67 protein-coding genes (2 of these 67 running past the window's edge) are annotated in these 53472 nt (G+C 71.2%); 57 read left to right on the top strand and 10 right to left on the bottom strand.

Annotated elements, in window-relative coordinates; translation table 11 throughout:
- The 31 genes from rpsJ to truA form a co-directional block, all read left to right on the top strand.
- On the top strand, nt 1–247 hold the 3' portion of the coding sequence (rpsJ, locus tag IE180_RS15520; protein ID WP_003948644.1) for a 30S ribosomal protein S10. The gene continues 62 nt to the left of window position 1, outside the view; the window shows 247 of its 309 coding nt (coding positions 63–309); its start codon lies off the left edge, out of view; the stop codon is at nt 245–247.
- Nucleotides 248–260: 13 nt separating this feature from the next.
- On the top strand, nt 261–905 hold the full coding sequence (gene rplC, locus IE180_RS15515) for a 50S ribosomal protein L3 (RefSeq protein ID WP_030687820.1): 645 nt from the start codon (nt 261–263) through the stop codon (nt 903–905).
- Nucleotides 906–912: 7 nt separating this feature from the next.
- Complete coding sequence (rplD, locus tag IE180_RS15510; RefSeq protein WP_123454675.1) at nt 913–1563, top strand: 50S ribosomal protein L4; 651 nt, start codon at nt 913–915, stop codon at nt 1561–1563.
- Nucleotides 1563–1886 (top strand): 50S ribosomal protein L23, encoded by a 324-nt coding sequence (gene rplW / locus IE180_RS15505; RefSeq protein ID WP_024755407.1) that lies wholly within the window; start codon nt 1563–1565, stop codon nt 1884–1886. The genes rplD and rplW overlap by 1 nt, the downstream gene beginning before the upstream one ends.
- A gap of 40 nt (nt 1887–1926) precedes the next feature.
- Nucleotides 1927–2763: a 50S ribosomal protein L2 gene (gene rplB / locus IE180_RS15500; RefSeq protein WP_030208986.1), complete on the top strand. Its 837-nt coding sequence runs from the start codon at nt 1927–1929 to the stop codon at nt 2761–2763.
- A gap of 12 nt (nt 2764–2775) precedes the next feature.
- Nucleotides 2776–3057: a 30S ribosomal protein S19 gene (gene rpsS / locus IE180_RS15495; RefSeq protein ID WP_015035577.1), complete on the top strand. Its 282-nt coding sequence runs from the start codon at nt 2776–2778 to the stop codon at nt 3055–3057.
- Between the two features lie 42 nt (nt 3058–3099).
- On the top strand, nt 3100–3447 hold the full coding sequence (rplV, locus tag IE180_RS15490) for a 50S ribosomal protein L22 (RefSeq protein ID WP_030208989.1): 348 nt from the start codon (nt 3100–3102) through the stop codon (nt 3445–3447).
- On the top strand, nt 3447–4286 hold the full coding sequence (gene rpsC, locus IE180_RS15485) for a 30S ribosomal protein S3 (RefSeq protein ID WP_015035579.1): 840 nt from the start codon (nt 3447–3449) through the stop codon (nt 4284–4286). Before rplV ends, rpsC begins: the two co-directional genes overlap by 1 nt.
- A 5-nt stretch (nt 4287–4291) precedes the next feature.
- Nucleotides 4292–4711 (top strand): 50S ribosomal protein L16, encoded by a 420-nt coding sequence (gene rplP / locus IE180_RS15480; protein WP_017239579.1) that lies wholly within the window; start codon nt 4292–4294, stop codon nt 4709–4711.
- A complete protein-coding gene (rpmC, locus tag IE180_RS15475; protein ID WP_017239580.1) occupies nt 4711–4935 on the top strand; it encodes a 50S ribosomal protein L29 in 225 nt (74 codons plus the stop codon). The genes rplP and rpmC overlap by 1 nt, the downstream gene beginning before the upstream one ends.
- The gene (gene rpsQ / locus IE180_RS15470; RefSeq protein ID WP_123454679.1) at nt 4935–5216 is read left to right on the top strand and encodes a 30S ribosomal protein S17; all 282 of its coding nucleotides are present in this window, start codon (nt 4935–4937) and stop codon (nt 5214–5216) included. The genes rpmC and rpsQ overlap by 1 nt, the downstream gene beginning before the upstream one ends.
- Nucleotides 5217–5340: 124 nt before the next feature.
- Nucleotides 5341–5709: a 50S ribosomal protein L14 gene (gene rplN, locus IE180_RS15465; RefSeq protein ID WP_003956455.1), complete on the top strand. Its 369-nt coding sequence runs from the start codon at nt 5341–5343 to the stop codon at nt 5707–5709.
- Between the two features lie 2 nt (nt 5710–5711).
- On the top strand, nt 5712–6023 hold the full coding sequence (gene rplX, locus IE180_RS15460) for a 50S ribosomal protein L24 (protein ID WP_015035583.1): 312 nt from the start codon (nt 5712–5714) through the stop codon (nt 6021–6023).
- Nucleotides 6020–6577: a 50S ribosomal protein L5 gene (gene rplE / locus IE180_RS15455; RefSeq protein ID WP_123454681.1), complete on the top strand. Its 558-nt coding sequence runs from the start codon at nt 6020–6022 to the stop codon at nt 6575–6577. Before rplX ends, rplE begins: the two co-directional genes overlap by 4 nt.
- Nucleotides 6578–6582: 5 nt before the next feature.
- On the top strand, nt 6583–6768 hold the full coding sequence (locus IE180_RS15450; RefSeq protein WP_003948630.1) for a type Z 30S ribosomal protein S14: 186 nt from the start codon (nt 6583–6585) through the stop codon (nt 6766–6768).
- A 206-nt stretch (nt 6769–6974) separates the two neighbouring features.
- The gene (gene rpsH / locus IE180_RS15445; RefSeq protein WP_041130779.1) at nt 6975–7373 is read left to right on the top strand and encodes a 30S ribosomal protein S8; all 399 of its coding nucleotides are present in this window, start codon (nt 6975–6977) and stop codon (nt 7371–7373) included.
- A gap of 21 nt (nt 7374–7394) precedes the next feature.
- A complete protein-coding gene (gene rplF, locus IE180_RS15440; protein WP_190157451.1) occupies nt 7395–7934 on the top strand; it encodes a 50S ribosomal protein L6 in 540 nt (179 codons plus the stop codon).
- Between the two features lie 3 nt (nt 7935–7937).
- On the top strand, nt 7938–8321 hold the full coding sequence (gene rplR / locus IE180_RS15435; RefSeq protein ID WP_030687809.1) for a 50S ribosomal protein L18: 384 nt from the start codon (nt 7938–7940) through the stop codon (nt 8319–8321).
- Between the two features lie 45 nt (nt 8322–8366).
- Nucleotides 8367–8969 carry a 30S ribosomal protein S5 gene (gene rpsE / locus IE180_RS15430; RefSeq protein ID WP_007265914.1) on the top strand — a complete coding sequence of 201 codons (603 nt, stop codon included), beginning with the start codon at nt 8367–8369 and terminating at the stop codon, nt 8967–8969.
- Nucleotides 8969–9151, top strand: coding sequence for a 50S ribosomal protein L30 (rpmD, locus tag IE180_RS15425; RefSeq protein ID WP_041130781.1), 183 nt, complete (start codon nt 8969–8971; stop codon nt 9149–9151). Before rpsE ends, rpmD begins: the two co-directional genes overlap by 1 nt.
- 1 nt (nt 9152) lies before the next feature.
- Nucleotides 9153–9608 (top strand): 50S ribosomal protein L15, encoded by a 456-nt coding sequence (gene rplO, locus IE180_RS15420; RefSeq protein ID WP_190157450.1) that lies wholly within the window; start codon nt 9153–9155, stop codon nt 9606–9608.
- A gap of 589 nt (nt 9609–10197) precedes the next feature.
- A complete protein-coding gene (secY, locus tag IE180_RS15415) occupies nt 10198–11517 on the top strand; it encodes a preprotein translocase subunit SecY (RefSeq protein WP_123454685.1) in 1320 nt (439 codons plus the stop codon).
- Nucleotides 11517–12164 (top strand): adenylate kinase, encoded by a 648-nt coding sequence (locus tag IE180_RS15410; RefSeq protein ID WP_190157449.1) that lies wholly within the window; start codon nt 11517–11519, stop codon nt 12162–12164. The genes secY and IE180_RS15410 overlap by 1 nt, the downstream gene beginning before the upstream one ends.
- Nucleotides 12165–12261: 97 nt before the next feature.
- Complete coding sequence (gene map, locus IE180_RS15405) at nt 12262–13113, top strand: type I methionyl aminopeptidase (RefSeq protein ID WP_190157448.1); 852 nt, start codon at nt 12262–12264, stop codon at nt 13111–13113.
- Nucleotides 13114–13296: 183 nt separating this feature from the next.
- On the top strand, nt 13297–13518 hold the full coding sequence (gene infA, locus IE180_RS15400; protein WP_003956442.1) for a translation initiation factor IF-1: 222 nt from the start codon (nt 13297–13299) through the stop codon (nt 13516–13518).
- Nucleotides 13519–13579: 61 nt separating this feature from the next.
- The gene (rpmJ, locus tag IE180_RS15395; protein ID WP_003956441.1) at nt 13580–13693 is read left to right on the top strand and encodes a 50S ribosomal protein L36; all 114 of its coding nucleotides are present in this window, start codon (nt 13580–13582) and stop codon (nt 13691–13693) included.
- Nucleotides 13694–13884: 191 nt separating this feature from the next.
- Nucleotides 13885–14265 carry a 30S ribosomal protein S13 gene (rpsM, locus tag IE180_RS15390; protein ID WP_015035595.1) on the top strand — a complete coding sequence of 127 codons (381 nt, stop codon included), beginning with the start codon at nt 13885–13887 and terminating at the stop codon, nt 14263–14265.
- A 65-nt stretch (nt 14266–14330) separates the two neighbouring features.
- A complete protein-coding gene (rpsK, locus tag IE180_RS15385; protein ID WP_003956432.1) occupies nt 14331–14735 on the top strand; it encodes a 30S ribosomal protein S11 in 405 nt (134 codons plus the stop codon).
- Between the two features lie 157 nt (nt 14736–14892).
- Nucleotides 14893–15915, top strand: coding sequence for a DNA-directed RNA polymerase subunit alpha (locus tag IE180_RS15380; protein WP_004946635.1), 1023 nt, complete (start codon nt 14893–14895; stop codon nt 15913–15915).
- 147 nt (nt 15916–16062) lie between these two features.
- On the top strand, nt 16063–16533 hold the full coding sequence (rplQ, locus tag IE180_RS15375) for a 50S ribosomal protein L17 (protein WP_123454693.1): 471 nt from the start codon (nt 16063–16065) through the stop codon (nt 16531–16533).
- Nucleotides 16534–16626: 93 nt separating this feature from the next.
- Nucleotides 16627–17484 carry a tRNA pseudouridine(38-40) synthase TruA gene (gene truA / locus IE180_RS15370; protein WP_190157447.1) on the top strand — a complete coding sequence of 286 codons (858 nt, stop codon included), beginning with the start codon at nt 16627–16629 and terminating at the stop codon, nt 17482–17484.
- Here truA and IE180_RS15365 read toward each other — a convergent pair.
- Nucleotides 17455–18423, bottom strand: coding sequence for a hypothetical protein (locus IE180_RS15365; protein ID WP_190157446.1), 969 nt, complete (start codon nt 18421–18423; stop codon nt 17455–17457). The two genes, truA and IE180_RS15365, sit on opposite strands and share 30 nt — an antisense overlap.
- A gap of 47 nt (nt 18424–18470) precedes the next feature.
- Here IE180_RS15365 and IE180_RS15360 point away from each other — a divergent pair, with 47 nt between their 5' ends.
- The 4 genes from IE180_RS15360 to glmM all read left to right on the top strand — a co-directional run bounded on the left by IE180_RS15360 (nt 18471) and on the right by glmM (nt 22934).
- Nucleotides 18471–20102 carry an ABC-F family ATP-binding cassette domain-containing protein gene (locus tag IE180_RS15360; protein ID WP_190157445.1) on the top strand — a complete coding sequence of 544 codons (1632 nt, stop codon included), beginning with the start codon at nt 18471–18473 and terminating at the stop codon, nt 20100–20102.
- Nucleotides 20103–20457: 355 nt separating this feature from the next.
- Nucleotides 20458–20901, top strand: a complete 444-nt coding sequence (gene rplM / locus IE180_RS15355; protein WP_030687790.1) for a 50S ribosomal protein L13 — start codon at nt 20458–20460, stop codon at nt 20899–20901.
- Between the two features lie 44 nt (nt 20902–20945).
- Nucleotides 20946–21458 (top strand): 30S ribosomal protein S9, encoded by a 513-nt coding sequence (rpsI, locus tag IE180_RS15350; RefSeq protein WP_015035601.1) that lies wholly within the window; start codon nt 20946–20948, stop codon nt 21456–21458.
- Between the two features lie 117 nt (nt 21459–21575).
- A complete protein-coding gene (glmM, locus tag IE180_RS15345) occupies nt 21576–22934 on the top strand; it encodes a phosphoglucosamine mutase (RefSeq protein WP_190157444.1) in 1359 nt (452 codons plus the stop codon).
- An 85-nt stretch (nt 22935–23019) separates the two neighbouring features.
- On the opposite strand, the gene IE180_RS15340 is transcribed toward glmM, so the two are convergent.
- Together IE180_RS15340 and coaA are read right to left on the bottom strand one after the other, a co-directional pair.
- Entirely contained in the window at nt 23020–23970 is a 951-nt protein-coding gene (locus tag IE180_RS15340) for a DUF389 domain-containing protein (RefSeq protein WP_190157443.1), read from the bottom strand.
- An 18-nt stretch (nt 23971–23988) separates the two neighbouring features.
- The gene (gene coaA / locus IE180_RS15335) at nt 23989–25056 is read right to left on the bottom strand and encodes a type I pantothenate kinase (RefSeq protein ID WP_229860500.1); all 1068 of its coding nucleotides are present in this window, start codon (nt 25054–25056) and stop codon (nt 23989–23991) included.
- A 174-nt stretch (nt 25057–25230) separates the two neighbouring features.
- Between coaA and IE180_RS15330 the strand changes: the two genes are divergently transcribed.
- The 9 genes from IE180_RS15330 to IE180_RS15290 all read left to right on the top strand — a co-directional run bounded on the left by IE180_RS15330 (nt 25231) and on the right by IE180_RS15290 (nt 34038).
- Nucleotides 25231–25995 (top strand): hypothetical protein, encoded by a 765-nt coding sequence (locus IE180_RS15330; protein ID WP_190157442.1) that lies wholly within the window; start codon nt 25231–25233, stop codon nt 25993–25995.
- A gap of 99 nt (nt 25996–26094) precedes the next feature.
- Nucleotides 26095–27942 carry a glutamine--fructose-6-phosphate transaminase (isomerizing) gene (glmS, locus tag IE180_RS15325; RefSeq protein ID WP_190157441.1) on the top strand — a complete coding sequence of 616 codons (1848 nt, stop codon included), beginning with the start codon at nt 26095–26097 and terminating at the stop codon, nt 27940–27942.
- A gap of 7 nt (nt 27943–27949) precedes the next feature.
- Entirely contained in the window at nt 27950–28318 is a 369-nt protein-coding gene (locus tag IE180_RS15320) for a holo-ACP synthase (protein ID WP_190157440.1), read from the top strand.
- A 93-nt stretch (nt 28319–28411) separates the two neighbouring features.
- On the top strand, nt 28412–29866 hold the full coding sequence (locus IE180_RS15315; protein WP_190157439.1) for an NAD(P)H-hydrate dehydratase: 1455 nt from the start codon (nt 28412–28414) through the stop codon (nt 29864–29866).
- 123 nt (nt 29867–29989) lie between these two features.
- Nucleotides 29990–30883: a L,D-transpeptidase family protein gene (locus tag IE180_RS15310; RefSeq protein WP_190157693.1), complete on the top strand. Its 894-nt coding sequence runs from the start codon at nt 29990–29992 to the stop codon at nt 30881–30883.
- 20 nt (nt 30884–30903) lie between these two features.
- A complete protein-coding gene (gene alr, locus IE180_RS15305) occupies nt 30904–32052 on the top strand; it encodes an alanine racemase (protein WP_190157438.1) in 1149 nt (382 codons plus the stop codon).
- A 6-nt stretch (nt 32053–32058) separates the two neighbouring features.
- On the top strand, nt 32059–33216 hold the full coding sequence (locus IE180_RS15300) for an alpha/beta fold hydrolase (RefSeq protein ID WP_190157437.1): 1158 nt from the start codon (nt 32059–32061) through the stop codon (nt 33214–33216).
- 10 nt (nt 33217–33226) lie between these two features.
- Nucleotides 33227–33769: a tRNA (adenosine(37)-N6)-threonylcarbamoyltransferase complex ATPase subunit type 1 TsaE gene (gene tsaE, locus IE180_RS15295; RefSeq protein ID WP_190157436.1), complete on the top strand. Its 543-nt coding sequence runs from the start codon at nt 33227–33229 to the stop codon at nt 33767–33769.
- Between the two features lie 110 nt (nt 33770–33879).
- The gene (locus IE180_RS15290) at nt 33880–34038 is read left to right on the top strand and encodes a hypothetical protein (protein WP_190157435.1); all 159 of its coding nucleotides are present in this window, start codon (nt 33880–33882) and stop codon (nt 34036–34038) included.
- A gap of 169 nt (nt 34039–34207) precedes the next feature.
- On the opposite strand, the gene IE180_RS15285 is transcribed toward IE180_RS15290, so the two are convergent.
- Nucleotides 34208–34750, bottom strand: coding sequence for a hypothetical protein (locus IE180_RS15285; protein WP_190157692.1), 543 nt, complete (start codon nt 34748–34750; stop codon nt 34208–34210).
- Between the two features lie 120 nt (nt 34751–34870).
- Here IE180_RS15285 and tsaB point away from each other — a divergent pair, with 120 nt between their 5' ends.
- From tsaB to IE180_RS15245, 8 genes are all read left to right on the top strand, one after another.
- Nucleotides 34871–35527 (top strand): tRNA (adenosine(37)-N6)-threonylcarbamoyltransferase complex dimerization subunit type 1 TsaB, encoded by a 657-nt coding sequence (gene tsaB, locus IE180_RS15280; RefSeq protein ID WP_190157434.1) that lies wholly within the window; start codon nt 34871–34873, stop codon nt 35525–35527.
- A 50-nt stretch (nt 35528–35577) separates the two neighbouring features.
- Nucleotides 35578–36042 carry a ribosomal protein S18-alanine N-acetyltransferase gene (gene rimI, locus IE180_RS15275; RefSeq protein ID WP_190157691.1) on the top strand — a complete coding sequence of 155 codons (465 nt, stop codon included), beginning with the start codon at nt 35578–35580 and terminating at the stop codon, nt 36040–36042.
- Nucleotides 36042–37142 carry a tRNA (adenosine(37)-N6)-threonylcarbamoyltransferase complex transferase subunit TsaD gene (tsaD, locus tag IE180_RS15270; protein WP_190157433.1) on the top strand — a complete coding sequence of 367 codons (1101 nt, stop codon included), beginning with the start codon at nt 36042–36044 and terminating at the stop codon, nt 37140–37142. Before rimI ends, tsaD begins: the two co-directional genes overlap by 1 nt.
- Nucleotides 37139–37408, top strand: a complete 270-nt coding sequence (locus IE180_RS15265; RefSeq protein WP_190157432.1) for a hypothetical protein — start codon at nt 37139–37141, stop codon at nt 37406–37408. Before tsaD ends, IE180_RS15265 begins: the two co-directional genes overlap by 4 nt.
- Before the next feature lie 46 nt (nt 37409–37454).
- Entirely contained in the window at nt 37455–38303 is an 849-nt protein-coding gene (locus IE180_RS15260) for a polysaccharide deacetylase family protein (protein ID WP_190157431.1), read from the top strand.
- Nucleotides 38304–38437: 134 nt separating this feature from the next.
- Complete coding sequence (locus tag IE180_RS15255) at nt 38438–38803, top strand: YciI family protein (protein ID WP_190157430.1); 366 nt, start codon at nt 38438–38440, stop codon at nt 38801–38803.
- Between the two features lie 64 nt (nt 38804–38867).
- The gene (locus IE180_RS15250; RefSeq protein WP_190157690.1) at nt 38868–40079 is read left to right on the top strand and encodes an RNA polymerase sigma factor; all 1212 of its coding nucleotides are present in this window, start codon (nt 38868–38870) and stop codon (nt 40077–40079) included.
- 123 nt (nt 40080–40202) lie between these two features.
- A complete protein-coding gene (locus IE180_RS15245; RefSeq protein WP_190157429.1) occupies nt 40203–40868 on the top strand; it encodes a hypothetical protein in 666 nt (221 codons plus the stop codon).
- Here the strand turns inward: IE180_RS15245 and IE180_RS15240 are convergent.
- Entirely contained in the window at nt 40807–41997 is a 1191-nt protein-coding gene (locus IE180_RS15240; RefSeq protein ID WP_229860498.1) for a THUMP-like domain-containing protein, read from the bottom strand. The genes IE180_RS15245 and IE180_RS15240 overlap by 62 nt on opposite strands.
- Nucleotides 41998–42097: 100 nt before the next feature.
- Here IE180_RS15240 and IE180_RS15235 point away from each other — a divergent pair, with 100 nt between their 5' ends.
- From IE180_RS15235 to groL, 4 genes are all read left to right on the top strand, one after another.
- The gene (locus tag IE180_RS15235) at nt 42098–43045 is read left to right on the top strand and encodes a polysaccharide deacetylase family protein (RefSeq protein WP_229860497.1); all 948 of its coding nucleotides are present in this window, start codon (nt 42098–42100) and stop codon (nt 43043–43045) included.
- On the top strand, nt 43042–43329 hold the full coding sequence (locus tag IE180_RS15230) for a hypothetical protein (protein ID WP_190157427.1): 288 nt from the start codon (nt 43042–43044) through the stop codon (nt 43327–43329). Before IE180_RS15235 ends, IE180_RS15230 begins: the two co-directional genes overlap by 4 nt.
- Nucleotides 43330–43475: 146 nt before the next feature.
- Entirely contained in the window at nt 43476–43784 is a 309-nt protein-coding gene (gene groES / locus IE180_RS15225) for a co-chaperone GroES (RefSeq protein WP_017239619.1), read from the top strand.
- Between the two features lie 119 nt (nt 43785–43903).
- A complete protein-coding gene (groL, locus tag IE180_RS15220) occupies nt 43904–45532 on the top strand; it encodes a chaperonin GroEL (RefSeq protein WP_190157426.1) in 1629 nt (542 codons plus the stop codon).
- A gap of 75 nt (nt 45533–45607) precedes the next feature.
- On the opposite strand, the gene IE180_RS15215 is transcribed toward groL, so the two are convergent.
- Entirely contained in the window at nt 45608–46309 is a 702-nt protein-coding gene (locus IE180_RS15215) for an ester cyclase (RefSeq protein WP_190157425.1), read from the bottom strand.
- Nucleotides 46310–46382: 73 nt separating this feature from the next.
- On the opposite strand from IE180_RS15215, the gene IE180_RS15210 reads away from it, so the two are divergent.
- A complete protein-coding gene (locus IE180_RS15210; RefSeq protein WP_190157424.1) occupies nt 46383–49766 on the top strand; it encodes a hypothetical protein in 3384 nt (1127 codons plus the stop codon).
- Here the strand turns inward: IE180_RS15210 and IE180_RS15205 are convergent.
- The 4 genes in view from IE180_RS15205 to IE180_RS15190 are tightly spaced (at most 18 nt apart) and all read right to left on the bottom strand, a layout consistent with a single transcriptional unit that may run on beyond the window.
- Nucleotides 49743–50762: a hydroxyacid dehydrogenase gene (locus IE180_RS15205; protein WP_190157688.1), complete on the bottom strand. Its 1020-nt coding sequence runs from the start codon at nt 50760–50762 to the stop codon at nt 49743–49745. The genes IE180_RS15210 and IE180_RS15205 overlap by 24 nt on opposite strands.
- Nucleotides 50763–50780: 18 nt before the next feature.
- Nucleotides 50781–51632 carry a carbohydrate ABC transporter permease gene (locus IE180_RS15200; RefSeq protein WP_190157423.1) on the bottom strand — a complete coding sequence of 284 codons (852 nt, stop codon included), beginning with the start codon at nt 51630–51632 and terminating at the stop codon, nt 50781–50783.
- A complete protein-coding gene (locus tag IE180_RS15195; RefSeq protein WP_229860496.1) occupies nt 51629–52585 on the bottom strand; it encodes a carbohydrate ABC transporter permease in 957 nt (318 codons plus the stop codon). The genes IE180_RS15200 and IE180_RS15195 overlap by 4 nt, the downstream gene beginning before the upstream one ends.
- Before the next feature lie 4 nt (nt 52586–52589).
- Nucleotides 52590–53472: the 3' portion of an ABC transporter substrate-binding protein gene (locus tag IE180_RS15190; protein WP_190157422.1), read on the bottom strand. 434 nt of this gene lie beyond the right edge of the window; only the last 883 of its 1317 coding nucleotides appear in the window; its start codon lies off the right edge, out of view; it ends in the stop codon at nt 52590–52592.

Below are 53472 nucleotides of genomic sequence, written 5' to 3'. Positions count from 1 at the left end.
GGCGAAGAAGATCGTCGAGACGGTGACCCGCACTGGTGCGTCGGTCGCGGGCCCGGTGCCGCTGCCCACTGAGAAGAACGTGTACTGCGTCATCAAGTCGCCGCACAAGTACAAGGACTCGCGCGAGCACTTCGAGATGCGCACGCACAAGCGCCTCATCGACATCCTCGACCCCACGCCGAAGACGGTTGACTCGCTCATGCGCCTCGACCTGCCGGCGGGCGTCGACATCGAGATCAAGCTCTGAGGTGACGCGCGAGATGGCTAAGAACATCAAGGGCATCCTGGGCGAGAAGCTCGGCATGACGCAGGTCTGGGACGAGAACAACCGGGTCGTCCCGGTGACCGTCGTCAAGGCCGGTCCGAATGTCGTGACCCAGGTCCGTACGAACGACGTCGACGGCTACGAGTCGGTCCAGATCGCCTTCGGCGAGATCGACCCGCGCAAGGTGAACAAGCCCCTCAAGGGTCACTTCGCCAAGGCCGACGTCACCCCGCGCCGCCACCTGGTGGAGCTCCGCACCGCTGACGCCTCCGAGTACACGCTCGGCCAGGAGATCACCGCCGAGGTCTTCGAGGCCGGCGTGAAGGTCGACGTCACCGGCAAGAGCAAGGGCAAGGGCTTCGCCGGTGCGATGAAGCGCCACAACTTCCGTGGTGGCAAGGCCTCGCACGGTGCCCACCGCGTGCACCGCAAGCCCGGTTCGATCGGTGGCTGCGCCACCCCGGGCCGTGTCTTCAAGGGCATGCGCATGGCCGGTCGCATGGGCAACGAGCGTGTGACCACCCAGAACCTGACCGTCCACGCCGTTGACGCCGAGAAGGGTCTGCTGCTCATCAAGGGCGCCGTCCCCGGCCCCAACGGTGGCCTCGTCCTGGTCCGCACCGCGGCCAAGGGGGTTTGAGGAACCGATGAGCACCATTGACATCCTTTCGCCGTCTGGCGACAAGGCCGGGACCGTCGAGCTCCCCGAGGAGATCTTCGGCGCCAAGGTCAGCGTCCCGCTGATCCACCAGGTCGTCGTCGCGCAGCTGGCCGCGGCCCGTCAGGGCACGCACAAGACCAAGACCCGTGGCGAAGTCCGCGGTGGTGGCAAGAAGCCTTACCGCCAGAAGGGCACCGGCCGCGCCCGTCAGGGCTCGACCCGCGCCCCGCAGTTCGCCGGTGGTGGCGTCGTGCACGGTCCCGTGCCGCGTGACTACTCGCAGCGGACCCCGAAGAAGATGAAGGCCGCCGCCCTCCGCGGTGCCCTGTCGGACCGGGCGAACCACTCCCGCATCCACGTCGTCACCGGCGTGGTCGAGGGTGAGATCTCCACCAAGGCCGCCAAGACGCTGTTCGGCAAGATCTCGGAGCGCAAGAACCTGCTCCTGGTCGCCGAGCGCTCCGACGAGGCCGCGTGGCTGTCCGCCCGCAACCTGCCCCAGGTGCACATCCTGGAGCCGGGCCAGCTCAACACGTACGACGTGATCGTCTCCGACGACGTGGTCTTCACCCAGGCCGCCCTCGAGTCCTTCGTGTCTGGCCCCCAGACCGCTGAGACCGAAGGGAGCGACGCCTGATGACTGAGGCCGTCGTCACCAGCAAGACCTTCTCGGACCCGCGCGACATTCTCGTCAAGCCGGTCGTCTCGGAGAAGAGCTACGCCCTGCTGGACGAGAACAAGTACACGTTCATCGTCGCGCCTGGCTCCAACAAGACCCAGATCAAGCAGGCCGTCGAGGCGGTCTTCTCGGTCAAGGTCACCGGGGTCAACACGATCAACCGCCAGGGCAAGCGCAAGCGCACCAAGGCCGGTTTCGGCAAGCGCAAGGACACCAAGCGCGCCATCGTGACCCTTGCCGAGGGCAACCGTATCGACATCTTCGGCGGTCCGACCGCCTAACGGCGGTCTGGATCGTCCGGAATCGGACGAGGACTGAGAAATGGGAATCCGCAAGTACAAGCCGACTACGCCGGGCCGCCGTGGCTCCTCCGTAGCCGACTTCGTCGAGATCACGCGGTCCACGCCGGAGAAGTCGCTGGTCCGCCCCCTGCACAGCAAGGGCGGCCGTAACAACACCGGTCGTGTGACCGTCCGTCACCAGGGCGGTGGCCACAAGCGCGCCTACCGTGTGATCGACTTCCGTCGTCACGACAAGGACGGCGTGCCGGCCAAGGTCGCTCACATCGAGTACGACCCCAACCGCACCGCGCGCATCGCGCTCCTCCACTACGTGGACGGCGAGAAGCGCTACATCATCGCCCCCAAGGGTCTGACCCAGGGCGACCGCGTCGAGAACGGCCCGGGCGCGGACATCAAGCCCGGCAACAACCTGGCGCTCCGCAACATCCCGGTCGGTACCACGATCCACGCGATCGAGCTCCGTCCCGGTGGCGGCGCCAAGTTCGCCCGCTCGGCCGGTGCCTCCGTGCAGCTGCTGGCGAAGGAGGGCACGATGGCCCACCTCCGCATGCCGTCCGGTGAGATCCGTCTCGTCGACGCCCGCTGCCGCGCCACCATCGGCGAGGTCGGCAACGCCGAGCAGTCGAACATCAACTGGGGCAAGGCCGGCCGCAAGCGCTGGCTGGGCGTTCGCCCGACCGTCCGCGGTGTGGCGATGAACCCGGTCGACCACCCGCACGGTGGTGGTGAGGGCAAGACCTCCGGTGGTCGCCACCCGGTCTCCCCGTGGGGTCAGAAGGAGGGTCGTACTCGTTCGCCGAAGAAGGCTTCGAACAAGTACATCGTCCGCCGCCGCAAGACGAACAAGAAGCGCTAGGAGCGGGTTTAGATGCCGCGCAGTCTCAAGAAGGGACCCTTCGTCGACGGCCACCTCGTCAAGAAGGTGGACGCCCAGAACGAAGCCGGTACCAAGAACGTCATCAAGACCTGGTCCCGTCGCTCGATGATCATCCCGGCCATGCTCGGCCACACGATCGCGGTGCACAACGGCAAGACCCACATTCCGGTGTTTGTCACCGAGTCGATGGTCGGCCACAAGCTCGGCGAGTTCTCGCCGACGCGCACCTTCCGGGGTCACGTGAAGGACGACCGGAAGTCGAAGCGCCGCTAACAGCGGGGTGGAATGACCATGACAGACACTGGAAGGACAACCATGGAAGCCAGGGCCCAGGCGCGGTACATCCGCGTCACGCCCATGAAGGCCCGCCGCGTGGTGGACCTTATCCGTGGCATGGACGCCACGGAGGCTCAGGCGGTCCTGCGTTTCGCCCCGCAGGCCGCGAGCGTGCCGGTTGGCAAGGTGCTGGACAGCGCCATCGCCAACGCCGCGCACAACTACGACCACAGTGACGCCTCTTCGCTGTACATCAGCGAGGCGTACGTGGATGAGGGCCCGACCCTGAAGCGGTTCCGTCCGCGTGCCCAGGGCCGCGCCTACCGGATCCGTAAGCGGACCAGCCACATCACCGTGGTCGTCAGCAGCAAGGAAGGAACCCGGTAATGGGCCAGAAGGTTAACCCGCATGGGTTCCGACTCGGCATCACCACGGACTTCAAGTCCCGCTGGTACGCCGACAAGCTGTACAAGGACTACGTCAAGGAAGACGTCGCCATCCGTCGGATGATGACGTCCGGCATGGAGCGCGCCGGCATCTCGAAGGTCGAGATCGAGCGCACCCGTGACCGCGTGCGTGTGGACATCCACACCGCCCGTCCGGGCATCGTCATCGGCCGCCGTGGCGCCGAGGCCGACCGCATCCGCGGCGACCTCGAGAAGCTCACGGGCAAGCAGGTCCAGCTGAACATCCTCGAGGTCAAGAACCCCGAGATGGACGCCCAGCTGGTCGCCCAGGCCGTTGCCGAGCAGCTCTCCTCCCGCGTCTCCTTCCGTCGTGCCATGCGCAAGAGCATGCAGGGCACGATGAAGGCCGGCGCCAAGGGCATCAAGATCCAGTGCGGCGGTCGTCTCGGCGGCGCCGAGATGTCCCGCTCGGAGTTCTACCGCGAGGGCCGCGTGCCCCTGCACACGCTCCGCGCGAACGTCGACTACGGCTTCTTCGAGGCCAAGACGACCTTCGGCCGCATCGGCGTGAAGGTCTGGATCTACAAGGGCGACGTCAAGAACATCGCCGAGGTCCGCGCCGAGAACGCCGCCGCCCGTGCGGGCAACCGCCCGGCCCGTGGCGCCGGCGCCGGCGACCGCCCCGCCGGCCGTGGTGGCCGTGGTGGCGAGCGTGGCGGCCGCGGCCGCAAGCCGCAGCAGTCGGCTCCGGCCGCCGAGGCCCCCAAGGCCGAGGCTGCCGCCGCTGCTCCGGCTGAGAGCACCGGAACGGAGGCCTGACCGACATGCTGATCCCCCGTAGGGTCAAGCACCGCAAGCAGCACCACCCGAAGCGCTCCGGCGCCAGCAAGGGTGGTACGCAGGTCGCGTTCGGCGAGTACGGCATTCAGGCCCTCACGCCGGCGTACGTGACCAACCGCCAGATCGAGGCGGCTCGTATCGCGATGACCCGCCACATCAAGCGTGGCGGCAAGGTCTGGATCAACATCTACCCGGACCGCCCGCTGACGAAGAAGCCCGCCGAGACCCGCATGGGTTCCGGTAAGGGTTCTCCGGAGTGGTGGATCGCGAACGTCAAGCCGGGTCGGGTGATGTTCGAACTGTCCTACCCGAACGAGAAGATCGCGCGCGAGGCCCTGACCCGTGCGGCCCACAAGCTGCCGATGAAGTGCAAGATCGTGAAGCGCGAAGCAGGTGAGCTGTGATGTCGGCCGGTACCAAGGCGTCCGAGCTGCGCGAGCTGGGCAACGAGGAGCTTCTCAACAAGCTCCGCGAGGCCAAGGAAGAGCTGTTCAACCTCCGCTTCCAGGCGGCGACGGGCCAGCTCGAGAACCACGGTCGGCTCAAGTCCGTCCGTAAGGACATCGCCCGGATCTACACCCTGATGCGTGAGCGCGAGCTGGGCATCGAGACGGTGGAGAACGCCTGATGAGCGAGAACAACGTGACTGAGAAGACCGAGCGCAACGCCCGCAAGGTCCGTGAGGGCCTCGTCGTCAGCGACAAGATGGACAAGACCGTCGTCGTCGCTGTCGAGGACCGCGTCAAGCACGCGCTGTACGGCAAGGTCATCCGCCGTACGAACAAGCTCAAGGCTCACGACGAGCAGAACGCTGCCGGCATCGGCGACCGCGTCCTCCTGATGGAGACCCGGAAGCTGTCCGCCACGAAGCACTGGCGCGTCGTCGAGATCCTCGAGAAGGCCAAGTAAGGAATTTCCCGCAAGGGAAATCCAAAGTTCAGCCTGAGGGGTTTCCCTCAGGTCAGTTCCGCCAGGCTCGGCAGGGGCACCCCGGTGCCCCTGCCGGGAACCGGCAGACAATCAGGAGATAGACGTGATCCAGCAGGAGTCGCGACTGCGTGTCGCCGACAACACTGGTGCCAAGGAGATCCTTTGCATCCGTGTTCTCGGTGGCTCGGGTCGCCGCTACGCGGGCATCGGTGACGTCATCGTCGCCACCGTCAAGGACGCGATCCCCGGTGGCAACGTGAAGAAGGGTGACGTCGTCAAGGCGGTCATCGTTCGCACCGTCAAGGAGCGCCGCCGCCAGGACGGCTCGTACATCCGCTTCGACGAGAACGCCGCCGTCATTCTCAAGAACGACGGCGACCCTCGTGGCACCCGTATCTTCGGCCCGGTCGGCCGTGAGCTGCGCGAGAAGAAGTTCATGAAGATCATCTCGCTCGCGCCGGAGGTGCTGTAAGCATGAAGATCAAGAAGGGCGACCTGGTCCAGGTCATCACCGGTAAGGACAAGGGCAAGCAGGGCAAGGTCATCACGGCCTTCCCCCGCGAGAACCGCGTCCTGGTCGAGGGTGTCAACCGGGTCAAGAAGCACACCAAGGCCGGCCCCTCGCAGGCCGGTGGCATCGTCACGACCGAGGCTCCGGTCCACGTCTCCAACGTCCAGCTGGTCGTGGAGAAGGACGGCAAGAAGGTCGTCACGCGTGTCGGTTACCGCTTCGACGACGAGGGCAACAAGATCCGCGTTGCCAAGCGGACGGGTGAGGACATCTGATGGCTACCACCACTCCGCGTCTCAAGACGAAGTACCGCGAGGAGATCGCGGGCAAGCTGCGTGACGAGTTCAAGTACGAGAACGTCATGCAGATCCCCGGCCTCGTCAAGATCGTGGTCAACATGGGTGTCGGCGACGCCGCCCGTGACTCGAAGCTGATCGACGGTGCGATCCGCGATCTCACCACGATCACCGGTCAGAAGCCGGCCGTCACCAAGGCCCGCAAGTCCATCGCGCAGTTCAAGCTGCGCGAGGGTCAGCCGATCGGTGCCCACGTCACGCTCCGTGGCGACCGCATGTGGGAGTTCCTGGACCGCACCCTGTCGCTCGCGCTCCCGCGCATCCGCGACTTCCGCGGCCTGTCCCCCAAGCAGTTCGACGGCCGTGGCAACTACACCTTCGGTCTCACGGAGCAGGTCATGTTCCACGAGATCGACCAGGACAAGATCGACCGTGTCCGGGGTATGGACATCACCGTGGTGACCACGGCGACCAACGACGACGAGGGCCGTGCCCTTCTGCGTCACCTCGGCTTCCCGTTCAAGGAGGCGTAAGCGAGATGGCGAAGAAGGCTCTCATCGCGAAGGCTGCCCGCAAGCCCAAGTTCGGCGTGCGCGGCTACACGCGCTGCCAGCGCTGTGGTCGTCCCCACTCCGTGTACCGCAAGTTCGGCCTGTGCCGCGTGTGCCTCCGTGAGATGGCTCACCGTGGCGAGCTGCCGGGCGTGACCAAGAGCTCCTGGTAATCCCCTAGTTGGGATGACCGGAGTCTCTCGGTAAGCATTGGGTCGGCGGAGGCCCACCCCCGCATGCCTTAGGCTTGTGGGGTTGGGCGTCCGCCGCCCGTACGACTTACTACGCCGTAGGTCCCCGCGCCGCACCCGTCCCGCCCCTGTGTGGGGAGAGGGATGGCGCACTGGAAACCCCGGCGAGAGAGGCCGAAGGCCAATTCATGACCATGACTGATCCGATCGCGGACATGCTGACTCGTCTGCGTAACGCGAACTCGGCATACCACGACTCCGTGACGATGCCGCACAGCAAGATCAAGTCTCACATCGCGGAAATCCTCCAGCAGGAGGGCTTCATCACGGGCTGGAAGGTCGAGGACGCCGAGGTCGGCAAGAACCTCGTTCTCGACCTGAAGTTCGGTCCGAACCGTGAGCGCTCCATCGCGGGCATCAAGCGGATCTCGAAGCCGGGCCTCCGGGTTTACGCGAAGTCCACCAACCTGCCGAAGGTCCTCGGCGGCCTGGGCGTGGCGATCATCTCCACGTCCCACGGTCTCCTGACCGGTCAGCAGGCGCAGAAGAAGGGCGTGGGTGGGGAAGTCCTCGCCTACGTCTGGTAGTCGGGAACGGAGGAATAGCTAATGTCGCGTATTGGCAAGCTCCCCATCACGGTTCCCGCCGGCGTGGACGTCACCATCGAGGGCCGCACGGTCACGGTCAAGGGTTCCAAGGGCACCCTGACCCACACCGTCGCCGCGCCGATCGAGATCGTTAAGGGCGAGGATGGCGTGCTCAACGTCAACCGTCCGAACGACGAGCGTCAGAACAAGGCCCTGCACGGCCTGTCCCGCACGCTGGTGGCCAACATGATCACCGGTGTGACCCAGGGGTACGTGAAGGCGCTCGAGATCAGCGGTGTCGGTTACCGCGTGGCCGCGAAGGGCTCCGGTCTGGAGTTCCAGCTCGGCTACAGCCACCCGATCGTGGTCGAGGCGCCCGAGGGCATCTCGTTCAAGGTCGAGTCGCCGACCAAGTTCTCGGTCGAGGGCATCGACAAGCAGAAGGTCGGCGAGGTCGCCGCCAACATCCGCAAGCTTCGCAAGCCCGACCCCTACAAGGCCAAGGGCGTGAAGTACGCGGGCGAGGTCATCCGCCGCAAGGTCGGAAAGGCTGGTAAGTAAGCCATGGCATACGGTGTGAAGATCGCCAAGGGCGACGCCTACAAGGGCGCCGCCAAGAAGCGCCGCCACATCCGCATCCGCAAGAACGTGTCGGGTACGGCGGAGCGTCCGCGCCTCGTCGTGACGCGTTCCAACCGCGGTATCACCGCTCAGGTCATCGACGACCTCAAGGGTCACACCCTTGCGTCGGCGTCGACCCTGGACGCGTCGATCCGCGGCGGCGAGGGTGACAAGTCCGCGCAGGCCAAGCAGGTCGGCGCCCTGGTCGCCGAGCGCGCCAAGGCCGCCGGCGTCGAGGCTGTCGTGTTCGACCGTGGTGGCAACAGGTACGCCGGGCGCATTGCCGCTCTGGCTGACGCCGCCCGCGAAGCCGGGCTGAAGTTCTAAGCCCCGGTTCCGGGACTAACGGACGTAACAGAGAGAGGTAATCCAATGGCTGGACCCCAGCGCCGCGGAAGCGGTGCCGGTGGCGGCGAGCGGCGGGACCGGAAGGGCCGCGACGGTGGCGCTGCCGCCGAGAAGACCGCGTACGTTGAGCGCGTTGTCGCGATCAACCGCGTCGCCAAGGTTGTCAAGGGTGGTCGTCGCTTCAGCTTCACCGCGCTCGTCGTGGTGGGTGACGGTGACGGCACCGTAGGTGTCGGTTACGGCAAGGCCAAGGAAGTTCCCGCGGCCATCGCCAAGGGCGTCGAGGAAGCCAAGAAGAACTTCTTCAAGGTTCCCCGCATCCAGGGCACCATCCCGCACCCGATCCAGGGCGAGAAGGCGGCCGGCGTTGTCCTGCTGAAGCCTGCTTCCCCCGGTACCGGTGTTATCGCCGGTGGCCCGGTGCGCGCCGTCCTGGAGTGCGCCGGCGTTCACGACATCCTGTCGAAGTCGCTCGGCTCCGACAACGCGATCAACATCGTGCACGCGACCGTGGAGGCCCTGAAGGGCCTGCAGCGTCCCGAGGAGATCGCGGCTCGCCGTGGTCTGCCCCTCGAGGACGTCGCTCCCGCGGCTCTGCTCCGTGCGCGTGCTGGGGCGGGTGTGTGATGGCTCGCCTCAAGGTCACGCAGACGAAGTCGTACATCGGCAGCAAGCAGAACCACCGCGACACCCTCCGTTCCCTGGGCCTCAAGCGCCTGGGTGACGTGGTTGTCAAGGAGGACCGCCCCGAGTTCCGCGGCATGGTGCACACCGTCCGCCACCTCGTGACGGTCGAGGAGGTTGACTGACATGGCGGAGAACAACCCGCTGAAGGCCCACAACCTCCGTCCCGCCCCGGGCGCCAAGACCGCCAAGACCCGTGTGGGTCGTGGTGAGGCGTCGAAGGGTAAGACGGCCGGTCGTGGTACGAAGGGTACGAAGGCCCGTTACCAGGTTCCGGAGCGCTTCGAGGGTGGGCAGATGCCCCTCCACATGCGTCTTCCGAAGCTGAAGGGCTTCAAGAACCCCTTCCGCACCGAGTACCAGGTCGTGAACCTGGACAAGCTGGCCGAGCTCTACCCGCAGGGTGGCGAGGTCACGGTGGCCGATCTGGTCGCCAAGGGTGCCGTTCGCAAGAACCAGCTCGTCAAGGTCCTGGGCCAGGGCGAGGTCTCCGTGGCGCTGCAGGTGACGGTCGACGCCGTCTCCGGCTCCGCCAAGGAGAAGATCGCCGCCGCCGGCGGCACGGTCACCGAGCTCGTCTGAGCCTCGGTCGGCAGCTGAAGAAGCCCGGCCGGTTCCCCCTCGGGGGAGCCGGCCGGGCTTCTTTTCGTACGCCGGGGGACCGGGCCGCGGACGGGGCGGGCCCGCGGGCCCCGTCGTCGGACGGGCCTGGCGGACGGGTCGGACCGCCGTCGACGGCCGCGGGGAGTCCTCGGTCCGGGGCGCCCCGGTGGAGGGACGGCGGACCGTCGGCCGCTCCGGTGGGCGGCGTCCCCACGGGGGTTCCCCCGGAAGTGGTAAAGGCGGGCGCCGGGGCGTCCCGCCCGGTCGGTCGGGAACCGGCTCGGCCGGCCTTCCGGGGCGGGACGCGCCGCCGGGACGGCTCCTGGTCGGAACGGACGTCCGGCCGCGGTCGCACGCCCGGGACCGGGGAGCCCCTTCCCACCGGGGAGGCCTCCCAAAAGGTGCATCCTCGGTTGGTCGTTCCTAGGGGGGCATGGTCGCCGGTAAGGTGGCGTTCACTGTCTAAACTCCGTGCGGTATGCCCGCACGGGAGCGAAGACCGATAACCAATCGTCGAACCTCAAGACCGTCACCCTTGACGCATAGCGCGGGGGTCGCAGGAGGCACCGTGCTCACCGCGTTCGCCCGGGCGTTCAAGACGCCCGACCTGCGCAAGAAGCTGCTCTTCACGCTCGGCATCATCGTGCTGTACCGCCTGGGGGCCCACATCCCGGTCCCCGGCGTCAGCTACGAGGCCGTCCAGCAGTGTGTCAAGCAGGCCAGCGAGGGCAACAACAGCCTGTTCGGCCTGGTCAACATGTTCAGTGGCGGAGCGCTGCTGCAGATCACCATCTTCGCGCTCGGCATCATGCCGTACATCACGGCGAGCATCATCCTGCAGCTGCTGACCGTCGTGATCCCGCGCCTCGAAGCCCTCAAGAAGGAGGGTCAGGCCGGCACTGCCAAGATCACGCAGTACACCCGGTACCTGACCGTGGCCCTCGCCATCCTCCAGGGCACCGGTCTCGTCGCGACCGCCAAGAGCGGTGCGCTCTTCAGCGGCTGCATCGTCGCCGACCAGGTCGTGCCCGACCAGTCGATCTTCACCATCGCCACGATGGTCATCACCATGACCGCGGGCACCGGCGTCGTCATGTGGCTCGGCGAGCTGATCACGGACCGCGGCATCGGCAACGGCATGTCGATCCTGATGTTCATCTCGATCGCGGCCGGCTTCCCCGGCGCCCTGTGGGCCATCAAGAAGAGCGGCAAGCTCGCCCAGGGCTGGATCGAGTTCGGCGTCGTCATCCTCATCGGCTTCGTGATGGTGGCCCTCGTGGTCTTCGTCGAGCAGGCCCAGCGCCGCATCCCGGTCCAGTACGCGAAGCGCATGATCGGCCGCAGGTCGTACGGCGGTACGTCCACTTACATCCCTTTGAAGGTGAACCAGGCCGGTGTGATTCCTGTCATCTTCGCGTCGTCGCTGCTCTACATCCCGGCCTTGATCGCGCAGTTCTCGAACAGCACCGCGGGCTGGAAGACCTGGATCGAAGCCCACTTCGTCAAGGGTGACCACCCCTACTACATCGCCGCCTACTTCCTCCTGATCGTGTTCTTCGCCTTCTTCTACGTGGCGATCTCGTTCAACCCCGAGGAAGTTGCGGACAACATGAAGAAGTATGGTGGCTTCATCCCGGGTATCCGGGCTGGTCGACCTACTGCCGAGTATCTGAGCTACGTGCTCAACCGGATCACTTGGCCGGGCTCGCTGTACTTGGGTCTGATCGCTCTTGTGCCGACGATGGCGTTGGCAGGCTTCGGTGGGGCCAATTCCAACTTCCCCTTCGGCGGGACGAGCATCCTCATCATCGTGGGTGTGGGGCTGGAGACCGTGAAGCAGATCGAGAGCCAGCTCCAGCAGCGCAATTACGAAGGGTTCCTCCGCTGATGCGAATCGTCCTCGTCGGACCGCCCGGTGCGGGCAAGGGCACGCAGGCCGCGTACCTCGCCAAGAACCTGGGCATCCCGCACATCTCTACGGGCGACCTGTTCCGTGCCAACATCTCGCAGGGCACGCCGCTGGGCGTAGAGGCGCAGTCGTACATGAAGGCCGGCCAGCTCGTGCCGGACTCCGTGACGATCGGGATGGCCGAGGACCGCATGCGCCAGGCGGACGCCGAGGGCGGCTTCCTGCTCGACGGGTTCCCGCGGAACGTGGCCCAGGCCCAGGCTCTGGACGCGTTCCTCAAGGCCGACGGCATCGAGCTGGACGCGGTCCTGGACCTCGAGGTCCCCGAGGACGAGGTCGTGAAGCGGATCGCGGGTCGCCGCATCTGCCGCAAGGACTCCTCGCACGTGTTCCACGTGACGTACAACGCTCCGAAGACCGAGGGCGTCTGCGACGTCTGCGGCGGCGAGCTGTACCAGCGCGACGACGACACGGAGGAGACCGTCCGCAAGCGCCTGTCGGTCTACCACACGGAGACCGAGCCGATCATCGACTACTACCGGGCGCAGAACCTGGTCGAGACGATCTCGGCGCTCGGCAAGGTGGACGAGGTCACCGCCAAGGCGATGGCCGCGCTCAAGAAGTAACCCCCGGTTCGTTCGATACGGCCGCGGTGCCCCTCGGGGGCGTCGCGGCCGTATCGTTGTTCTGTTCCCCGTACTCGATGGAAAGGCCGCGGCCACGATGGTGCAGATCAAGACCCCCGAGCAGATCGCGAAGATGCGCGAGGCGGGGCTGGTCGTCGCCGCCATCCACGCGGCGACCCGGGAGGCGGCCGTGCCGGGCGCCACGACGAAGGACCTCGACGAGGTCGCGCGGAAGGTCATCGCCGACCACGGGGCGAAGTCGAACTTCCTCGGGTACGGCGGCTTCCCCGCGACGATCTGCACCTCGGTGAACGAGGTCGTCGTCCACGGCATCCCCGACGAGAAGACCGTCCTCAAGGACGGCGACATCATCTCGATCGACTGCGGCGCGATCGTGGACGGCTGGCACGGCGACGCGGCGTACACCGCCTTCGTCGGCACCGGTCACGCCCCGGAGCTGATCGAGCTCTCCCGGGTGACCGAGGAGTCGATGTGGGCGGGCATCGCGGCGATGAGGCCCGGCAACCGGCTGGTGGACATCTCCCGGGCGATCGAGACGTACATCAAGCGGCAGCCGCGGCCGGCCGTGGGCGACCACAGCCTGGGCCGCTACGGCATCATCGAGGACTACGGCGGCCACGGCATCGGCACCGAGATGCACATGGACCCGCACCTGCTGAACTACGTCTCCCGCAAGCGCGGCAAGGGCCCGAAGCTGGTCCCCGGCCTCTGCCTGGCGATCGAGCCGATGGTCTCCCTGGGCACCCCGCACACGGAGGTCCTGGAGGACGACTGGACGGTCATCACGACCGACGGCACCTGGTCCTCCCACTGGGAGCACTCCATCGCCCTGACGGAGGAGGGCCCGCTGGTCCTCACGGCGGTGGACGGCGGCAAGGCGAAGCTCGCCGAGCTGGGCGTGACGGCGGCGCCGGACCCGTTGGCGTAGGGGTCCGGCCGGCCGCGCCGGGAGCACGACGGCGGCAGGAATAGGGATCTTCCACCGTGGGCAGACTTCTCGATTCGTTTTTTCCTGGGGCCTGACGTAGACTGATGCGTCGGCTCTCGTGTACCCGTGTGCCTGCACACGGCGGCGAGAGTCGATCAAGGTAGCCGATTCGAAAGGCGAAGCGTGGCCAAGAAGCAAGGTGCCATCGAAATCGAGGGCACCGTGATCGAGTCCCTCCCGAACGCCATGTTCAAGGTGGAGCTCCAGAACGGTCACAAGGTCCTCGCGCACATCTCCGGCAAGATGCGGATGCACTACATCCGAATCCTCCCGGACGACCGGGTCGTCGTGGAGCTCTCTCCCTACGACCTGACGCGTGGCCGGATCGTCTACCGGTACAAGTAGATCTTGCCCGCACCCGCCTTCCGCGCGGGTGGTGGCACTGACCCGGAGAACCTCACATCCCATGAAGGTCAAGCCGAGCGTCAAGAAGATCTGCGACAAGTGCAAGGTGATCCGCCGTCACGGCCGGGTCATGGTCATCTGCGACAACCTGCGCCACAAGCAGCGCCAGGGCTGACGCACGCCGACCGACCTGCAACTTCGCAGTTCTTCGCGCGACGCATAGCAACACGTACATACGCAGAGCCCGTCGGGCCGTGTCCGCACGGTTGACGGCACCTCCGGCGGGGGCCGGGGACCCGACCTGTACCTCATACGGCAGCCGGGAACGGTTCTGCAGCAGACCCCCGAGAACACAGGAGCCATTGAATGGCACGCGTTTCCGGTGTTGACATCCCGCGCGAAAAGCGTGTGGTGGTCGCACTCACCTACGTCTTCGGCATCGGGCGCACCCGGTCCGAGGAGATTCTCGCCGCGACCGGCGTGAACCCGTCCACCCGTGTCCGCGACCTTGCCGAGGAAGACCTCGTCAAGATCCGCGAGTACGTGGACGCCAACCTCCAGACCGAGGGTGACCTCCGCCGCGAGATCGCCGCCGACATCCGCCGCAAGGTCGAGATCGGCTGCTACCAGGGCCTGCGTCACCGTCGTGGCCTGCCCGTCCGCGGTCAGCGCACCAGCACGAACGCCCGTACCCGCAAGGGCCCGCGTCGCGCCATCGCCGGCAAGAAGAAGCCGGGCAAGAAGTAGTCCTCAGCGGACGCTTACCAAGCGGTCTTCGCTGTAGGACCGACCACCTCCCGTAGGAGTTATAGATGCCCCCCAAGGGTCGTCAGGGTGCCGCCAAGAAGGTGCGCCGCAAGGAAAAGAAGAACGTCGCTCACGGCCACGCGCACATCAAGAGCACGTTCAACAACACGATCGTCTCGATCACGGACCCCTCGGGCAACGTGATCTCCTGGGCCTCCGCCGGCCACGTCGGCTTCAAGGGCTCGCGCAAGTCCACCCCCTTCGCCGCGCAGATGGCCGCCGAGTCGGCCGCCCGCCGCGCGCAGGAGCACGGCATGCGCAAGGTCGACGTCTTCGTCAAGGGTCCCGGCTCCGGCCGTGAGACCGCGATCCGCTCCCTCCAGGCCACGGGCCTCGAGGTCGGTTCGATCCAGGACGTCACCCCCACGCCGCACAACGGCTGCCGTCCCCCCAAGCGCCGCCGCGTCTGACGCACGGGCTGCTTGAGCAGGACCTTTCGGGCGGTGCGTCCCCTTGTGGGGCGTACCGCCCGTACCCTTGCAGTACGCGCAGTAGAACCATCGGGCCGCCGCCCGGTGTCTGTCGGGCGTCAAATAGTGGGCGTCCACGACTGAAGGAAACACAGACATGCTTATCGCTCAGCGTCCGTCGCTGACCGAAGAGGTCGTCGACGAGTTCCGCTCCCGGTTCGTCATCGAGCCGCTGGAGCCGGGCTTCGGCTACACCCTCGGCAACTCCCTCCGCCGTACCCTCCTCTCCTCGATCCCGGGTGCCGCCGTCACCAGCATCCGCATCGACGGCGTCCTGCACGAGTTCACCACCGTGCCGGGCGTCAAGGAGGACGTCACCGACCTCATCCTGAACATCAAGCAGCTGGTCGTCTCCTCGGAGCACGACGAGCCGGTCGTGATGTACCTGCGCAAGCAGGGCCCGGGTCTGGTCACCGCCGCCGACATCGCGCCCCCGGCCGGTGTCGAGGTGCACAACCCCGACCTCGTTCTGGCGACCCTGAACGCCAAGGGCAAGCTGGAGATGGAGCTGACCGTCGAGCGCGGTCGCGGCTACGTCTCCGCCGTCCAGAACAAGCAGGTCGGCCAGGAGATCGGCCGCATCCCGGTCGACTCGATCTACTCGCCGGTCCTCAAGGTCACCTACAAGGTCGAGGCGACCCGAGTCGAGCAGCGCACCGACTTCGACAAGCTCATCGTCGACGTCGAGACCAAGCAGGCCATGCGCCCGCGCGACGCCATGGCGTCCGCCGGCAAGACCCTGGTCGAACTGTTCGGTCTGGCGCGCGAGCTCAACATCGACGCCGAGGGCATCGACATGGGCCCGTCCCCGACGGACGCCGCCCTGGCCGCCGACCTGGCGCTGCCGATCGAGGAGCTCGAGCTCACCGTTCGTTCGTACAACTGCCTCAAGCGCGAGGGCATCCACTCCGTGGGTGAGCTCGTCGCCCGCTCCGAGGCCGACCTGCTCGACATCCGCAACTTCGGTGCGAAGTCGATCGACGAGGTCAAGGCGAAGCTGGCCGGCATGGGCCTCGCGCTCAAGGACAGCCCGCCCGGATTCGACCCGACCGCCGCCGCCGACGCCTTCGGCGCCGACGACGACGCGGACGCCGGTTTCGTCGAGACCGAGCAGTACTAGTCGCAGTCTTGCTGCGGACCGGTTCCGGCCGGTCGCGCAGTTCCCCGCGCCCCTTTCCGGGGCGCGGGGTCTCCGACGGGTGACCGCCCGCTCGGACACTGACACCGGTACCTCATACGGCCGGTGCAGATCACAAGGAGAAACACCATGCCGCGTCCCGCGAAGGGTGCCCGCCTCGGCGGTTCCGCCGCGCACGAGAAGCTGCTCCTCGCCAACCTGGCGAAGTCGCTCTTCGAGCACGGCCGCATCACCACGACCGAGGCCAAGGCCCGTCGCCTGCGTCCGGTCGCCGAGCGCCTGATCACCAAGGCGAAGAAGGGCGACATCCACAACCGTCGCCTGGTGCTGCAGTCGATCACGGACAAGGGCGTCGTCCACACGCTCTTCACCGAGATCGCCCCGCGCTACTCGGAGCGCCCGGGTGGCTACACCCGCATCACCAAGATCGGCAACCGTCGTGGCGACAACGCCCCGATGGCCGTGATCGAGCTGGTCGAGGGCGAGATCGCCAAGAAGGCGACCGTCGCCGAGGCCGAGGCCGCCACCAAGCGCGCCGTCAAGGAGGCCGACGAGGCCGCCGCCGTCGAGGCGACCGAGGACGAGGCGAAGGACGCGTAAGCGTTCTGCCCACGTTTCTCGTGAGCGGGCCCGTACCCCCTGGGGTGCGGGCCCGTTCCCGTGCGTCCGGCGCGCGTTTGAGAGGATCTCCGGGTGAGCGATGACGTGCAGGACGGTTTCGTACGGGTTCGGCTGGACCTCTCGTACGACGGCAAGGACTTCTCCGGGTGGGCCAAGCAGGCCCAGGGGCAGCGGACCGTGCAGGGAGAGATCGAGGACGCCCTGCGGACCGTGACCCGGTCCGGGGAGACCTACGAGCTGACCGTCGCCGGCCGGACCGACGCCGGCGTGCACGCGCGCGGCCAGGTCGCCCATGTCGACCTGCCCGCGGAGGTGTGGGCCGAGCACCGCGACAAGCTGCTCCGGCGGCTCGCGGGACGGCTCTCCCACGATGTGCGGGTGTGGCGCGTGGAAGAGGCCCCCGCGGGCTTCAACGCCCGGTTCTCCGCCGTCTGGCGCCGCTACGCCTACCGCGTCACCGACAACCCCGGCGGCGTCGACCCGCTGCTCCGCGGGCACGTGCTGTGGCACGACTGGGCCCTCGACGTGGACGCCATGAACGAGGCCGCCACCGCGCTCGTCGGCGAGCACGACTTCGCGGCGTACTGCAAGAAGCGCGAGGGCGCCACCACCATCCGCACGCTCCAGGTGCTGCGCTGGGAGCGGCGCGAGGACGGGATCCTGGAGGCGACCGTCAAGGCGGACGCCTTCTGCCACAACATGGTCCGCTCGCTCGTCGGCGCCCTGCTCTTCGTCGGCGACGGCCACCGGCCGGTCGACTGGCCCGGCAAGGTGCTCGCCGCCGGGGTCCGCGACTCGGCCGTGCACGTCGTGCGGCCGCACGGCCTCACCCTCGAAGAGGTCGGCTACCCGGAGGACGCCCTGCTGGCCGCCCGCAGCCGGGAGGCCCGCAACAGGCGGTCACTCCCCGGGAGTGCCGGCTGCTGCTGAGGCCTGGGCGCGGCCCCGGGCGTAGATCTGGTTGAAGGCGAAGGTGCCGAGGTCGTCGCTGGCCCGGAAGACGGGCGCGTCGGCCTTGGTGACCTTCTTGCCGTCGGCGAAGCCGCCCTGGGTGAAGTACGCGTACCGGCCGATCGCGTTCGAGCGGCGCAGGCAGACCGTGGCGTGGCAGAAATCACCCACGCCCGCCCCCGTCAGGGGCGCGACGCCACCGGTGGCCTGGTCCTTCGCCTTCTGGGCCGCCGCCTCGGACGGGAAGACGGCGACGCCGACGGTGATCGCCACGCCGTCCTTCACGTAGGTCGCGCGGAGCATCCGCTGGCAGCCGTTCCGCTGCAGGACGCCGCCGAGGCCGCCCTGCGTGACGGCCGCGCAGTTCGTCGTGGCGGAGGTCGCGCCCTTCTTGTACGCGCGGCCGTTCATGCTCATCTTCCTGCCCGGGAAGAGGCCCTCGGCGGTGAGCGGGGCCCTGTCCTTCTTCGGGTCCGAGATGTAGTCCTTCGGGTTCGGCGGGGGCGGCGGCGCCACCGACGAGAAGGTCGGCTCGGGGGTCGGCGCGTCGGTGGGGGAGACCGTGCCGGTGGACACCGGGCCGTTCTTGGCCTCGTCGTTCTTCTTGTTGGTGCTCACGACGGCGGTCGCCACGATCGCGCCCACGGCCACCGTGGCCAGGACCCCGCCGGCGATCAGCAGGAGGCGCTTGCGTCGGCCCCGCGAGGCCGAGGCGTCGGCCAGGGCGCCCCAGTCGGGGGTGTCACCGCTGCCCTGCGCGCCGGGGAACGGGTCCGGCTGCCGGGGCGGCGGATACCCGTAGCCCGACTGCTGCCCGTCTCCCTGCCGCGGCGGGTACCCGTACCCGGGCTGCTGTCCGTACCCCTGCTGCCCCTGTTGCTGCGGCTCCTGCGGCCACTGCGGTCCCCCAAAGCTCATGCCGCGCATCCTAAACCGGTTGGGTCGGGCCCCGGCGGGCGGTGACAATGCATCCCATGGGACACGTCGAGGCCGCGCATCTGGAGTACTACCTTCCCGACGGGAGGGTCCTGCTCGGGGACGCCTCCTTCCGGGTCGGGGAGGGCGCCGTCGTCGCCCTCGTCGGGGCCAACGGCGCCGGCAAGACCACACTGCTCCGGATGATCGCCGGAGAGCTCCAGCCGCACGGCGGCACGGTCAAGGTCAGCGGCGGCCTCGGCGTGATGCCGCAGTTCGTCGGCTCCGTACGGGACGGGTCCACCGTCCGCGACCTGCTCGTCTCCGTGGCCCAGCCCCGGATCCGGGAGGCCGCGAAGGCCGTCGACGAGGCCGAGCACCTGATCATGACGGTCGACGACGAGGCCGCGCAGATGAAGTACGCGCAGGCCCTCAGCGACTGGGCCGAGGTGCAGGGCTACGAGGCCGAGACCCTCTGGGACATCTGCACCGTGGCCGCGCTCGGCGTCCCCTACGAGAAGGCGCAGTTCCGGGAGGCCGGGACGCTCTCCGGCGGCGAGCAGAAGCGGCTCGTCCTGGAGTCGCTGCTGCGCGGCCCCGACGAGGTGCTGCTCCTCGACGAGCCGGACAACTACCTCGACGTGCCGGGCAAGCGGTGGCTGGAGGAGCGGCTGCGGGAGACCCGCAAGACCGTCCTCTTCATCTCCCACGACCGGGAGCTGCTCTCCCGGGCCGCCCAGAAGATCATCGCGGTCGAGCCGGGCCCGGCCGGATCGGACGTCTGGGTGCACGGCGGCGGCTTCGACACCTTCCACGAGGCCCGGCGGGAGCGCTTCGCCCGCTTCGAGGAACTGAAGCGGCGCTGGGACGAGAAGCACGCGCAGCTGAAGAAGCTGGTGGTCACCCTGCGGCAGGCGGCCGCGGTCAGCCACGAGATGGCCTCCCGGTACGCCGCCGCGCAGACCCGGCTGAAGAAGTTCGAGGAGGCGGGGCCGCCGCCGGAGCCGCCGCGCGAGCAGGACATCCGGATGCGGCTGCGCGGCGGGCGGACCGGGGTGCGGGCCGTGACCTGCGAGAACCTTGAGCTGACCGGTCTGATGAAGCCCTTCTCGCTGGAGATCTTCTACGGGGAGCGGGTCGCGGTCCTCGGTTCGAACGGCTCCGGGAAGTCCCACTTCCTGCGGCTGCTCGCGGGGGACCCGTCGGTCGCCCACACGGGTACGTGGAAGCTCGGCGCCCGGGTCGTGCCGGGACACTTCGCGCAGACCCACGCGCACCCGGAGCTGACCGGACGGCCGCTCGTCGACATCCTGTGGACCGAGCACGCCAAGGACCGGGGCGCGGCGATGTCGATGCTGCGGCGGTACGAGCTGGAGCGGCAGGGGGACCAGTCGTTCGACAAGCTGTCGGGCGGGCAGCAGGCGCGGTTCCAGATCCTGCTGCTCGAACTGGCGGGCACGACGGCGCTGCTCCTCGACGAGCCGACGGACAACCTGGACCTGGAGTCGGCGGAGGCGCTCCAGGACGGTCTGGAGTCGTACGAGGGGACGGTGCTGGCCGTCACCCACGACCGGTGGTTCGCGAAGTCCTTCGACCGGTACCTGGTCTTCGGTTCGGACGGGGTCGTACGGGAGACCGCCGAACCCGTGTGGGACGAGCGGCGGGTGGACAGGGTCCGGTAGGCGGTCGTGGGGCGGGCCCCGGCACGGGAGGCGCGTCCGGGGCCGTGCCCGCCCCCCGAGCCCTCGCCCTCCTCCGAGCCCTCGCCCTCGCCCGAGCAGGGGCCCCCGCCCTGCGGAATGATCGCCCACGGCCGGGTCACCACCCGTTTTGACCCGTCCGGGGTGGCGCGGGTACTGTTGCGGTTTGTTATGCGTAGTGGCTTCGTCGTTCTCACGCGAAGGGCCCTTACGCAAGTTCCCTGGAGCAGTTACCAGTGGCTCGCATACGGGCGGTGTCCCGGCAGTGCAGGCCCCAGCTGCATGATCGCTTCAGGTGTGTCTGGACTCCATCCACTGAAGAAGCGAAGGCTACGAAGTGCGTACGTACAGCCCCAAGCCCGGCGATGTCACTCGCCAGTGGCACATCATCGACGCGCAGGACATCGTCCTGGGCCGTCTGGCGACGACGGCTGCGAACCTCCTGCGAGGCAAGCACAAGCCCGTCTACGCCCCGCACATGGACATGGGCGACTTCGTCATCATCATCAACGCTGACAAGGTCCACCTGTCCGGCAACAAGAAGACCCAGAAGATGGCCTACCGCCACTCCGGCTTCCCGGGTGGTCTGCGCTCCGTCCGCTACGACGAGCTGCTCGCCAAGAACCCCGAGAAGGCCGTCGAGAAGGCCATCAAGGGCATGATCCCCAAGAACTCCCTGGGCCGTCAGATGCTCTCGAAGCTGAAGGTCTACGCGGGCGAGAACCACCCGCACGCTGCCCAGCAGCCGGTCCCGTTCGAGATCACCCAGGTCGCGCAGTAGTTCCGGCCACACCCCCTAAGAACGAAAGAAATCTGAGGAGAATCGTGGCCGAGACCACCCCCGAGACCCCCGTCGACGAGTTCGAGGGCGTCGAGGAGTACACCACCGAGACCGAGCTCGTCGAGGGTGAGTACACCTCCGAGTCGCTCGCGTCCCGCTTCGGCGACCCGCAGCCGGCCGCCGGCCTGGGCCGTCGCAAGAACGCCATCGCCCGCGTCCGGATCGTTCCGGGCACCGGCAAGTGGAAGATCAACGGTCGCACCCTTGAGGACTACTTCCCCAACAAGGTGCACCAGCAGGAAGTCAACGAGCCCTTCAAGGTGCTCGAGCTCGACAACCGCTACGACGTCATCGCCCGCATCGCGGGTGGCGGTGTCTCCGGCCAGGCCGGCGCCCTGCGCCTCGGCGTGGCCCGTGCGCTGAACGAGGCGGACGTCGAGAACAACCGCCCGGCGCTGAAGAAGGCCGGCTTCCTCTCCCGTGACGACCGCGCGGTCGAGCGGAAGAAGGCCGGTCTCAAGAAGGCCCGCAAGGCTCCGCAGTACAGCAAGCGCTAATCACGCCTGCTCGGTCTGCTTTCGTACGCCCCGGCGGCACTGCCCGTGCCGTCGGGGCGTACGTTTTTTCATAACCTCTTTCTCTTTCGCTTGGGCACGTATTTTCGGAGGACAGCTGTGGGACGACTCTTCGGCACGGACGGCGTACGCGGCGTCGCCAACGCGGACCTGACGGCGGAGCTGGCGCTCGGCCTGTCGGTCGCGGCCGCGCACGTGCTCGCCGAGGCGGGCACCTTCGAGGGCCACCGGCCGACCGCCGTGGTCGGGCGGGACCCGCGCGCCTCCGGAGAGTTCCTCGAAGCGGCCGTCGTCGCGGGCCTCGCCAGCGCCGGCGTCGACGTGCTGCGCGTCGGCGTCCTGCCCACCCCGGCCGTGGCCCACCTCACCGGCGTCCTCGGCGCCGACCTCGGCGTGATGCTCTCCGCCAGCCACAACGCCATGCCCGACAACGGCATCAAGTTCTTCGCCCGCGGCGGCCACAAGCTCGCCGACGAGCTGGAGGACAAGATCGAGGCCGTGTACGAGGAGCACCGCACCGGCGCCCCGTGGGAGCGTCCGACCGGTGCCGGCGTCGGCCGCGTGCGCGACGTCGGCGAGGGCTTCGAGACGTACGTCTCCCACCTCATCGCCGTCCTCCCCAACCGCCTCGACGGCCTCAAGATCGTCCTCGACGAGGCCCACGGCGCCGCCGCCCGCGTCTCGCCCGAGGCCTTCTCCCGCGCCGGCGCCGAGGTCGTCACCATCGGTGCCGAGCCGGACGGCCTCAACATCAACGACGGCTGCGGCTCCACCCACCTGGACCTGCTCAAGGCCGCCGTCGTCGAGCACGGCGCCGACCTGGGCATCGCCCACGACGGCGACGCCGACCGCTGCCTCGCCGTCGACGCCGCCGGCAACGAGGTCGACGGCGACCAGATCCTCGCCGTGCTCGCCCTCGCCATGCGCGAGGCCGGCACCCTGCGCGGTGACACCGTCGTCGCCACCGTCATGTCCAACCTGGGCTTCAAGCTCGCCATGGAGCGCGAGGGCCTGAACCTCGTCCAGACCGCGGTCGGCGACCGCTACGTCCTGGAGTCCATGAAGGAGAACGGCTACGCGCTCGGCGGCGAGCAGTCGGGACACGTCATCGTGCTCGACCACGCCACCACCGGCGACGGCACCCTCACCGGTCTGATGCTGGCCGCCCGCGTCGCCGCCACCGGCAAGTCGCTCGCGGACCTCGCCGGCGTCATGGAGCGGCTCCCGCAGATCCTCATCAACGTCAAGGACGTCGACAAGTCCCGCGTGACCACCTCCGGCGAGCTCGCCGCGGCCGTCATCGAGGCCGAGCGCGAGCTCGGCTCCACCGGCCGCGTCCTGCTGCGCTCCTCCGGCACCGAACCGCTGGTCCGCGTCATGGTCGAGGCCGCCGACATCGAGCAGGCCCGCGCGGTCGCGCAGCGCCTCGCGGACGTCGTGAAGTCCGCCCTGGGCTAGCCTTCCTGAGGCACCGTCATGCACACGGGGAGGCCCCGTCGCACCGGACTCCGGTACGGCGGGGCCTCTTCGCTCCGGGCCGGGGTCAGCCCCTGCGCAGGTGGCGCCTCAGACGGCCGCGCTGGGTCCGCCACAGCCTCTTCTGGAGGGACAGGGTCGCCGTCCCCGCCAGGATGATCCCCAGCAGGTTGAGCAGCAGCTGCTGGATCGACCCCCACATCTGTCCGACCTCGCCGTAGCTGAGCGCCACCGCCGCGTTCGCCGCCGCCGGGACCGTCGTCACCGAGATCGCCACCCCCACCATGGCGCCCGACTTGGACGAGGTCAGCGAGAGCGTGCCGGCGGCGCCCGCGAGGAGCGCCACCACGAAGGAGAACGGGTCCGGCTGCCAGATGAAGCTGGTCTGCGGCCGCTGCGCGTCGAGCATGGACTGGCTGAACAGGTCCATCCAGTCCATGAGCAGGCTGAACAGGGTGGTCGCCAGGATCGCCGACGCGAAGCCGACGAGGAGCGCCACCAGCGAGCGCGCCGCCAGTCTCGGCGCCCGTTGCACGATCGCCGTGCACACTCCGGCGAGCGGGCCGAACTCCGGGCCGACCGCCATGGCGCCCACGATCAGGATCGCGTTGTCCAGGACGACACCGCAGGCCGCGATCATCGTCGCCAGGCCCATGAAGGAGAAGTACGTGAAGGAGAGCGTCGAGTCCTCGTGGGTCGCCTCCGCCAGCTGCTCCCAGATGACGGCGTCCGCGCCCTCGCCCGGGGCCTCCTCCTCGGCCGTGTCGGCCCGCGCGGACATCGACAGGTCGATGTTCTCCACCGCGATCGAACCGTCCCGGTCGATCCCCAGTTCCCGCAGCCCGTGCAGCAGCTCGTCCCCCGCCTCGCGGGCCGCGTCGCACAGGACCAGATCGCCCGAGGGGTTCCGGGCGGCTCCGGGCAGCACCACCAGATGGGTGGTGCCGACGGTCGACTCGATCAACCGGACCGCGGCGGAGGTGCGGTCGGGCGGGACGATCATCCTCAGATGCAGCATGGGGAGAGCGTACGGAGGTCAGAGCTTCCGCAGGCTCAACCGCTGGACCTTGTGGTCGGGGCCCTTGCGGACGACGAGGGTCGCCCGGCCGCGGGTCGGGGCCACGTTCTCCAGCAGGTTCACCTTGTTGATGGTCCGCCACATCGTACGGGCGTAGTCGAAGGCCTCCTCCTCGGAGACCTGCGTCCAGCGCCGGAAGTACGAGGACGGGTCCTGGAAGGCGGTGTCGCGCAGCTTCCGGAAGCGGTTCAGGTACCAGCGCTCGATGTCCTCCGGACGGGCGTCCACGTACACCGAGAAGTCGAAGTAGTCGGCGAGGCCCACCCGGGTGCGGCCGTCCTTGCCGGGCAGGGCCGGCTGGAGGACGTTCAGCCCCTCCACGATGAGGACGTCCGGGCGGCGCACCACGAGCCGCTCGCCGGGCACGCGGTCGTAGATCAGGTGCGAATAGACCGGGGCCGAGACCTCCTCCTTGCCCGCCTTGACGTCCGCGACGAAACGGGTCAGCGCCCGGCGGTCGTACGACTCGGGGAAACCCTTGCGGGACATCAGACCGCGCGCCTTCAGCTCCTCCATCGGGTAGAGGAAGGCGTCCGTGGTCACCAGCTCCACGCGCGGGTGCTCCGGCCAGCGGGCCAGCAGCGCCTGCAACAGCCGGGAGACCGTGGACTTGCCGACCGCCACCGAACCGGCGACCCCTATGACGAAGGGGGTGCCGCGCTGCTCGGCGCTCTCGCCGAGGAAGGTGTTCAGCGCGCCCCGGAGGCCGCTGGTGGCCTGCACGTACAGGTTGAGCAGCCGGGACAGCGGGAGGTAGACGTCCCGCACCTCGTCGAGGTCGATGACGTCCCCGAGGCCGCGGAGCCGCTCGACCTCGTCGGCGGTCAGCGGGAGCGGCGTCTTGTCGCGCAGGGCGCTCCACTCGGCCCGGGTGAGGTCGACGTACGGGGTCGCCTCGGACGGCCGGCGGTGCCCGGTCCCGTTCCGGGGGCTCCCGTGGCCGGCGCCCTCTCCGGTCCCGGCACCGCTGCCGGGGTCTGCGTCGGGGCCGTCCCCGCTGGCGCTTCGTGGCGGCGAAGTGATCACCCCGCCATTGTCGGGGGTCGGCGGGCTCCGTGGGTCGTGGGGTCGGTCACGCCGCAAAAGCCGTTGTCGGACCCTCGCCCCGGAGCGATCATGCTGATGCCGCGTGGACTCCCGATCCTTCACGCGGGGGGAGCCGCCCGGGGCGGCACGAAGAGAACAGAGAGCACCACGCGCATGCGTACGTTCGTCAGAAGCACCGCCGTCGCCACCACCGCCGTCTCCCTCGCGCTGCTCGTCACGGCGTGCGGGGGCGGGGAGAAGAGCGACCCGGGCAAGGGCGGCGAGGACTCCGCGCCGAGCGCCTCCGCCACCGCCGCGCCCGCCGCCAGGGCGCTGTCCGCCGCCGAGCTGGACGAGCTGATCGTCGAGAAGGGCGACCTGGAGGGCTACCAGGTGCAGAAGGCCGGGGCCGAGGACGTCGTCACGGCGGACGGGGTCACCGCCGGCAAGCCCGCCTGCACGCCGATCGCCCACGCCATGTCCTTCATCTCGCCCGGCTCGCCCGCCGCGTCCGCCGAGCGCAAGGTGCTCGCCGAGCCCAGGAAGGACGCGACGGCCTCGCCGAAGGACGCGCTCCTCGGGGGGCTCGGCGTCCAGATGACCGCCCTGACGCTCGGTTCGTACGACGGCCGGGGCGCCCAGGACGCCTTCGCCTCCGTGAAGAAGGCCGGCACCGAGTGCGCCGACGGCTTCGACGTCGTCCACGGCGCGGAGAAGACCAAGGTCAGCAAGGTCGCCCCGGCGAGCGTGACCGCCGGTGACGAGGCGGTCGCCTTCACCGTCACCTCCGACCTGGAGGGCGAGCCGTTCACGAGCAAGCTCGTCGTCTTCCGCAAGGGCAACACCCTCGCGTCGTTCTCGACCGTCAGCTTCGCCCCCGGCGGGGTCCGGGAGCTGCCGACGGCCGTGATCGACGCGCAGGCCGCCAAGCTCGGCTGACCCCGGCCCGCACCCTCCGCCGCGCCCCCCGTGACACGGGCGGGGCGCGCCCCGCGTCGACTCCGGTCGGTGGGAGGGGTTCCGGCGTAGCCTGCCGTCATGTGCGGAATCGTGGGTTACGTCGGCGGGCAGTCGGCGCTTGATGTGGTGGTCACGGGCCTCAAGCGGCTCGAATACCGGGGCTACGACTCGGCCGGGGTCGCGGTGCTCTCCGACGGGGGGATCGCCGCGGCCAAGAAGGCGGGCAAGCTCGTCAACCTGGAGAAGGAACTCGTCGACCGGCCGCTGCCCGGCGGCTCCGTCGGCATCGGGCACACCCGCTGGGCCACCCACGGCGGGCCCACCGACGCCAACGCGCACCCGCACCTCGACAACGCCGGGCGCGTCGCCGTCGTCCACAACGGCATCATCGAGAACTTCGCCGCCCTCCGGGAGGAGCTCGTCGAGCGCGGCCACACGCTGCTCTCCGAGACCGACACCGAGACCGTCGCCCACCTCCTCGCCGAGGAGTTCTCCTCCGTCGGCGACCTCGCCGAGGCCATGCGGCTCGTCTGCCGCCGCCTCGACGGGGCCTTCACCCTCGTCGCCGTCCACGCCGACCAGCCCGACGTCGTCGTCGGCGCCCGCCGGAACTCGCCGCTCGTCGTCGGCGTGGGGGAGGGCGAGAACTTCCTCGCCTCCGACGTGTCCGCGTTCATCGCCCACACCCGCTCCGCCATCGAGCTCGGGCAGGACCAGGTCGTCGAGCTGACCAGGGACGGCGTCACCGTCACCGACTTCGACGGCGGGCCCGCCGACGTCCGGGCCTACCACGTCGACTGGGACGCCTCCGCCGCGGAGAAGGGCGGCTACGCCTCCTTCATGCTCAAGGAGATCGCCGAGCAGCCCAAGGCCGTCGCCGACACCCTCCTCGGACGGATCGACGCGGCCGGCCGGCTCACCCTCGACGAGCTGCGGATCCCCGCCACCGTGCTCCGCGAGGCCGACAAGGTCGTCGTCGTCGCCTGCGGCACCGCCTTCCACGCCGGACTCATCGCCAAGTACGCCATCGAGCACTGGACCCGCATCCCCTGCGAGGTCGAACTCGCCAGCGAGTTCCGCTACCGCGACCCGATCCTGAACCGGCGCACCCTCGTCATCGCGATCTCCCAGTCCGGCGAGACCATGGACACCCTCATGGCGCTCCGGCACGCCCGGGAGCAGGGCGCGAAGGTGCTCGCCGTGTGCAACACGAACGGCTCGACCATCCCCCGGGAGTCGGACGCCGTCCTCTACACCCACGCCGGGCCCGAGGTCGCCGTCGCCTCGACGAAGGCCTTCCTCACGCAGCTGGTGGCCTGTTACCTGCTCGCCCTCTACCTCGGCCAGGTGCGCGGCACCCAGTGGGGCGACGAGATCAACGCCGTCGTCCGCGACCTCGCCCGCATCGGCGACGACGTCGAGCGCGTCCTGGAGACCATGGAACCGGTACGGGCCCTCGCCCGGACCCTCGCCGACAAGGACACCGTCCTCTTCCTCGGCCGGCACGTCGGCCACCCGGTGGCCCTGGAAGGCGCGCTCAAGCTCAAGGAGCTCGCGTACATGCACGCCGAGGGCTTCGCGGCCGGCGAGCTCAAGCACGGACCGATCGCGCTCATCGAGGAAGGCCTGCCGGTCGTCGTGGTCGTGCCCTCGCCGCGCGGCCGCTCCGTCCTCCACGACAAGATCGTCTCCAACATCCAGGAGATCCGGGCCCGTGGAGCGCGGACCATCGTCATCGCGGAGGAGGGCGACGAGGCCGTCGTCCCGTACGCCGACCACCTCGTCCGCATCCCCGCCACGCCTACGCTGCTCCAGCCGCTGGTCGCCACCGTGCCGCTCCAGGTCTTCGCCTGCGAGCTCGCCACCGCGCGGGGCAACGAGGTCGACCAGCCGCGCAACCTGGCCAAATCAGTGACCGTGGAGTGAGTGGTAAATGATCATTGGGGTGGGGATCGACGTGGCGGAGATCGACCGTTTCGCCGCGTCCATCGAGCGGACACCGGGGCTGCTCCAGCGCCTCTTCGTCGAGCGCGAGGTGCTCCTCCCGAGCGGCGAACGGCGCGGACCCGCCTCGCTCGCGGTGCGCTTCGCCGCGAAGGAGGCCCTCGCGAAGGCGCTCGGCGCGCCGGGCGGGCTGCACTGGACGGACGCCGAGGTGTACGTCGAGGGCAGCGGGCAGCCGCGGCTGCGGGTACGGGGGACGGTGGCGGCGCGGGCGGCGGAGCTGGGAGTCCGGCACTGGCACGTGTCGTTGAGCCATGACGCGGGGGTGGCGTCGGCGGTGGTCATCGCCGAGGGCTGACCCCCGGGCCGGGGGCCGTCCGGGGCGCGGGCCCGCGCGGGCGGCGCGTCGGCCGACGGGACGATCGGCCGGGCGGCGGGCAGACTGCTGGGCATGCGTACCGCTTACCGCGTGGAGACCGTCCGGGCCGCCGAGGCCGAACTCATGGCGCGCCTGCCCCCCGGCGCCCTCATGCAGCGCGCCGCCGCCGGCCTCGCCGCCGCCTGTTGTTCGCTGCTCGGGAAGGGGCGCGTGTACGGCGCCCGGGTCGTCCTGCTCGTCGGCAGCGGCGACAACGGCGGCGACGCCCTGTACGCCGGGGCCAGGCTCGCCCGGCGCGGTGCCGGCGTGACGGCCGTGCTGCTCGGGGAGCGGGCGCACGAGGGCGGCCTCGCGGCGCTCCGGGCGGCCGGCGGACGGGTCGCCGACGAGCCGTTCGGGCCCCTCGCCGCCGCCGACCTCGTCCTCGACGGCATCACCGGCATCGGAGGGCGCGGCGGCCTGCGCCCCGAGGCCGTGCCCGTCGCCCGGGCCGCGCGCGGCTCGGACGCCGTCGTCGTCGCCGTCGACCTGCCGAGCGGCGTCGACGCCGACACCGGGGAGGTCCGCGGCGAGGCGCTGCGGGCCGACGCGACGATCACGTTCGGGACGTACAAGCCGGGGCTGCTCGTCGACCCGGCCAGGGAGTGCGCGGGGGCCCTGCGGCTCGTCGACATCGGACTCGGTGAGGTGCTGCCGGGCGTGCCGGACCTGGAGGCCCTCCAGCACGAGGACCTGGCGCGGCTGCTGCCGGTGCCGGGCGCCGAGAGCGACAAGTACCGGCGGGGCGTCGTCGGGGTCCTCGCCGGTTCCGTCCGCTACCCCGGCGCCGCCGTGCTCGCCGTGGCGGGCGCGCTGCGCGGCGGCGCGGGGGCGGTGCGGTACGTGGGTCACGCCGGTGACGCCGTGATCGCCGCGCACCCCGAGACACTGGTGCACCCCGGTCCCCCCGACAAGGCGGGGCGGGTCCAGGCGTGGGTCGTCGGGCCCGGCATCGGGGAGGGGCCGGGCGCCGGGGTCGCCGTCGAGGAGGTCCTGGCCTCGGACGTGCCCGTGCTCGTCGACGCGGACGGTCTGCGGGGGCTCGCGCCGGACGCCGTCCGGGCCCGTAGGGCGCCGACCCTGCTGACCCCGCACGCCGGCGAGGCGGCGGCGCTGCTCGGCGTCGCGCGGGAGGAGGTCGAGGCGGGGCGCCTCGCGGCGGTGCGCGAACTGGCGGGCCGCTTCGGGGCGACGGTCCTCCTGAAGGGGTCGACGACGGTGGTGTGCGGGGCGGACGGGGCCGGACCCGTGCGGGTGAACCCGACCGGGACGTCCTGGCTGGCGACGGCGGGCAGCGGCGACGTCCTGTCCGGCCTCGCCGGTTCTCTCCTCGCGGCCGGTCTTCCCGCCCTGGACGCGGCCTCCTGCGCGGCCTATCTGCACGGTCTCGCCGCCCGGCGGGCGGCGGAGGGGGGCGCGCCGGTGACGGCCACGGAGGTGGCGGCCTCGCTGCGGGGGGCGTGGCGGGACGTGACGGCGGGGATGTAGCGGACGACGCCGGCTCCCCCCACTCGGCCGAACACCGTTGACCCGGCCGTGGGTTCCCGCGCGCTGCCGGGGCGGCGGGCGGTTTGGGTGGGTGGGGTGACCCGCCGGAGAAGTCGTACCTTGCTGTCGTCGTTCGCCCTCGCCGCCTCCCTCGCGCTGGGCCCCGCCGCCCTCGCCGCGTCGCCGGGCCCTGGGACGCCCGTCCCCGCCGCGTCGCCTGGCCCTGACGCCCCCGCCCTCGTCGCCCCTCCCGCCGGCGGTCCCGATCCGCTCGTGCCCGGGGTCGTCGGGGGCGGGACGGCCGAGTATCCGATGGACACGCCCGATCAGGCGCCGCCGCCCCTCCGGCCGGAGGGCGACGTCCCCGTGCCCGAGCCCGAGGAGGAGGTCGACGAGCTGGTCGAGTACCTGCCGCGCAGCGCCGTCGGCGCCGCCTGCACCGCGAAGGCGGGCGCCCACCAGCGGCGGGTGGAGCGGCTGCTGGGACTGCGGGTCGACGGGAAGCAGTCCGCCGCCGACTGCCGGGCGATCCGCGCCTTCCAGGTGAAGGAGAAGATCAAGCCGGCCACCGGGTACGCCGGGCCCGTCACCTGGGCCCGCGCCGAGCTGCTCGCCGCCCGGAAGAACCTCGACCCGGGCCGGCGCTGCCCCGTGAAGGCGTACGCGGTCGCCTGCGTCGACCTCGACCGCCAGCTCATGTGGGTGCGAAAGGGGAAGAAGGTGACGTACCGGGTCGTCAACGTGCGGACCGGGCGGCCCGGTTACGCCACCCGCACCGGCTGGCACACCGTCTACCGGCGCCACAAGGACCACTGGTCGTCCCTCTACGACACCCCCATGCCGTACGCCCAGTTCTTCAGCGGGGGCCAGGCCTTCCACGCCGTCCACGGGCAGCTCGCCACGCCCGGCGGCAGCCGCGGCTGCGTCAATCTGAGCCACGCCGACGCACGGAGACTCTGGGGTGTCCTCCGTAAGGGTGACCGGGTCTACATCTGGGGAAAGCGGCCCGGGCACTGACACCTGAGAGACTGGGCGCGATGACTGAGACACCTCCGCCCCCCAGGGCCCGCGCCGAGATCGACCTCGGCGCGCTGCGTGCGAACGTCCGCACGCTGCGCGCCCGCGTCGCCCCCCACGTCCGGATCATGGCCGTGGTCAAGGCCGACGCGTACGGACACGGCGCCCTGCGCTGCGCCCGCGCCGCCCTGGAAGCGGGCGCGGACTGGCTCGGCACGGCCACCCCGCACGAGGCGCTCGCGCTGCGCGCCGCCGGGATCACGGACGTGCCCGTCCTGTGCTGGCTCTGGACCCCCGGTGACCCCTGGGACCAGGGCATCGAGGCCGGCCTCGACATGTCCGTCAGCGGCACGTGGGCCCTGGACGAGGTCGTCGAGGCGGCCAGGGCGGTCGGGAGGACCGCCCGGATCCAGCTCAAGGCCGACACCGGTCTCGGCCGCAACGGCTGCCAGCCCGCCGACTGGCCCGAGCTGGTCGGGGCCGCCCTGAAGGCGGAGGCCGACGGGCACGTGAAGGTGACCGGTCTCTGGTCGCACTTCGCCTGCGCCGACGAGCCGCACCACCCCTCCATCGCCGCCCAGCTCGACGTCTTCCGCTCGATGCTGGACCACGCCGAGCGGGCGGGCGTCCGGCCCGAGGTCCGGCACATCGCGAACTCCCCGGCCACCCTCACCCTGCCCGAGTCCCACTTCGACCTGGTCCGGCCCGGCATCGCGATGTACGGCGTCTCGCCGAGCCCCGAGCTCGGCACCTCCGCCGAGCTCGGCCTGCGGCCCGTCATGTCGCTCAAGGCGAGCGTGGCGCTGGTCAAGCACGTGCCCGCCGGGCACGGGGTGAGCTACGGACACCACTACGTCACCGAGGGCGAGACCACCCTGGGACTCGTCCCGCTGGGGTACGCGGACGGGGTTCCCCGGCACGCCTCCGGGCGCGGCCCGGTCCTCGTCGGCGACCGGGTCCGCACGGTGGCCGGGCGCGTCGCCATGGACCAGTTCGTGGTCGACCTCGACGGGGACGCCCCCGAGCCCGGCACCGAGGCCGTGCTCTTCGGCCCCGGCGACCGGGGCGAGCCGACCGCCGAGGACTGGGCGGTGGCCGCCGACACCATCGCGTACGAGATCGTCACCCGGATCGGGGCGCGCGTCCCGCGGGTCTACCTGGGGGAGTAGCCCGCCATGGCGGAGTCGAGCGGGAGCAGTTGGAGGCGCGCCGGGTTCGCCGGGGCCGCGATAGGCGTCCTCGCCGCGGGAGCGGCCGCCGGGGTCGCCGTCGAGCGGCTCACCGTCGGCCGTTCCGTACGGCAGAAGGCGCGGCTCGCCCTGGACGCCACCGGCCCGTACGGCGGGCTGCGCGGCACGCCCGGCCGGGCGCTCGCCGACGACGGGACCGTCCTGTACTACGAGGTGGACGAGGTCGAGGAGGACACCCCGCCCGCCCGCCGCCGACGGCTCTTCGGGCGGAAGGAACCCGCCCCCGTCACCGTCGTCTTCAGCCACGGCTACTGCCTCAACCAGGACTCCTGGCACTTCCAGCGGGCCGCGCTGCGCGGGCTCGTCCGCACCGTCCACTGGGACCAGCGCGGCCACGGCCGCTCCGGGAACTCCCAGGCCGGGCCCGAAGGGGCGCCCGTCTCCATCGACCGGCTCGGCCGCGACCTCAGGGCCGTCCTCGACGTCGCCGCGCCCGAGGGGCCGCTCGTCCTCGTCGGGCACTCCATGGGCGGCATGACGGTGATGGCGTTCGCCGAGCAGTACCCGGAGCTGATCCGCGACCGGGTCGTCGGCGTCGCCCTCGTCGGCACCTCGGCGGGGAAGCTGGCGGAGGTCACGTACGGGCTGCCGCTCGCCGGGGTCAACGCCGTCCGGCGGATCCTGCCGGGCGTCCTGCGGGCCCTCGGCTCCCAGGCGGAGCTGGTCGAGCGCGGGCGCCGGGCGACCGCCGACCTCTTCGCGGGGCTGATCAAGAAGTACTCGTTCGCGTCGAAGGACGTGGATCCGGCGGTCGCCCGCTTCGCGGAGCGGATGATCGAGTCGACCCCGATCGACGTGGTCGCCGCCTTCTACCCGGCCTTCGCCGAGCACGACAAGGCGGCCGCCCTCGCCGTCTTCGGCGAGCTGCCGGTGCTCGCGCTCGCCGGGGACAACGACCTGGTCACCCCCAGTTCGCACACCGAGGCCATCGCCGGTCTGCTGCCGGACGCGGAGCTCGTCATCGTCCCGGACGCGGGCCACCTGGTGATGCTGGAGCACCCGGAGGCGGTCACCGACCGGCTGGCCGACCTGCTGGTGCGGGCCGGGGCCGTCCCGGCCGGGGAGCCGTTCCGCACGAGCTAGATTTGCCGGTATGGAAGCAGCGCACCCGCCCGTCTCCGGCGCCGACCCGTCCGTCACCGAGGCCTCCCGGCCCGTCTCCGACGCCACCCTCTCCGTCGAGTCCCCGCAGCAGATGCAGGAGCTCGGCCGCCGGCTCGCGAAGATCCTCCGCCCCGGCGACCTCGTCATGCTCACCGGTGAGCTCGGCGCGGGGAAGACGACCCTGACCCGTGGCCTCGGCGAGGGGCTCGGGGTGCGGGGCGCCGTCACCTCCCCGACCTTCGTCATCGCCCGCGTCCACCCGTCCCTGGTCGGCGGCCCGGCGCTGGTCCACGTCGACGCGTACCGCCTCGGCGGCGGGCTCGACGAGATGGAGGACCTCGACCTGGACGTCTCGCTGCCCGAGTCCGTGGTCGTCGTCGAGTGGGGCGACGGCAAGGTCGAGGAGCTGACCGACGACCGGCTGCACCTCCTCATCCACCGGGTGACCGGCGACACCGACGACGACCGCCGCACGGTCGTGCTGCGAGGGATCGGCGCGCGCTGGGCCGAGGAGGACCTCGCGCTGGTCTGAACGCACGGAGGTTCCGACAACGTGTCGGGAAGGTGTTGCGTGGGTCCCACGAGCCGTGGTCACATGGATGCACGAGCTGGTTAGGTGCACCTAACCTACGGGAGGCATGCATGGCGACGCCCGAACGCGCGGAAACCGCCCGGGACCACGTCCCGATGAGTGAGCTGCTCGCGTCCTGCGCGGCCGCCCGGGCCCTCTCGACCCCGCCGCCGGAGCCGTCCGAGCAGGGGGAGGACGGGGACGAGACCGTGCGGGGCGAGGCGGCGTAGAGCCCGGACGCGCCTCACGGCCGGACGCGCGGGTCAGGCGGCTGGATGCCGCACGGGCGCGTGGACCGAGGCGGCCGGGGCGCCGCACGGGCGCGCGGACCGAGGCGGCCGGGGCGCCGCACGGGCGCGCGGACCGAGGCGGCTCGGGCGCGTCGACCGGGCGCGCGGGTCAGGCGACGACGACGACCTTCGCGCCGATCACCGCGAACGTCCACATCACGTCGCCGTCGGCCCGCTTCATCCGGATGCCGCCGGTCTTCCGGGCCGGGTCCGGGGACGGCGTCGAGCCGTCGACCGCCGCGCTGAAGCCGATCGCCACGTCCTGGGCCGTCGCGAACCGCACCACGTGCTCGATCTGCACGCCGTCCGAACCGCGCACCGAGCCCGAGCGCGAGGTCACCGCGTACGCGCCGGGGACCGGGTCGACCGTGCTCGGCCACACCTTGAACGTGCGGGTGACCCGGCCCTTCTCGTCCACGAGCCACACCCGGCGGTCGGCGAGCGAGTACACCACCCGCTCGCCGCTGCCCGAGCCGGCGGGGACGGCGAGGGGGTCCCTGGCCGGCTGCTCGGGGCCGCCGCTCGGCGCGACCGAGGGGGCCGCCGTGCCCGGCGTCCGCGGCTTCGCCGACAGATCGGCCGGTGCGTTCGCCGAGGCCTGGTAGGCGAGGACGCCGACCGCGACGACGGCCGCCGCGGTGAGCCCGGCCACGAATCCCGAGCTGCTCCTTGCCACCGTGCCCACCTCTCGTACGTACGTATCGAAGGGTGACGGTAGCAGCCGACGCCCCGGGGTTCGGGGCAGCGTGCCCGGGAGCCGTAGGCTGTTCGCGTGCTGTTGCTCGCCATGGATACCGCCACCCCCGCCGTCACCGTCGCCCTCCACGACGGAGAGGCCGTCGTCGCCTCGTCGAGTCAGGTCGACGCCCGCCGCCACGGGGAGCTGCTGCTGCCCGCCGTCGACCGGGTCCTCTCGGAGGCCGGGCTGAAGCTCGACGCGGTCACCGGGATCGTCGTCGGCGTCGGCCCCGGCCCGTACACCGGCCTCCGGGTCGGCCTCGTCACGGCCGCGGCCTTCTCGTCGGCGCTCGGCGTGCCCGTGCACGGCCTGTGCACCCTCGACGGCCTCGCGTACGCCTCCGGGATCGAGGAGCCCTTCGCCGTCGCGACGGACGCGCGCCGCAAGGAGGTGTACTGGGCGCGGTACGAGGACTTCCGCACCCGCGCCACCGACGCCTCCGTCGACCGTCCCGCCGACGTCGCCGGGGAGCTCGCCGGGCTCCCCGTCGTCGGCGCGGGCGCCCGTCTCTACCCCGAGGCCTTCCCGGACGCCCGCGACCCCGAGCACCAGTCGGCCGCCGCCCTCGCCGGGCTCGCGGCCGAGAGGCTGGCCGGGGGCGGGGACGGCTTCCTCGACCCGCTGCCGATGTACCTGCGGCGCCCCGACGCGCAGGTGCCGAAGAACTACAAGGTGGTCACCCCCAAGTGAGCGCCGCCGTGACCGGGGCCGGGGAGGCGACCGGGGCCGTGCTCCGCGAGATGCGCTGGTGGGACATCGAGCCCGTGCTGGCGCTGGAGGCCGAGCTGTTCCCCGAGGACGCCTGGTCCGAGGGGATGTTCTGGTCGGAGCTCGCGCACGCCAGGGGAGAGCGGGCCACCCGCCACTACGTCGTCGCGGAGGACCCGTCCGACGGCCGTCTCGTCGGGTACGCCGGGCTCGCCGCCGCCGGCGGACTCGGCGACGTGCAGACGATCGCCGTCTCCCGCGACCAGTGGGGCACGGGCCTCGGCGCCCGGCTCCTCACCGACCTGCTGAAGGAGGCCACCGCCTTCGAGTGCGAGGAGGTCCTCCTCGAAGTGCGCGTGGACAACACCCGGGCCCAGAAGCTCTACGAGCGCTTCGGCTTCGAGCCCATCGGTTTCCGGCGCGGCTACTACCAGCCGGGCAATGTCGACGCGCTCGTGATGCGACTGATCGTTCAAGGAACTGGGACTGAGATCTGATGGCTGCTGACGAACCGCTGGTACTCGGCATCGAGACCTCCTGCGACGAGACCGGCGTCGGCATCGTCCACGGGACCACCCTCCTCGCCGACGCCGTCGCCTCCAGCGTCGACACCCACGCCCGCTTCGGCGGCGTCGTGCCCGAGATCGCCTCCCGCGCCCATCTGGAGGCCATGGTCCCGACGATCGAGCGCGCCCTGAAGACGGCCGGGATCTCCGCGAGGGACCTCGACGGCATCGCCGTCACCGCCGGGCCCGGCCTCGCGGGCGCCCTGCTCGTCGGCGTCTCCGCCGCCAAGGCGTACGCCTACGCCCTGGGCAAGCCGCTCTACGGCGTCAACCACCTGGCCTCGCACATCTGCGTCGACCAGCTGGAGCACGGCAAGCTGCCCGAGCCGACGATGGCGCTGCTGGTCTCCGGCGGGCACTCCTCGCTGCTGCTCTCCACCGACATCACCTCCGACGTGCGGCCGATGGGCGCCACCATCGACGACGCGGCCGGCGAGGCCTTCGACAAGATCGCCCGCGTCCTCGACCTCGGCTTCCCCGGCGGCCCGGTCATCGACCGGCTCGCCAAGGAGGGCGACCCGGAGGCGATCGCCTTCCCGCGCGGCCTCAGCGGCTCCCGCGACCCCGCCTACGACTTCTCCTTCTCCGGCCTCAAGACCGCCGTGGCCCGCTGGATCGAGGCCAAGCGGGCGGCCGGCGAGGAGGTGCCCGTACGGGACGTCGCCGCGTCCTTCCAGGAGGCGGTCGTCGACGTGCTCACCCGCAAGGCCGTCCGGGCCTGCAAGGACGAGGGCGTCGACCACCTGATGATCGGCGGCGGCGTCGCCGCCAACTCGCGGCTGCGGGCCCTCGCCGAGGAGCGCTGCGAGCGCGCCGGGATCCGGCTGCGGGTGCCCCGGCCGGGCCTGTGCACCGACAACGGCGCGATGGTCGCGGCCCTCGGCTCCGAGATGGTCGCCCGGGGCAGGGCGGCCTCCGACCTGGAGCTGTCGGCGGACTCGTCCCTGCCGGTGACCGACCCCCACGTGCCGGGTCGCTCCCACGACCACGACCACGTGCACGAGGTCAGCAAGGAGAACCTGTACTCGTGAGGCTCACGCTCATGTGGGAGGCCAGGGCCGCCCGGGGCCGGGGTGCCGAGCTCCTGGAGTGGGCGCGGTCCCAGGTCCTCGCCCGTGAGCCGGTCCGCCGGGAGCTCTTCCGGGCCCCGCAGGACCGGGTCCTCGTCCTCACCTGGTGGGAGGCGGAGGCCTTCGACGCGGAGCTGCCCGAGCTGCCGGAGCCGGACGCGGAACTGATCACCCGTCCGGTCCACCGCTGGCGTTTCGAGTCGATCGAACAAGAATCGGTCGAATAGGCGGGGGTCGAGCAACCTTTCGACCCTCCGAGGCATCCCACAGCGCGTGAAGAAGACGATCGCGCTGTGGGCGGCCCTGACCACCGTCGCCCTCCTGGTGACCGGCTGCACGGTGGAGGAGCCCTCCGCGGCCGCCGCCCCGACGGCTTCCCCGTCCACCCCGCCCACCAGGGAAGCCGGACGCGAGGCGCCCGGAGCCCCGGGAGCCGCCGCTGCCGCCGCGTACCGGAGATGGGGCCTGAGGCCCTTCGCCGCCCCGCCCGCCCCGCCCGCGGCCAAGCCGGTGGTCCGCGCGGCCGGCGGGCCGGTGCCGGTCGTCAGCGAGATCCCCACCCGCGAGAAGATCGTCTTCATCACCATCGACGACGGGGCCGAGAAGGACCCCGAGTTCGTCCGGATGATGAAGGACCTCAAGGTCCCGGTCACGATGTTCCTCACGGACGCCGCCATACGCGCCGACTACCGGTACTTCGAGCCGCTCCTCGCCCAGGGCCACGGCCTCGCCAACCACACCCTCACCCACCCCGACCTGCGGACCCTCTCCCCGGAGGCCCAGCACCGGGAGATCTGCGGCCAGCAGACGAAGCTGAAGCAGCGGTACGGCACCACCCCGCGGCTCTTCCGGCCGCCGTACGGCAACTGGAACGAGGCCACGCGCGCGGCGGCGGGGGAGTGCGGCCTCGACGCGATCGTGCTGTGGCGCGAGTCCATGCAGATCAAGAACATGCAGTACCAGCGCGGCGACCGGAAGCTGCACCCCGGCGACATCATCCTGGCCCACTTCCGGGGCCCGTCCGAGCTCAAGGGCCGGACGATGACCGAGATGACGGCGACGCTGCTGAAGAAGATCCAGGAGCAGGGCTTCACCGTGGCGCGCCTGGAGGACTACGTCTAGGGGCGTCCTGCCGGTCGGGCCGGCAGGACGCCCCCGGAAATTTCCCGGGCGCGGTGTCGATGCGGACGGATCCCGTTCGACGTATGGGTGGACGGCGGGGAACGGCCCCGCCCACCGCACACCGAGGAGTCGTCATGCCCCGCTTCCTGTCCCTCGTCCGCATCGAGGAGAACACCATCGACATGGAGAGCGCCGACCCCGGCTTCGAGCAGCGCATGGGCGCCCTCTTCGAGGAGATCACCAAGGCCGGCGCCATGGTGGACACGGCCGGGCTGAGGCCGACCGCCGAGGCCACCCGGATCAGCTGGTCGGACGGGAGGCTGTCGTTCACCGACGGCCCGTTCACCGAGACCAAGGAGGTCGTCGGCGGCTACGCGATGCTCCAGTGCAAGGACATGGCCGAGGCCGTCGAGTGGGGGAAGCGGTTCCTGGCCGTCCACCCGCCGCACTGGAAGGTCGGCCTGGAGGTCCGCCAGGTCGAGGAGATGCCGGAGGGCTGACCCGCACTGTGCTGTCATGTGAGACGTGACGGTGGTGGAGAGCACGCTGGAGACGGTCTTCCGGATGGAGTCGGCGCGGATCATCGCCACGGTGACGCGGATCGTCCGGGACGTCGGCATCGCCGAGGAGCTCGCGCAGGACGCGCTCGTCTCCGCGCTGGAGCAGTGGCCGCGGTCGGGCGTCCCGGGCAACCCGGGAGCCTGGCTGACGGCCGCCGCGAAGCACCGCGCCGTCGACCTCGTGCGGCGCCGCGAGACGTACGCCGGGAAGCTCGCCGAGGTGGGCCGGACGCTCGACCTCGGCGAGGCGGCGTACGACCCCGAGCCGTCCGGCCCCGGCGACATCGACGACGACGTGCTCCGGCTCGTCTTCACCACCTGCCACCCGGTGCTCTCCGCCGACGCCCGCGCGGCGCTCACCCTGCGGCTCGTCGGCGGGCTCCGGACGGACGAGATCGCCCGCGCGTTCCTCGTGTCCGAGGCGACGGTCGCGGCGCGGATCACCCGCGCCAAGCGGACGCTCGCGAAGGCGGGCGTGGAGTTCGAGGTGCCGTACGGGGAGGAGCGCACGGCCCGCCTCGGCTCCGTCCTGGAGGTCGTCTACCTGATCTTCAACGAGGGGTACGCGGCGACCGCCGGCGACGACCTGCTCCGCCCCGGCCCGTGCGAGGACGCCCTGCGGCTCGCCCGGGGCCTGGCCGCCCTGATGCCGGGGGAGAGCGAGGTGCACGGCCTCTGCGCGCTCCTCGAACTGCAGGCCTCCCGCACCCCCGCCCGCACCGGCCCCGACGGGCGGCCGGTGCTCCTCGCCGACCAGAACCGCAGCCGCTGGAACCGTCTCCTCGTGCGCCGCGGGTACGCGGCCCTCGCCCGCGCCGGGGACGGCCGCGCCTACGGGCCGTACGCCCTCCAGGCCGCGATCGCCGCCTGCCACGCGCGGGCCGCCTCGTACGAGGAGACGGACTGGGCGACCATCGCCGCGCTCTACGGACGGCTCGGCGCCCTCGCGCCCTCCCCGGTGGTCGAACTGAACCGCGCGGTCGCCGTCTCGATGACCGAGGGCCCCGCCGCGGCCCTCGCCCTCGTCGACGCCCTCGCCGACGAACCGTCCCTCGCCCGCTACCACTTGCTCCCGAGCGTCCGCGGCGACCTGCTCGTCCGCCTCGGCCGGACGGAGGAGGCCCGCGCGGAGTTCGCACGCGCCGCCGCGCTCACGAGGAACGAGAGCGAACGGGAACTGCTGCTCGGGCGGGCCCGGAAGCCGGGCGGGGCGTAGGGGAGTCGGGGGCGTAGGGGGGGCGGGGCGCAGGGGATGCGCGTGCGGTGACGGGAGCCCGCGCGGAGGAGGTGCCGGGGGGTGTCCGGCGGGCTCGGCGGGGCGCGCCTTAGGGTGCTGGACATGTCCCCGCGTACCCCGCTCCCCCCGCCGCCCCCGCCGGCCGAACTCCAGAGCTGGCCCGACCGGGAGGCGCGGCTCGCCGACCGGGCGCTGGCGCTCGACGAACTCGGCAGGCGGCTGCTCGGCGGCGGGCGGCTCGCGCTGTTCCTGCTCCGGTTCCTCCTGCTCGCACTGGGCTGGTCGCTGATCGGCGTGCTGCTCATCGCGATCGGCGCGCCGTTCACCGACCCGGTGACGATGGTGACCGGGGTCTTCGCGGCGGCCCTCGGCGTCGGGATCCTCGTCCCGGCCGTGTGGCTGACCGTCCGCGGCCTGCGGCGCGACCGGACCGTCCGTGAGCGCCTCGCGCTGTGGGCGGCCCTCGACCGGCACGGTCCGACGGACGCCCGGCTGCGCGCCCCCGTCCTCAGCGCCTGCTGGATGCTGCTGTCGTTCGTGATGTGCGGGACCGGCCTCTGGCTGGGCTTCGCGGTCCCGGCGGGCGCCGGCCGCGACGACGGCTACGGCCTGGTCGCGTACGGCATGGGCATCGCCCTGATCCTCTGGGTCACGGGGCTGACCGGCCTGGCGAAGGCCGTCGGCCACTACCGCCTCGCGGTGCGGCTCACCGCCCCCCGCCCGCCGGCCGGCCGATCAGCATCGTCGGGGCTCCCGCGACCCGAGTGAGCAGTACCGTCGCGGCGTTGGGGCCCTTCGGCTTCACCTTGCGGCGGATCTCCTCGGGTTCGACCGCCGAGCCGCGCTTCTTCACGGTGAGGGTGCCGACCTCGCGCTCCCGCAACAGGGCCTTCAACTTCTTGAGGTTGAAGGGGAGTTCGTCGGTGATCTCGTAGGCGGCGGCGTACGGCGTGGGGACGAGGGCGTCCGCCGTGATGTACGCGATCGTCTCGTCGATCAGGCCGCCGTCCAGCTCCTGGGCGACCTCGGCGACGAGGTGCGCGCGGATCACGGCGCCGTCCGGCTCGTACAGGTAGCGGCCGACCGGGCGCACCGCCGGATCGGGCAGCCCCCGGCCGGTGAGCCCGGCGCCGGAGGGCAGCAGCGTGGCCCGGCGGGCGCCCGGCTCCGTGCCGAACCAGAGCACGGCCTCCTTCACGTCCCCGCCGTCCGAGATCCACTCGGCCTCGGCCTCCTCGGGCACGGCCTCGTGCGGGATGCCCGGCGCCACCTTCAGCGCGGCGTGCGGCGCCCGGCGGGCCGCGTCGACCGCCCAGGAGAGCGGCGGGGAGTACGCCTCGGGGTCGAAGATCCTGCCCCGGCCGCCGCGCCGCGCCGGGTCCACGAAGACCGCGTCGTACGGGCTCGTGTCGATCCCGGTCACGTCCGCGCACCGGACCTCGATCAGCTCCGCGAGGCCGAGCGCCGCCGCGTTGGCCCGGACCACCTCGGCGGTCAGCGGGTCCCGGTCGACGGCGAGGACGGAGATCCCGGCGCGGGCCAGCGCGATCGCGTCGCCGCCGATCCCGGAGCAGAGGTCCGCGACGCCGCCGACGCCGAGGGCCTTCAGCCGGGCCGCCCGGTACGTGCCGACCGAGGCGCGGGTCGACTGTTCGACGCCGTGGGGCGTGAAGTACATCCGGTACGCGTCCTCGGCGCCGAACTTCGCCACCGCCCGCTGTCGCAGCCGCGCCTGGCCGAGGGCCGCGGTGACGAGTTCGGCGGGGTGGTCGCGGCGCAGCCGGGAGGCGACCGCCAGCTCCTGGGCGGGGTCGTAGTCGCGCAGGGCGGCGAGGAGCGCCTGCCCCTCGGGGGCGAGCAGGGCGGCGAAGGAGGCGAGGTCGGTCACCCGTCCCATTCTGGGGCCTGTGGGGCTGTGGGCCGGCCGGGGGACGGCGGGTGCGGTACGGCGGTGTCGCGGCCCGGAAGGAGCTCTCGCGCTGACAGGATGCGGCGCCATGCAGCTCGTACGACAAAAGGACCAGATGATGGCAAAAGGCGCGCACCGCCCCCGTCGGACACTCGGGGCGGCGCTCGCCGTGGCCGCCCTCGCCTCCGCCGCCACGGCCTGCTCCGGCGGCGCCGCACCCGAGCGCGGCGCACCCGCGCCCGCCCCCGCCGCCGGACAGCAGGCCCCGGCGGCCGGAGCCCTCACCGCGTACGTCGAACGGGTCCGCGCGCAGCGCGCCGCCCGCGTGCTCGCCGCCAAGAAGTGGGGCCTCGCCCAACCCCCGCTCGAAGCCCCCGCCCCACCCGCCGTCAAGCCGAAGATCACCACCCGCAAGGGCTTCGAGACGGACGGCGAGGGCCTCCCGCCCGTCTTCACCACCGTGCCGACCAAGCAGAAGGTCGTCTTCCTGACGATCGACGACGGCGCGGAGAAGGACCCCCGGCTGCTCACGATGATGAAGGAGCTGCGGATCCCCTACAGCGCCTTCCTCAGCGACTACGTCGTCAAGGACGACTACGGCTACTTCGCGAGGATGCAGAAGTCGCAGGAGGCCGGCGTCTCCCTGCACAACCACACCCTCCACCACCGCTACCTGCCCGCCCTCTCGTACGGCGAACAGAAGCGCGAGATCTGCGGCATGCAGGACGTCATCCAGAAGCAGTTCGGCAAGCGGCCCCCGCTCTTCCGCCCGCCGTACGGCAACTACAACGAGGACACCCTGCGCGCGGCCAGGAGCTGCGGCGTCAAGGCCGTCCCGCTCTGGGCCGCCGAGGCCTTCCCCGACCACATGGAATGGCGCGAGTGGGACCGGGACCTGCACCCCGGCGACATCGTGCTCACCCATTTCCGCGGCAAGGAGGACTGGAAGGGCACCATGCCGGACATGATCCGCCGTGTGATGAACGTGATCACGTCCAAGGGGTACGCGGTGGCGAAACTCGAGGACTACGTATGACCCGAGGACCGCGTGCGACTCGCGGACCGCGTACGAGGTGGGTCGCCGCCCTCGCCGTGACCGGCGCGCTCCTCGCCCTCCCCGCCTGCGCCTCCTCGGTCGACCCCATCGAACGGCTCGGCCGGAAGGCGGCGGAACGGGTGCACCCCCGCCCCTCGCCGGTCCAGCACGTACGGGCCGCGGTCGACGCCGAGCGCTGCGAAGAGGCCCGGGCGCCCCGCACGGTCACGCGGATCGTCACGCCACGGAGCGATGAATTGGCACTCCGCTTGACCGAGTGCTAACCGCGGTCATAGTCTCGGCTCTGGCACTCCCCACCGGAGAGTGCCAACACAGCGACGGGCAGGTCCGGCACCCGCGACGACGGATCCACCTGGTCGCCACCTCAGACAGTTAACCCCGTGAGATCTCCGAAGGGGGAGGTCGGATCGTGACGACCACCAGCTCCAAGGTTGCCATCAAGCCGCTCGAGGACCGCATCGTGGTCCAGCCGCTCGACGCCGAGCAGACCACCGCCTCTGGCCTGGTCATTCCGGACACCGCCAAGGAGAAGCCCCAGGAGGGCGTCGTCCTGGCCGTGGGCCCGGGCCGCTTCGAGAACGGCGAGCGTCTGCCGCTCGACGTCAAGACCGGCGACATCGTGCTGTACAGCAAGTACGGCGGCACCGAGGTGAAGTACAACGGCGAGGAGTACCTCGTCCTCTCGGCCCGCGACGTGCTCGCGATCGTCGAGAAGTAATTCTCCGAAGTACCGAAGTACCTGAAGCAGATGCTTTGAGCTGCGCCCCGAGGCCCCTTTCCCAGGCGCCCCGGGGCGCGGTTCGTTCCACCCGAATCCGAGAGGGCTGAACCGCTCCCATGGCGAAGATCCTGAAGTTCGACGAGGACGCCCGTCGCGCCCTTGAGCGCGGCGTCAACAAGCTTGCCGACACGGTGAAGGTGACGATCGGCCCCAAGGGCCGCAACGTCGTCATCGACAAGAAGTTCGGCGCCCCCACCATCACCAACGACGGTGTCACGATCGCCCGCGAGGTCGAGATCGAGGACCCGTACGAGAACCTCGGCGCCCAGCTCGTGAAGGAGGTGGCGACCAAGACCAACGACATCGCGGGTGACGGCACCACCACCGCCACCGTGCTCGCCCAGGCCCTGGTCCGCGAGGGTCTGCGCAACGTCGCCGCCGGCGCCTCCCCGGCCGCCCTGAAGAAGGGCATCGACGCCGCCGTCAAGGCCGTCTCCGAGGAGCTCCTCGCCACCGCGCGCCCGATCGACGACAAGTCCGACATCGCCGCCGTCGCCGCGCTCTCCGCGCAGGACCAGCAGGTCGGCGAGCTCATCGCCGAGGCGATGGACAAGGTCGGCAAGGACGGCGTCATCACCGTCGAGGAGTCCAACACCTTCGGCCTGGAGCTCGACTTCACCGAGGGCATGGCCTTCGACAAGGGCTACCTGTCCCCGTACATGGTGACCGACCAGGAGCGCATGGAGGCCGTCCTCGACGACCCGTACATCCTGATCCACCAGGGCAAGATCTCCTCGATCCAGGACCTGCTGCCCATCCTGGAGAAGGTCATCCAGGCCGGCGCCAGCAAGCCGCTCCTGATCATCGCCGAGGACGTCGAGGGCGAGGCCCTCTCCACCCTCGTCGTCAACAAGATCCGTGGCACCTTCAACGCCGTGGCCGTCAAGGCCCCCGGCTTCGGTGACCGCCGCAAGGCGATGCTCGGCGACATGGCCACCCTCACCGGCGCCACCGTCATCGCCGAGGAGGTCGGCCTCAAGCTCGACCAGGCCGGTCTCGACGTGCTGGGCACCGCCCGCCGCGTGACCGTCACCAAGGACGACACCACCATCGTCGACGGCGGCGGCAACTCCGAGGACGTCGCGGGCCGCGTCAACCAGATCAAGGCCGAGATCGAGTCCACGGACTCCGACTGGGACCGCGAGAAGCTCCAGGAGCGCCTCGCGAAGCTCGCCGGCGGCGTCTGCGTCATCAAGGTCGGCGCCGCCACCGAGGTGGAGCTGAAGGAGAAGAAGCACCGCCTGGAGGACGCCATCTCCGCGACCCGCGCCGCGGTCGAGGAGGGCATCGTCTCCGGTGGTGGCTCCGCGCTCGTCCACGCCGTCAAGGTCCTCGAGGGCAACCTCGACAAGACCGGCGACGAGGCCACCGGTGTCGCCGTCGTCCGCCGCGCCGCCGTCGAGCCGCTGCGCTGGATCGCCGAGAACGCCGGCCTCGAGGGCTACGTCATCACCTCCAAGGTGGCGGAGCTCGACAAGGGCCAGGGCTTCAACGCCGCCACCGGCGAGTACGGCGACCTGGTCAAGGCCGGCGTCATCGACCCGGTGAAGGTGACGCGCTCCGCCCTGGAGAACGCCGCCTCCATCGCCTCCCTCCTCCTCACCACCGAGACCCTCGTGGTGGAGAAGAAGGAAGAGGAGCCGGCGGACCACGGCCACGGCCACGGTCACGGCCACTCCCACTGAGGCAGCTGATCAACGGCTGAGGCCCGGTGCTCCCGTCGCGGGAGCACCGGGCCCACCTCTTTCCGGGGCCCGTCCCTAGGGGGCGTCCACGGCCCCGAGCTGCTCCATCAGCCCGAGCAGGTCGTACTGCCACCAGCCCTCGACGGCCTTGCCGTCCTCCCGGAAGCGCTGGACGAGCATCCCGGTCATGCTCGCCTCCATCCCGGTCGGCTGGAGCCCCATGAAGTCGCCGACATGGGTCCCGTTCCAGGTCCAGCGCGTGCAGACCCGGTCGCCGTCGGCGATCTGGTCCTCGACGGTGAAGCCGAAGTCGAAGGCCGCCCGCCACATCTCGGCCTCGCGCCGCAGCGCGTCCATGCCGTACGAGTCGTTCGGCGTGCTCGGATCGTGGGAGTGGTACCCCTCGGCGCACACCTCGTCGAGCGGCGGGAGCTCCCCGGCCTCCGAGAGCAGCTCGAAGAACCGGCGGGACGCCGCCTTGAACATCTGCTCGTCCCGGACCACGTCCAGATCGGTGAAGGTCGGCATCTCGTCACAGAGCGCGACCATCTCCCGGAAGATCCGGTCGGTCTCGGGGAGCTGCGAATTCCGCATGGCCACGTCGTACGAGGCGAACTCGACGATCTCCACGACGTGCGAGGCGTCGGAACGGTCCTTCCCGACGATGCTGTGCGTCGCGGTCCGCTTGCCCTTGGTCTGCTCGACCCACCGGTCCATCAACCGGTTCAGGTCGTCGACCCGGCTCGTCCTGCAGTCGATGATCTGCACGAATGTCATGACGCCTCCCGACCCAGGTGGGATCTTTCCAGTCTAGGTCGGCGGGGCGCGGATGCCCTGGCAGCATGGGGGCGTGGAGCGGGGGATCGGCGTCGACAACGGCGCGGGAATCGTGGTGATCGGCGACGGCAACCGGGTGGGGGCCGGGGCGGCGCCGGAGGTCGCCTCGGCCTACCGCGAACAGCTCCGCAGGATCGCCCCGCCCGAACTCCTCGACCGGGAGGAGGAACTGGCCGAACTGGCCGCCTTCTGCCGGACGGGACGCGGATACCAGTGGTGGCGGGCGGACGCGTGGGCGGGGAAGTCGGCGCTGATGGCGTGGTTCGCCCTCAACCCGCCGGCCGGGGTGCGGATCGTCCCCTTCTTCGTCACCGCCCGCCGGGCCGCCCAGAACGACGCCGCCGCGTACGCGGAGGTCGTCATCGAGCAGCTCGCCGAACTGGCGGGCGAGGGACTGCCCGCACTGCTCACCCCCGCGACCAGGGAGGCCCATCTGCTGCGCCTCCACCGGACGGCCGTCCGCGTCTGCGCCGGGCGCGGCGAGCGCCTCGTCCTCCTGGTGGACGGCCTGGACGAGGACCGGGGCGTGACCACCGGCCCGGACGCCCACTCGATCGCCGCCCTGCTCCCGTACGACCTGCCGGTCGTCGTCTCCGGCCGCCTCAATCCGCCGCTCCCGGGCGACGTCCCCGACGACCACCCCCTGCGGGACCCCGCGATCGTGCGGATCCTCGCCCCGTCCCCGAAGGCCCGCGCGATCCGCGTCGAGGCCGAACGCGAGCTGAAGCACCTCCTGGAGGCGGGCGGGCTCCCGTACGACCTCCTCGCCCTGCTCACGGCCGCGGGCGGTGGTCTGACGGCGGACGACCTCGCGGAACTGACCGACGAAGTCCCCTTCCGGGTCAGGGACGTTCTGCGGACGGGGCCGGGCCGGACGTTCGCGGTGCGCGGCGATTCCTACCTGCTCGCGCACGAGGAACTGGCCGCCGGGGCACGGGAGATGCTGGGGGAGCGTGAACTCGGCCGGTGGCGGGCGGTGCTGCGCGACTGGTCGGAGAACTGGCGGCGGCGGGGCTGGCCGGAGGGGACGCCGGAGTACCTGCTGCACGGATACGTGCCGATGCTGCGGGCCGCCGGGGACGTGAACGGGGTCGTGGGCTGCGCGCTGGACGCCGTACGGCACGACCGGCTGCTCGCGGCGACGGGTGGGGACGGGGTGGCCCTCGGAGAGGTACGGGTGGCCGGGGAGATCGTCCTGGCGGGCGGTGACCGGCCGGACCTGGTGCGGACGCTGCTGCGGCTCGCGCTGCGCCGCACCGGGCTCCGGGACCGGAACGGGCACGTCCCGGTCGAGCTGCCGGCCGCCTGGGCGGAGCTCGGCGAGCCCGACCGGGCGCTCGCGCTGGCGCGCGGCCTCGAACCGTCGGCCGCCGCCCGGGCCCTGTGCGGGGTGGCGCCCGTCCTCTACGAGAAGGGCGAGCGGGCCCGCGCGTACATGACCGCGGCGGAGGCCGGGGACCATGCCGCGCTGCCGCAGAGCGACCCGGCCGTCGGGCGGTACCTGGTCGAGGCGTGGATCGCGCTCGGACGGCTGGAGCGGGCCGAACGGCTGTGGCGGGCCCTGCCGCCGGGGCGGTTCCTCCGGCCGCTCCGGCAGACGCCCGGGAACGCCTGCCTGCCCGGCCTCGTCGAGGCGTGGTGCCGGGCGGGGGAACCGGAGCGGGCGCTGGCGCTCTGCGCGGAGGTGACGGACGCACAGGGGAGGTTGCCGGCCGTCGCGGCCGCGTGCGGCGGCCTCGCCGGGACCGGACGGGTGGCCGACGCGGAGGGGTTCGCGCGGTCCTCGGACGGCGTCGCCCGCGCCATCGGCCTGCTGGCCACGGCTGCGGTCCTGCGGCGCGCCGGCCGCGCGGAAAGGGCCGCCTCCCTCGTCGCCGAGGCCGTGGCGGAACCCTGGAGTTTCCCCTTCGGTACGGAGCGCGACACCCCGCCGCTGCTGATGTCCCTCCTGGTGGAGTCCGGTGCGGTCGCGGAGGCCGAGGAACTGGCCGCTCGGTACGAGGACCTGCCCTACTGGAGGGAATCGCTGCGCGGCGCGCTGGCCACGGCCCTCGCGCGGACGGGCGAGACCGAGCGTTCCTGGGAGCTGGCGCTCGGCCTCGACGGGCCCCGGCGGGACGCGGGCTGTGCGGACGTGTGCCGCGCCTGGGCGGAGGCGGGCGCTCTCGACCGGATCGACCTGGCGGCGACGCACGACTGGACGGCGGCCGAACGCCACCGGGTGAACGAGGCCTGGATCCGCGCCCTGGTCCGCGCGGGCCGCGTCGAGGAGGCGGAGCGTGCCGTGCCGGGCCCCGTCTGGGCGCCTGCCGCCACCGTGGTCCTGGCGCGCGCGCTGACGAGGGCGGGTGAGCGGCACCACGCGCGGGCGGCGGGGCTGCTGCGGGCGACCGAGGCCGCGAGCCGCAGGCCCCGGCGGGACGAGCAGCGGCGAACCCTGGGGACGGTGGCCGAGACGCTGGCGGACGCGGACCGCCCCGACCTCGTGCTCGGCCTGGTTCGCGGGGCGACCCACGGCCCGGGAACCGTGGGGGTCCGGGTGCGCGCCGCCGCCGCCCGCGGCCGGGGCGACGAGGCGTGGCGGCTGGTGGCGGAGGAACGCCGGTCGCGGGCGGGGCTCGCCCGCCCGGCGCTGAGGGCCCTGGTGCGGGCGGGCGCCCCCGGTGCCGCCGAGGAGCACGTGCGGGGTGCGAAGCTCTGGGAGGACCGGTTCGACGTCATGGACGTCCTGGTCCAGGAGCTGCTCGCGGCCGGGCAGACCGATCGTGCCCTGGCCGCGCGCCCGCACACGATCCGGGCGTGCGCCGACATCGCCCTGGCCCTGCACACCGAGGGGCGGCACGAGGAGGCGGACCGCCTGCTGAGGCGGGCGGTGGACCGTACGTACCGCTCCCTCTTCCGGAACCTCCGGCCGCTCGGCCCCGTCGTCCGGGCCCTGCGGGGCTGCGGTCACGAGCGGGCGGCCGCGGATCTCCTCGACGAGGGGGCGCGCCACTGCGACGCGTCGTCGCCAGGCGGGTGGCAGGAGGCCGGTCACCTCCTGGCGGGGCTCCTCGCGGGGGGCCGGTACGGGCCGGCCCTGGAACACGCCCGCGCGACCGCGGCGGACGACCGGCAGCTGCTCCGGTTCGCCGGGACGCTCGCCCGGGGCGGCGCGTACGAGCAGGCCGAGGTCCTCCTCGACGAACTCGCGCCCCTGGGCGCCGTCTGCGCCCCGGCCCACGTGGCCCTCGCCCTGGCGCATCCCGACACCGCGCGCGCCCGGGAGCACGCCGCCCTCGCCCTGCACCTCGGGCCCTGGCACGAGGCCCTGCCCGCCGTCCTCCACTGCGCCCCCGACGCCGTCCCCCTCGTCCTCGAAGAGGCCGAGCGGCTACGCCGAGCGCTGGAGGTCTGAGGCCCGCACCTCCTCCGCGAAGGGCTCGCCGCGGGCGTACCGCGCCACCTCCTCCAGCGCCTGGTCCGCCATGCGGTGGAGTTCGTTGCCGAGGGAGCCGGCGACGTGGGGGGTGAGGAGGACGTTCGGGAGCGTCCACAACGGGGAGTCGGGCGAGGGGAGTTCCGGGTCCGTCACGTCGAGGATCGCGTGGAGGCGGCCCGAGACGAGGTGGGGGAGGAGGGCCCGTTCGTCGACCAGGGAGCCCCGGGCGGTGTTGATCAGGGTCGTGCCGGCCGGCATCGCGGCGAGCTGTGCCGCGCCGATCATGTGGTGCGTGGCGGGGAGTTGCGGGGCGTGCACCGAGACGATCGTGCTGCGGGCGCAGAGTTCGTCGAGGCCGGCGAGGGCGGTGCCGGGCGGCGGGGTCGTCACGTACGGGTCGTACAGCAGGATCTCGAAGTCGAAGGGGCGGAGGAGTTCGAGGACCCGGCGGCCGATGCGGGAGGCGCCGACGATGCCGATCGTGCGGCGGTGGTTGCCCCAGGCGGCGGACTCCTCCAACCAGGCGTGGTCGGTGCGCAGTTCGGCGTACCGCTGGGCCGAACGCAGGACCCGCTTCCCGGCGAAGAGGATCGCGGCGAGCGTGTACTCGGCGACCGGCAGCGCGTTGGCGGCGGCGGCCGAGGTGACGCGCAGGCCCCGTTCCCAGCAGGCGTCGGTGATGTGGTGCTTGACGGAGCCGGCCGCGTGGACGACGGCCCGCAGGCGGGGCGCGCGGTCGAGGACCTCGGCGGTGAGCGGGGTGGCTCCCCAGCAGGTGAGGAGGAGCTCGGCCTCGGCGAGGGCGGCGGTGACCCGCGGGCCGGGGGCGGTCAGGTCGTGGGCCACCAGGTGGGGGTCGGTGTGCGCGAGCCGGGCCAGGCGGGTGCGGTGGGCGGGCGTGAGGAGGCGTTCGTCGACTCCGGGGCCCATCGCGAGCAGGAGCGTCGGGCGGTTGTCAGTGGTGGGGTGCATGGTGGTCACGGGCCTTCCTCACTTGACGCTGCCGGCCGTCAGGCCGGCCTTCCAGTGGCGCTGGAGGGAGACGAAGGCGATGACGAGGGGGAGGACGGCGAGCAGGGATCCGGTGACGACGAGGGGGTAGTAGCCGGGTTCGGCGTGGGCGTTGCTGTTCCACGCGTACAGGCCGAGGCTCAGCGGGTAGAGCTTCTGGTCCGAGAGCATCACCAGGGGGAGGAAGAAGTTGTTCCAGACGGCGGTGAACTGGAAGAGGAAGACGGTCACGAAGCCGGGCATGACCATGCGCAGGCCGATGGACCAGAAGACGCGCATCTCCCCGGCGCCGTCGATACGGGCGGCTTCGAGGGCCTCGTCGGGGACGTAGCCGGCGCAGAAGACGCGGGAGAGGTAGACCCCGAAGGGGTTGACGAGGACCGGGATCAGGACCGCCCAGTAGGTGTTGACGATGCCGACCTCGCTGGCGAGGAGGTACATCGGGAGGGCGAGCGCGGTGGTGGGGACGAGCACGCCCAGGAGGACGAGGCCGAAGAGCTTCTCCTTGCCCCGGAAGTCGTAGACGTGGAAGGCGTATCCGGCGGCGACGCTGATCAGGGAACAGGCGAGGGCGCCGAGGCCCGCGTAGAGGAGGCTGTTGGCGTACCAGTGGAAGTAGACGCCGTCGTTGTACTCGGCGAGCCGGGAGAGGTTGCCGCCGAGGTCGAAGCCCTCGAAGGAGAAGGCGTTTCCGGCGAGGAGGCCCCCGGCGTCCTTGGTGGCGGCGGTGAGCAGCCAGACCAGCGGGAAGAGCATGTAGACGACGGCGAGGACGAGGGCGCCGTTGACGGCCGTCCTGGACAGCCACCGGTGGGGGGAGCGGGTGCTCATGCCGTCTGTTCCTTCCGTGCCGCCGTGCCCGGCCCGTCCGCGGTGACGGGCTCGTTCGCCGTGTTCGCCGTGCCCGTCCTGCGGCGGCCCGTCAGCCGGGTCACGGCGAAGGAGAGCAGCGCCGCCGTCAGGGCGAGGAGGACGGAGGCCGCGGCGGCGAGTCCGTAGTCGTTGCGGTCGAAGGCCGCGGTGTAGGCGTACATGTTCGGCGTCCAGGTGGAGGTGACGGCGGAGCCGGTGCCCTTGTTGAGGATGAGCGGCTCGGTGAAGAGCTGGAGGGAGCCGATGATCGTGAAGAGGCCGACCATCGCGAGCGAGGCCTTGACGAGGGGGACCTTGATGGCGAAGGCGATGCGCCAGGCGCTCGCGCCGTCGACGGTGGCGGCTTCGAGGACGGAGCGGTCGATGGCCTGGAGGGCGGCGTAGAAGATGACCATGTTGTAGCCGAGCCACTCCCACAGGGCGATGTTGACGACGGAGGGCAGGGTGCCTTCGGGGGAGAAGAAGTCGAAGCCGACGCCTCCGGCGTCCATGGCCTGCACGACCGGGCTGAGCTGGGGCGTGTAGAGGTAGACCCAGATCAGGGCGGCGATGATGCCGGGGACGGCGTGCGGCAGGAAGAGCGCGAGCTGGAAGAAGCGGCGGGCGCGGGCGAGCGCCGAGTCGAGCAGGAGGGCGAGGCCGAGGGCCCCGGCGAGCAGCAGCGGGATGTAGAGCAGGCAGTACCCGAGCAGGACGCCGAAGCCCTCCAGGAAGGCCCGGTCACCCAGCGCCGCGGTGTAGTTGTCGAGGCCGGTGAAGACGGTCTCGGTGCCGCCGAAGCCCAGTCCGGACTGCTTCTCGGTGAAGAGGCTGAGCCAGACCGCGTATCCGATCGGCACCACCATCACCGCGGTGAACAGGACGAAGAAGGGGGTCAGCAGGAGCGTGGCGGCGCGGGTGCGGGCCTTCATCCGGTCAGCCCTCGACCTTCAGGCCGCGCTTGGTGAGTTCGGCGACGGTGGCGTCGTGGCCGGCCTTGACGGCGTCGGCGATGGACGGGCCGCCCTGGGCGATCTTGCCGAACCCGTCCTTGATCGCGGTGTTGGTGGTGCCGGTGGTCGGGCCCCAGGACCAGTGGGGGTTGATGGAGGCGCCGGCGGACTCGAAGAGGGCGTAGATGTCCTGGCCGCCGTAGTAGCCGGCGTCGAAGGCCTTCTTGGCGACCGGGCGCAGGGACGCGGCGGCGGGGAAGGCGGAGGAGGTGCCGGAGGCGATCCGGGCCTTCACGCCCTCCTCGGTGGTGGACATCCACTCGGCGAAGGCGACGGCGGCGGCCTTCTGCCTGCTGTCCTTGGTGACGGCGAACGAGGTGCCGCCGAGCATGCCGCTTGCGGGCTTGCCGTCCCAGGTGGGGACGGGGGCGACGGCCCACTTGCCGCTCAGCTCGGGGACGTTGCCCTTGAGGACGCCCGCTCCCCAGGAGGCGCCGAGGTAGCCGATGGTGGTGCCGTTCTTGAGGGAGCCGACCCATTCGGGGCTGAAGGAGGCGTTCTTGTGGACGAGGCCGGCGTCGAGGAGGCCCTGCCAGTAGGCGGTGACCTTGGCGGTGGCCGGGTCGGTGGTGTCGACCTTCCAGGTGTCGTTCTCGGCCTTGAACCACTGGGCGCCGGCCTGCCAGGCCATGGCCTCGAAGGTGGTCGGGTCGTCGGGGAAGAAGGTGGCGATGCGGGCCTTGGAGTCGGCCTTCTTGACCTGCTCGGCGGCCTTCTTGAACGCGTCCCAGGTGGTGGGGACCTGGAGCTTGTACCGGGCGAAGAGGTCCTTGCGGTAGAAGAAGGCCTGCGGGGCGGCGTCGAAG

This window comes from Streptomyces litmocidini, from assembly GCF_014649755.1.
Lineage (GTDB): Bacteria > Actinomycetota > Actinomycetes > Streptomycetales > Streptomycetaceae > Streptomyces > Streptomyces litmocidini.
Note: the sequence above shows the minus strand (reverse complement) of the source record. Positions and strands in the feature narration are given on the sequence as shown.

What these genes read in the sequence shown, in the direction of transcription:
- rplC (WP_030687820.1), top strand. Translation starts at nt 261, where the DNA reads ATGGCTAAGAACATCAAGGGCATCCTGGGCGAGAAGCTCGGCATGACG.
- rplD (WP_123454675.1), top strand. Translation starts at nt 913, where the DNA reads ATGAGCACCATTGACATCCTTTCGCCGTCTGGCGACAAGGCCGGGACC.
- rplW (WP_024755407.1), top strand. Translation starts at nt 1,563, where the DNA reads ATGACTGAGGCCGTCGTCACCAGCAAGACCTTCTCGGACCCGCGCGAC.
- rplB (WP_030208986.1), top strand. Translation starts at nt 1,927, where the DNA reads ATGGGAATCCGCAAGTACAAGCCGACTACGCCGGGCCGCCGTGGCTCC.
- rpsS (WP_015035577.1), top strand. Translation starts at nt 2,776, where the DNA reads ATGCCGCGCAGTCTCAAGAAGGGACCCTTCGTCGACGGCCACCTCGTC.
- rplV (WP_030208989.1), top strand. Translation starts at nt 3,100, where the DNA reads ATGGAAGCCAGGGCCCAGGCGCGGTACATCCGCGTCACGCCCATGAAG.
- rpsC (WP_015035579.1), top strand. Translation starts at nt 3,447, where the DNA reads ATGGGCCAGAAGGTTAACCCGCATGGGTTCCGACTCGGCATCACCACG.
- rplP (WP_017239579.1), top strand. Translation starts at nt 4,292, where the DNA reads ATGCTGATCCCCCGTAGGGTCAAGCACCGCAAGCAGCACCACCCGAAG.
- rpmC (WP_017239580.1), top strand. Translation starts at nt 4,711, where the DNA reads ATGTCGGCCGGTACCAAGGCGTCCGAGCTGCGCGAGCTGGGCAACGAG.
- rpsQ (WP_123454679.1), top strand. Translation starts at nt 4,935, where the DNA reads ATGAGCGAGAACAACGTGACTGAGAAGACCGAGCGCAACGCCCGCAAG.
- rplX (WP_015035583.1), top strand. Translation starts at nt 5,712, where the DNA reads ATGAAGATCAAGAAGGGCGACCTGGTCCAGGTCATCACCGGTAAGGAC.
- IE180_RS15450 (WP_003948630.1), top strand. Translation starts at nt 6,583, where the DNA reads ATGGCGAAGAAGGCTCTCATCGCGAAGGCTGCCCGCAAGCCCAAGTTC.
- rpsH (WP_041130779.1), top strand. Translation starts at nt 6,975, where the DNA reads ATGACCATGACTGATCCGATCGCGGACATGCTGACTCGTCTGCGTAAC.
- rplF (WP_190157451.1), top strand. Translation starts at nt 7,395, where the DNA reads ATGTCGCGTATTGGCAAGCTCCCCATCACGGTTCCCGCCGGCGTGGAC.
- rplR (WP_030687809.1), top strand. Translation starts at nt 7,938, where the DNA reads ATGGCATACGGTGTGAAGATCGCCAAGGGCGACGCCTACAAGGGCGCC.
- rpsE (WP_007265914.1), top strand. Translation starts at nt 8,367, where the DNA reads ATGGCTGGACCCCAGCGCCGCGGAAGCGGTGCCGGTGGCGGCGAGCGG.
- rpmD (WP_041130781.1), top strand. Translation starts at nt 8,969, where the DNA reads ATGGCTCGCCTCAAGGTCACGCAGACGAAGTCGTACATCGGCAGCAAG.
- rplO (WP_190157450.1), top strand. Translation starts at nt 9,153, where the DNA reads ATGGCGGAGAACAACCCGCTGAAGGCCCACAACCTCCGTCCCGCCCCG.
- IE180_RS15410 (WP_190157449.1), top strand. Translation starts at nt 11,517, where the DNA reads ATGCGAATCGTCCTCGTCGGACCGCCCGGTGCGGGCAAGGGCACGCAG.
- map (WP_190157448.1), top strand. Translation starts at nt 12,262, where the DNA reads ATGGTGCAGATCAAGACCCCCGAGCAGATCGCGAAGATGCGCGAGGCG.
- rpmJ (WP_003956441.1), top strand. Translation starts at nt 13,580, where the DNA reads ATGAAGGTCAAGCCGAGCGTCAAGAAGATCTGCGACAAGTGCAAGGTG.
- rpsM (WP_015035595.1), top strand. Translation starts at nt 13,885, where the DNA reads ATGGCACGCGTTTCCGGTGTTGACATCCCGCGCGAAAAGCGTGTGGTG.
- rpsK (WP_003956432.1), top strand. Translation starts at nt 14,331, where the DNA reads ATGCCCCCCAAGGGTCGTCAGGGTGCCGCCAAGAAGGTGCGCCGCAAG.
- IE180_RS15380 (WP_004946635.1), top strand. Translation starts at nt 14,893, where the DNA reads ATGCTTATCGCTCAGCGTCCGTCGCTGACCGAAGAGGTCGTCGACGAG.
- rplQ (WP_123454693.1), top strand. Translation starts at nt 16,063, where the DNA reads ATGCCGCGTCCCGCGAAGGGTGCCCGCCTCGGCGGTTCCGCCGCGCAC.
- IE180_RS15365 (WP_190157446.1), bottom strand. Translation starts at nt 18,423, where the DNA reads ATGAGCTTTGGGGGACCGCAGTGGCCGCAGGAGCCGCAGCAACAGGGG.
- IE180_RS15360 (WP_190157445.1), top strand. Translation starts at nt 18,471, where the DNA reads ATGCATCCCATGGGACACGTCGAGGCCGCGCATCTGGAGTACTACCTT.
- IE180_RS15340 (WP_190157443.1), bottom strand. Translation starts at nt 23,970, where the DNA reads ATGCTGCATCTGAGGATGATCGTCCCGCCCGACCGCACCTCCGCCGCG.
- IE180_RS15330 (WP_190157442.1), top strand. Translation starts at nt 25,231, where the DNA reads ATGCGTACGTTCGTCAGAAGCACCGCCGTCGCCACCACCGCCGTCTCC.
- glmS (WP_190157441.1), top strand. Translation starts at nt 26,095, where the DNA reads ATGTGCGGAATCGTGGGTTACGTCGGCGGGCAGTCGGCGCTTGATGTG.
- IE180_RS15320 (WP_190157440.1), top strand. Translation starts at nt 27,950, where the DNA reads ATGATCATTGGGGTGGGGATCGACGTGGCGGAGATCGACCGTTTCGCC.
- IE180_RS15315 (WP_190157439.1), top strand. Translation starts at nt 28,412, where the DNA reads ATGCGTACCGCTTACCGCGTGGAGACCGTCCGGGCCGCCGAGGCCGAA.
- alr (WP_190157438.1), top strand. Translation starts at nt 30,904, where the DNA reads ATGACTGAGACACCTCCGCCCCCCAGGGCCCGCGCCGAGATCGACCTC.
- IE180_RS15300 (WP_190157437.1), top strand. Translation starts at nt 32,059, where the DNA reads ATGGCGGAGTCGAGCGGGAGCAGTTGGAGGCGCGCCGGGTTCGCCGGG.
- tsaE (WP_190157436.1), top strand. Translation starts at nt 33,227, where the DNA reads ATGGAAGCAGCGCACCCGCCCGTCTCCGGCGCCGACCCGTCCGTCACC.
- IE180_RS15290 (WP_190157435.1), top strand. Translation starts at nt 33,880, where the DNA reads ATGGCGACGCCCGAACGCGCGGAAACCGCCCGGGACCACGTCCCGATG.
- rimI (WP_190157691.1), top strand. Translation starts at nt 35,578, where the DNA reads ATGCGCTGGTGGGACATCGAGCCCGTGCTGGCGCTGGAGGCCGAGCTG.
- tsaD (WP_190157433.1), top strand. Translation starts at nt 36,042, where the DNA reads ATGGCTGCTGACGAACCGCTGGTACTCGGCATCGAGACCTCCTGCGAC.
- IE180_RS15255 (WP_190157430.1), top strand. Translation starts at nt 38,438, where the DNA reads ATGCCCCGCTTCCTGTCCCTCGTCCGCATCGAGGAGAACACCATCGAC.
- IE180_RS15250 (WP_190157690.1), top strand. Translation starts at nt 38,868, where the DNA reads ATGGAGTCGGCGCGGATCATCGCCACGGTGACGCGGATCGTCCGGGAC.
- IE180_RS15245 (WP_190157429.1), top strand. Translation starts at nt 40,203, where the DNA reads ATGTCCCCGCGTACCCCGCTCCCCCCGCCGCCCCCGCCGGCCGAACTC.
- IE180_RS15240 (WP_229860498.1), bottom strand. Translation starts at nt 41,997, where the DNA reads ATGGGACGGGTGACCGACCTCGCCTCCTTCGCCGCCCTGCTCGCCCCC.
- IE180_RS15235 (WP_229860497.1), top strand. Translation starts at nt 42,098, where the DNA reads ATGCAGCTCGTACGACAAAAGGACCAGATGATGGCAAAAGGCGCGCAC.
- IE180_RS15230 (WP_190157427.1), top strand. Translation starts at nt 43,042, where the DNA reads ATGACCCGAGGACCGCGTGCGACTCGCGGACCGCGTACGAGGTGGGTC.
- groL (WP_190157426.1), top strand. Translation starts at nt 43,904, where the DNA reads ATGGCGAAGATCCTGAAGTTCGACGAGGACGCCCGTCGCGCCCTTGAG.
- IE180_RS15215 (WP_190157425.1), bottom strand. Translation starts at nt 46,309, where the DNA reads ATGACATTCGTGCAGATCATCGACTGCAGGACGAGCCGGGTCGACGAC.
- IE180_RS15205 (WP_190157688.1), bottom strand. Translation starts at nt 50,762, where the DNA reads ATGCACCCCACCACTGACAACCGCCCGACGCTCCTGCTCGCGATGGGC.
- IE180_RS15200 (WP_190157423.1), bottom strand. Translation starts at nt 51,632, where the DNA reads ATGAGCACCCGCTCCCCCCACCGGTGGCTGTCCAGGACGGCCGTCAAC.
- IE180_RS15195 (WP_229860496.1), bottom strand. Translation starts at nt 52,585, where the DNA reads ATGAAGGCCCGCACCCGCGCCGCCACGCTCCTGCTGACCCCCTTCTTC.